The sequence below is a fragment of the Borborobacter xinjiangensis genome (genome assembly GCF_047739745.1).
Taxonomy (GTDB): domain Bacteria; phylum Pseudomonadota; class Alphaproteobacteria; order Rhizobiales; family Rhizobiaceae; genus Pseudaminobacter.
Genome location: NZ_JBLLVA010000002.1, coordinates 55,923 through 112,281, shown reverse-complemented (window position 1 = coordinate 112,281; position 56,359 = coordinate 55,923). Strand labels below are relative to the sequence as shown.

Here is a 56,359-nt window from a genome sequence, read left to right as displayed (position 1 = left end):
GCATCGTTCTTCCATTCGCTCGGCACATCGCGGAACTGCTCGAGATGAACGGATACCGCGGATGGATAGCGTTCGAGCCAGGCTTCCTCCGTAGTGAACGGCAGCATTGGCGCAAGCCATGTCACCAGATGGTCGAAGAGATGACGCACCACTTGCACGGCCGACTTGCGCTTCACGCTGGAGGGAGCCTCACAGTAGAGGGCATCCTTGCGGATATCGAAATAGAAAGCGGACAGTTCCACGACCATGAAGTCGATCAGCGCGCGAGTGATGCGCTTGAACTCGAAGGCATCGTAGCCGGCCCGCATGATCTGGTCGAGTTCCGACAGCCGGTGCAGCATGAGCTGTTCCAGTTCCGGCATATCCGCCAGCGGCACCTCGTCGCCCTCGTCATGCGCGAGCGTTCCCAGCATCCAGCGGATGGTGTTGCGCAGCTTGCGATAAGCGTCGATATTGGTCTGCAGCACGTTCTTGCCGAGCCGCTGGTCTTCCCAATAGTCCGTGGTCATCACCCACAGGCGCAATATGTCGGCGCCGGACTGCTTCATCACGTCCTGAGGAACAACGGTGTTGCCGAGCGACTTCGACATCTTCCGGCCGTCCTCGTCCATGGTGAAACCATGGGTGACGACGGTATCGTAAGGTGCGCGGCCGCGCGTGCCGCAGCTTTCCAGCAGCGACGAATGGAACCAGCCGCGATGCTGGTCGGAGCCTTCCAGATAGACATCGGCCGGCCATTTAAGGTCGGGCCGATCCTCGAGCGTGAAGGTATGCGTCGATCCTGAATCGAACCAGACATCGAGAATGTCGGTGACCTGCCGCCACCGCGCGTGATCGTGGCCCTCGCCCAAAAACCGCTCCTTGGCGCCCTCGGCAAACCAGGCGTCGGCGCCTTCCTTCTCGAATGCTTCGAGAATGCGAGCATTGACCGCGTCATCGACCAGGATATCGCCATCCGCATCGGCGAACACGCAGATCGGCACGCCCCAGGCGCGCTGGCGTGACAACACCCAGTCCGGGCGCTCCTCGATCATGGCGCGCAGCCTGGTCTGGCCGGCGGCCGGCACGAAGCGTGTCGCGTCGATCGCAGCCAGCGCGCGATTGCGCAAGGTATCGGGTTTCTTCCCACCCGCGCCGCTGTGCGTCGCGACCTCCGCCATCGAGGGGGAGGTAAACCCGCCCAGCTCCTTGTCCATGTGGACGAACCATTGCGGCGTATTGCGGAAAATCACCGGCTTCTTGGAGCGCCAGCTATGCGGGTAGGAGTGCTTAAGCCGCCCGCGCGCAAACAGCGCGTTCGCGCCGATCAGCGCCTCGATGACCGCCTTGTTGGCGTCGCCCTTCTTGCCGTTGTCATCGATGACGCGCGCTGCCCCGCCCTCGCGGTCCGGGCCGAAGCCGGGCGCGTCCTTGGTGAAGTAGCCGGCGTCGTCCACGGTGAACGGGATTCTCGTCGAGATCCCGCGCATCTCGAGGTCACGGACCGAATCCATCCAGGCGTCGAAGTCTTCGCGACCGTGGCCAGGCGCGGTATGGACGAATCCGGTACCAGTATCATCGGTCACGTGATCGCCGGCCAGCATCGGCACGGTGAATTCATAACCGCCGCCCAAGCCCTTGAATGGATGCGAAAGCACAATGCTTTCAAGGTCTTCAGCGCTGACACTGCCGATCCGATTCAAGGTGACCTTGGCTTTCTCCGCCGCTTCTCCTGCAAGCGCATCGGCAAAGATCAGCTTCTCGCCGGGCTGCGGGCCGAAGTCGTTTTCCGCCGCCGTCACCTCAAAAAGGCCATAAGCGATGCGAGGAGAAAAGCTCACTGCGCGGTTGCCGGGGATCGTCCACGGGGTCGTGGTCCAGATGACGACGTGGGCTCCCGCCAAACGATCGGCGCCGTTCGCCACCGGGAACTTCACCCAGATCGTGTCGCTTTCGTAGTCCTGATATTCGACCTCGGCTTCGGCGAGCGCGGTGCGTTCCACCACGCTCCACATCACCGGCTTGGAGCCGCGGTAAAGCTGGCCGGATTTGGCGAATTTCAGCAGCTCGCCGGCGATCCGCGCCTCGGCGTGAAAATTCATCGTCGTATAGGGATTGTCGAAATCGCCCTCGACGCCGAGCCGCTTGAATTCCTCAGACTGGACCTTGATCCAGTGGGCCGCAAACTCGCGACACTCCTTGCGGAACTCGTTGACGGGAACCTCGTCCTTGTTCTTGCCCTTGGCGCGATACTGCTCCTCGATCTTCCATTCGATCGGCAGGCCATGACAGTCCCAGCCCGGCACATAATTGCTGTCATATCCGCGCATCTGGAACGAGCGGGTGATGACGTCCTTGAGGATCTTGTTCAGCGCATGGCCGATGTGGATGTTGCCGTTCGCATAGGGTGGCCCGTCATGCAGGACGAAAAGCGGACGACCCGCAGCATTTTCACGCAGGCGCTTATACATGCCCATTTCCTGCCAGCGCTTGACCAGCACCGGTTCCTTTTCGGGCAGGCCGGCGCGCATCGGAAAATTCGTCTGCGGCAGATAAAGGGTCTTCGAATAGTCGATCTTGGATTGTTCGGAATTAACGGACGTATCGGTCATTGTCTTGCCATCGAATTGCCCGGCGAAAGCGGCCATGGGCGTTCAACCATCGTGGTCTGAAAAAGCGAGCAGGCGCTTGAGATAAAGCCCCGGGCTTACGAACAGCATTACGCCGCTCGGAAGACCGGGCCGGTAATTCGTATAGCAATCGCGAAGACGAGCGCCGAAAATCTCATGGCCGCGCTTTTAGCGGAGGCGGACAGGAGAATAAAGCACATAAATTGGGCGCATGGCGGAAGCCTTTTTGGCGAAGTCGAACCGATCGGCGGTCGCGACACCGGGGATGAGCGAGCCTCGCTCCCTTGCTAGGCTGAAGTCCTTGGCTGGCGGAGACGGCCACAGAGGGCCGAGCACGATCGCGGCCGAACAGATCGCCGCGAATCGACCGAGCGGAACTATCCCGCCCCGAACATACTCCTGAGCACAATCACTCGTTGAGCCCGCACTTTCGTTCATGTTGGAAAATTTGAAGTGAATTCAGTCTGATACACCAAATCTTTCGCAACCCACATGCAGCTGGCTCGCAACGCGACTGGACGGTTTCGCGCAAGCGAGTTAACGTTCGTCATGGACTATGTTGGACTGAACTCTATCGTGGAGGGACGACATGACATTGCCATCCGAAGCACCCAACACACTAGGTAATGCCATTGGTGAAGCACGGTCGAAATGGGGCTGGTTCGTCGCCCTCGGCGTGCTGCTCCTGATCTTCGGCGTTATTGCCTTCGGCAATCTCGTCATTGCAACCGTCGCATCAGTCTATGTCGTGGGCACGCTGATGCTGGTCGCCGGCATCGTTGAAATCGCCCATGCCTTCGGCGTGAAGGACTGGAGCGGCTTTTTCTGGTGGCTGCTCAGCGGTTTGCTCTATGCCATCGCCGGCTTTCTCGCCTTCTACAATCCGCTTCTGGCCTCTGCAGTGCTGACCTTCCTATTGGCTGTCAGCCTCGTCGCATCGGGGCTCCTGCGCCTTTGGGTCGGCCTGAAGAACAGGCAGGCGAGCGGCTGGGGCTGGATCGTCGCCGCCGGCATCGTCACGGCGCTGGCCGGCCTGATCATTGCGCTCGGCTGGCCGATCAACAGCCTTTGGGTGCTTGGCCTTTTCCTGGCGATCGACCTGATATTCCAGGGCTGGACATTCATCGCATTCGGCCTGGCATTGAGGAGATAGCCGAAGCGTCACGGATACTGCCGCTGGACCCTCGAAGCTAGAAGGCGATGGCGCGATCAAGCGGCGACAACGGCGTGACGCTCGCCAGCAGCGCGCGCGCTTCGGCCTCGTCGCGCTTCATCTGGGCGACCAGGGCGTCGAGGCCATCAAACTTCTCCTCACCACGCAGATAGGCGAACAGCGAAACGCGACAGGTCTGCCAATACAGGTCGCCGGTGAAATCGAACAAGAAAGTTTCAAGCAGCGGCGCGCCATCGGTGTCGACGGTCGGCCGGCGGCCGAAACTGGCGACACCATCATGCAGCGTGCCGTCGGCACGGCGAAACCTTACGGCATAGATGCCGTATTTAAGGCTATTGGTTTCGGGCAGCGCCATGTTTGCGGTCGGGAAGCTCAGCGTACGGCCAAGCTGCTTTCCATGCCCTACTTCGGCCTCGACCGTGTACCGGTAGCCAAGCAGGCCCGCCGCCTGCGCAACCTCGCCTTCCGACAACAGGCCGCGAATACGGCTGGACGAGACGATTTCAGCGCCTTCATCGCGAAATGGATCGACCAGCGTCACGCCGAAGCCATGACGCGCTCCTGCCTCCATCAAAAAGGCCGGCCCACCCTGCCGGTTCTTGCCGAAGTGGAAGTCGAAACCGGTCACTACATGGCTGACGCCGAGGTCGCTCGACAGCATCTGCATCACGAAGCGTTCGGCATCCAGTTCGGCGAATTCGCGCGTAAAGGCCTGCTCCACCACCGCATCGAAGCCGAGTTCGGCCAGCAGCCGTGCCTTCATCGGCGGCGGCGTCAGCAAGAAAAGCGGGGTGTCGGGCTGGAATACGGTGCGCGGATGCGGCTCGAACGTCAGCACCAGCGCCGGCACGCCATGCCGGGCCGCCTCCTGCAGCGCGCGTTCCAGCACGACCTGATGGCCACGATGCACGCCATCGAAATTGCCGATCGCCACCACGCCGCCGCGAAGGCCATCAGGCAATGTCGCCGAACCGGAAATACGCTGGAAGGAACGCATCATACTTCGTTACCGAAGCCGCGGGATGACCGCAACCGGCTGTTGTCCATGTTTCTCAAGAAATGCCGCCAGTAGCTTCGGATCGGAATCATGGGCCTCGCCATAGTCGCGGGCATGGATGCCACCTGAAACATAGAGTGCGTCGATGTCGTTGTCGGTCGCACCCTTTATGTCCGTCAGCATGCCGTCACCGATGGCCAGCGTCTTCGAGCGGTCGGCTTCGCGGCCCAGAAGTTCGCCGACGACTCTCAAGGCTGCCTCGTAGATCGGCCGATGGGGCTTGCCCGAAATCAGCGTCCTGCCGCCCAGCTGGCCGTAGTCGCGCGCCAATGCACCGGCGCACCAGATCAGCCTGTCGCCGCGCTCCACCACGATGTCGGGATTGGCGCAGATGAATGGCAGGTTGCGCGAGCGAAACCGCCGCAGCATGTCGGCATAGTCTTCCGGCGTTTCGGTCTCGTCATCCATCAGGCCGGTGCACACCACGGCGTCGGCTTCGAATTCCTCGACCAGTTCACAATCCAGCCCGTCATAGATCGGCAGGTCACGGTCGCTGCCGACATGAAACAGTTTCCGTGGCGCTTCGCGGATCAGGTCGCGGGTGACGTCGCCAGAGGTGACGACGCGGTCCCAACAATCGTCCGGCACGCCAAGTGCGGCCAATTGCGCTTCCACGCCTTCGCGCGGGCGCGGTGAATTGGTGATGAGGACCACGACAACGCCCCTCGCCCGGGCTCGCGTCAAAGCGCGGCAGGCGTCAGGAAACGCCTCGACGCCATTGTGGACGACGCCCCAGACATCACACAGCAGCGCTTCGTAGCGGTCGGTCAGAACGTCCAGAGACTCGATCTTCGTGGGCGAACCCGCCATGATTTCTCCTGTCTGCGATACTCAAGCTTTAGATCGGCGGGCTGCCGAAGCGGCTTCGGGCTTAGCCGAACCTCTCCGGCCTGTCACGTTTCTTTCGCGCCGCAGCCATTTCAATCCATGTGAGCGGCCGGTGCACCAGCCGCCGCCATCTTCGGCTTGCGCAGCAACAGCGCCAGCGGAATGGCGCAGAGCGTTACGATCATCATCAGCTTGAAGTCGTCGACATAGGAGATCATCAGCGCCTGGGCATTGACCAGCCCGTCGATCTGCGACAGCGCGGCGGGATCGCCGGCCGCGGCGGCGGGCGATGCTACTGCGAGATTCGGATTGAAGGGCGTCATCGCCGCGGAAAGCTCGGCATGGTTGATCTGCGTATTGCGCGTCAGCATGACCGTGACGACGGAAATGCCGATCGAGGAGCCGATGTTGCGCACCAGGCTGAACAGGCTGGTGGCGTCGGTGCGATAGCGGGCGTCGAGCGTGGCGAAGGCGATGGTCGACAGCGGCACGAAGACCAGTCCAAGACCCAGCCCCTGCACAATTCCGGATGAGATGATCAGATGGCTATCCATCTGCGGGCTGAAACCCGCCATCGTGTAGAGCGATTGCGCGGTCAGCAGCAGCCCGGCGACGACGAGAATTCTGGCGTCAACGATGCGCACCAGCCGTCCCACAATGATCATCGAGATCATGGTGCCGACGCCGCGTGGCGCCATCACCAGGCCCGTGGTGATCGTCGGATAGTTGAACAGATGCGTCAGCATCGGCGGCAGCAGGGCAAGGCTGGCGAGCAAGATGACGCCGATCACGAAGATGAACACCAGCCCGGTCGCGAAATTTCGATCCATGAAAATCTTGGGATCGATGAATGGGTTCTTAGCCGTCAGCAGATGAACGGTGAACACCCAGAAGCCGGTGATTGCCAATCCGAGTTCGATCCAGATTTCGACCGCCGAGAACCAGTCGACTTCGGCACCGCGGTCGAGCATCAACTGAAGCGCGCCGACGCCGAGGCTCAGCATGGCGAAGCCGAAGAAATCGAAGCCGCGCAGCCGCTTGGCGATGCTTGGCAGATAAATCGCGGAACCCGCTACGGCGATGATGCCGATCGGCAGATTGATGAAGAAAACCCAGCGCCAGTTGAAGCTTTCCGTCAGCCAGCCGCCCAGCGTCGGGCCGATGATCGGGCCGACCATGATGCCGGCTCCCCACATCGCCATGGCCTGGCCATGGCGCTCGCGCGGGTTGATGTCGAGGAGAAAGGTTTGCGAAAGAGGCACGATCGCGGCGCCGAATACACCCTGGAGAAGGCGGAACAGCACCATGCTCTCCAGGCTCCACGATATGCCGCAAAGCATGGAAGCGACGACGAAGCCGATAACCGAGACCAGGAACAGCTCCTTGCGGCCGATCCGGTCGGACAGCCAGCCGGTCACCGGCGTCATGATGGCGGCGGCGACGATATAGGAAGTCAGCACCCAATTTATCGTGTCGGCCGACGCGCCGAGATCGCCGACCATCGACGGCAGCGCGACATTGGCGATCGTGGTGTCGAGCACCTGCATGATCGTCGCGAGCATGACCGATAGCGTGATCAGCCCGCGATGGGGTACTTCGGTGTGAGCCGTCGGGTCCATCGGAGGTTCTAACTAAGGTTCGCCTTCGGCTCAGTCCGCCGCATAGGCATGGGGCAACAGGCCGGAAAGTCCCCGGCTGACGCCGGTATCGACCGACACGGTGGCGCTCATTCCGGTACGCAAGGCGACCGGCAGGCCTTGCGTATCGACCTTGAGCCGAACCGGGATACGCTGGGTTACCTTGACCCAGTTGCCGGTGGCGTTCTGGGCTGGCAGCAATGAAAACTCCGCGCCAGTTCCCGCGCCGATCGCCTCCACGGTCGCCTTCAGGGGACGGTCCGGATAGGTGTCGAGCGTGATCTCGGCCTCCTGGCCGGGCTTCATGTGGGTAAGCTGCGTTTCCTTGAAATTCGCCTCGATCCAGGTGTCGCCGGTCTCGACCAGACTGAACACCGGGGTGCCGGCGCCGACGAACTGGCCGACCTTGAAGGACGATGCCTGCGAGACCACGCCGTCGGCGGGTGCTCGCACTGTCGATTGCGCAAGCGCATAGGCTGCCTTGTCGCGCGTCGCCAGCGCCGAAAGCACCGCTGGATGCTTGTCGGTTTCGATGTCCGGATCCCCGCCAAGCGCCGCGCGGGCGCTGGCAATCCCCTGAACGGCCGCCGTGTGTTCGTCTTCGGCCTTGGCGAGATCGTGCCGCGCCTCGTCCAGTGAGGACTTGGCGCTGATGCCCTTGCTGGCCAGCTCCGTGCTGCGCTCGAACTGCGTCTTCAAATAGGCGACGTCGCCGGCGGTCACCCGCTCCTGCGCCAATGCCTGACTATAGGCGGCGCGCAACTGCTCGACATCGAGCCGGGCGGCGGCAAGTGCCGCATCGGCCTGAGCAAGGGCGATGCGGTAAGGCTCAGGATCGACCGTAAAAAGCACCTGACCTTCCTTGACGGCGGCGTTGTCGGACACGTTGACCGACACGATGCGCCCCGCGGCTTCCGAGGCGATCGAAACCCTGGCCTGCCGCAGATTGGCGTTCTCGGTTTCCTGATAGCGTCCGCCGGTGATCCAGACATAGCCGCCCCCGACGATGAGCGCCAACGGTACCGCGACCATCAGGGCCAGGCGGCCCTTGCGCTGCCTGGGAACCTGTATCTCCGGCTCGGATTGTACCGGCGCCGTTACCACGACCGGCTTTTCCAGCGCCTCGGCCTCAATGTTGGCCACATCACCTTCGATTTTCGACACGGCATTCATGTTGCTGAACCTTTTGAAATGACCGGCTGACGGCATGAGGTTTCGCCATCGGAAAGATTGTTGACGATGGTGGAAAGCCCATGAATGACCGTCTGCCGCTCCTGCGGCGTAAGCCCAGCCAGAGCCTGTTCGAACACCTCGCCGGCGACCCCCTTGATCGCGCCGAATGTTTCGCGGCTTTTGGCGGTCGGGAAGATCATGTGGACGCGGCGATCGGCTGCATCCTGCCGGCGCTCCACCCAACCGCCCTCCTGCATGCGGTCGATCAGTCTCGACACGCTGATGGGTTCGATTTCCAACAGTTCGGCCAACCGGGCTTGCGTCAGGCCTTCTTCCTTGACCACGCGCACCATCAGCCGCCATTGCGCGGCCGAAAGCCCATAGGCGCTTCCCATGCTCTCGAAACGCCGTCGCATCAGCCGCGCGGCATCGTGGATGAGAAAGCCCAGGCGTTCGGTTCCTTCAAGTTTCATGAGCCGCATATATTATAAGCGTGCTTACTATTCAAGAATCGAAGCGCGGCCCTCGCGCTTTTTTGACGGAGGTCACGACTTGGCCGAAGAACCGAATTTTTTTAGCCCCCATCACTGGAGCGGGTTATTGACTCGGCAATCGTCCGGCCATATCTCATCGCCATGTTAGCACTCGCCTTAAGAGAGTGCTAACGCCAGCCCGCCTTGGGCTGAGAGTGGTTTCAACATCCGCACCAGGGATTTCAAGATATGGCAAAGTCGAATTTCCGGCCGCTGCATGACCGAGTGGTCGTTCGCCGCGTCGAATCCGAGTCGAAGACCGCCGGCGGGATCATCATCCCCGATACCGCCAAGGAAAAGCCGCAGGAAGGCGAAATCGTCGCCATCGGCTCCGGCGCCCGCGATGAAGCCGGCAAGCTCATCCCGCTGGACGTCAAGGCCGGCGACCGCGTGCTGTTCGGCAAGTGGTCCGGCACCGAAGTGAAGCTCAATGGCGAAGACCTTCTGATCATGAAGGAATCCGACATCATGGGCATCATCGGCTGATCGCTTCCATCCGCACCAATCACTCAGAACATTACGGGCCCAGGCCCAGGAGCAAGAAATGGCTGCTAAAGACGTAAAATTCTCCCGTGATGCCCGCGAGCGCATGCTGCGCGGCATCAACATCCTCGCCGATGCGGTGAAGGTCACGCTCGGCCCCAAGGGCCGCAATGTCGTCATCGACAAGTCGTTCGGCGCCCCGCGCATCACCAAGGACGGCGTCTCCGTCGCCAAGGAAATCGAGCTTGAGGACAAGTTCGAGAACATGGGCGCGCAGATGGTCCGCGAAGTCGCTTCCAAGACCAACGACATCGCCGGCGACGGCACCACGACCGCGACCGTTCTGGCACAGTCGATCGTGCAGGAAGGCCACAAGGCCGTTGCCGCCGGCATGAACCCGATGGACCTGAAGCGCGGCATCGATCTCGCCGTCACGGAAGTCGTCGCCCACCTCGTCAAGACTTCGAAGAAGATCAAGACCTCCGAGGAAGTCGCGCAGGTCGGCACCATCTCGGCCAATGGCGAGACCGAAATCGGCGCGATGATCGCCGAGGCGATGCAGAAGGTCGGCAACGAAGGCGTCATCACCGTCGAGGAAGCCAAGACCGCCGAGACCGAGCTTGAGGTCGTCGAAGGCATGCAGTTCGACCGCGGCTATCTCTCGCCTTACTTCGTCACCAATCCGGACAAGATGGTCGCCGAGCTGGAAGACGCCTACATCCTTCTCCACGAGAAGAAGCTCTCCAACCTCCAGGCCATGCTGCCGGTTCTCGAAGCCGTCGTGCAGTCGTCGAAGCCGCTCCTCATCATCTCCGAGGACGTCGAAGGCGAAGCCCTCGCGACCCTCGTCGTCAACAAGCTGCGTGGTGGCCTGAAGATCGCTGCCGTCAAGGCTCCGGGCTTCGGTGATCGCCGCAAGGCCATGCTGGAAGACATCGCCATCCTGACCGGCGGTCAGGTCATTTCCGAAGACCTCGGCATCAAGCTCGAGAATGTCGGCCTCGACATGCTCGGCCGCGCCAAGAAGGTGTCGATCTCCAAGGAGAACACCACCATTGTCGACGGCGCCGGCAAGAAGGCCGAGATCCAGGGCCGCGTTGCCCAGATCAAGCAGCAGATCGAGGAAACCACCTCGGACTACGACCGTGAGAAGCTGCAGGAGCGTCTCGCCAAGCTGGCCGGCGGCGTTGCGGTGATCCGCGTCGGCGGTGCGACCGAAGTCGAAGTCAAGGAAAAGAAGGACCGCGTCGATGACGCCCTCAACGCGACCCGCGCGGCCGTCGAGGAAGGCATCGTGGCTGGCGGTGGCGTCGCGCTGCTGCGTGCTGCGACCGTCATCAAGGCGGAAGGCGTCAATGCCGACCAGGCTGCCGGCATCGCGATCATCCGTCGCGCTCTGCAGGCTCCGGCTCGTCAGATCGCCGCGAACGCCGGTGAGGAAGCCTCGATCGTCGTCGGCAAGATCCTCGACAACAAGGGCGCCAGCTATGGCTACAACGCCCAGACTGGCGAGTATGGCGACATGATCAGCCTTGGCATCGTCGACCCGGTCAAGGTCGTGCGCACCGCCCTCCAGGACGCAGCCTCGGTCGGTGGCCTGCTCGTCACCACCGAAGCGATGATCGCCGAAGCTCCGAAGAAGGAAGCTGCCGGCGGCGGTATGCCGGGCGGCATGCCCGGTGGCATGGGTGGAATGGGCGGCATGGACTTCTAAGAAGTCCTCAGCCGAAAGCTTACGGAAAGGGCGCCGCACGGCGCCCTTTTTGTTATGGGAGCGGTAAAAAGTAGAAATTTCGAAAAAAGAGCGGAACCAACTCGCCGCCCATGCATTTTGCAGGTGTCCGATGCATTTCAAATGGAGAAATCCACGAGAAAGCAGACGACAAAAAGCGCTTCCCCATCCTTCAATGCGATGCGGGAAGCGCTTTCGTTTCGACCCAATTCCGGTCCACCCTTGCGATCCATTTCGCAACCATTCACCGAATATGCCGTTGTCCACCACACGACACAGGAGATGCGGAAATGGTGAACAAGGATCAGGTCAAGGGCATTGCCAAGCAGGCCAAGGGTGCGGTCAAGGAAGCCGCAGGCAAGGTCAGCGGCAACAAACGGACCGAGGCGGAAGGCACAGGCGACAAGGCCGCTGGCAAGGTTCAGAAGGGTTACGGCGACATCAAGGAAAAGGTGAAGGGCGCGCTTTGAACGACAGCGGAAGGCGGCGACAAGCTACCTTTTCACTTCCTTCAACATATGCTCCAAATGGCGGCGTCTCCAAAGCAACGATGTCGCCGACGCATGACAGTCGAGAAGGTTCCCCCCCGATTTCAATGGGCGCTCGACCAGTTGAACCTCCAGCCATCCGACCGGATTCTGGAGATTGGCTGCGGGCGCGGCGTCCTTCTGTCCCTCATCGTCGGCAAACTGACGACCGGAACGATCACAGCCATCGACCGCTCCGAGAAAATGGTCGCGGCTGCATCGAAGCTGAACGCCACGGCGGTGGCCGCCGGACGCGCCGAAGTCATGACGGCAAACCTCGCCAACGCTGATTTAGGCGAGCAGCGCTTCAGCAAGATCTTGGCCTTCAATGTGAACGTCTTCTGGCTGAAACCGCAGCGTGAGCTGGCCACGACCAAACGCCTGCTGAGACCGGAGGGATCGCTTCATCTCTTCTTCGATCCACCCTCGCCGGCGCAAGTCGAACCGATGCTCGTTAAGCTGAAGGCGAATCTCGACGCCAGCGGTTTCCATACGCAACAAGCCGAAATTTCGGAAATTGGAACAACGGCGCTCATTCGGGTGAAGGCGGCTCCACTCGGTTGAGCAGCCCGCCACCCGCACCCTGCCCGATTGAACCGATTTGGGCGCTTGCCCCGGCTATTCTCCGCTTGAAGCTCATGGGCCAACACGATAGGCCACGGTCGGCGTTGGTAAGTTTTTCAGGAGACCGGTCCCGTGAGCACTTCGAAGACAAGAACCGAAACCGACACATTCGGCCCGATCGAAGTGGCTGCCGACCGCTATTGGGGCGCGCAGGCGCAACGCTCGCTCGGCAACTTCAAGATCGGCTGGGAAAAACAGCCGCTTTCCGTGGTGCGGGCGCTGGGCATGGTCAAACGCGCCGCCGCCGAGGCCAATATGGAGCTAAAGCGCCTCGATCCGGCCATCGGCGAAGCCATCGTCAAGGCCGCGCAGGAAGTCGTCGACGGCAAGCTCAACGACCACTTCCCGCTGGTGGTCTGGCAGACCGGCTCGGGCACGCAGTCCAACATGAATGCCAATGAGGTGATCTCCAATCGCGCCATCGAAATGCTCGGCGGCGAGATGGGCTCGAAGAAGCCCGTCCACCCCAACGACCATGTGAATATGAGCCAGTCGTCTAACGACACCTATCCGACGGCCATGCACATCGCTTGCGCCGAGCGGATCGTCCACGATCTGCTGCCGGCGCTGAAGCATCTGCATGCAGCGCTCGACGCAAAGGCGAAGGCCTTTGATCACATCATCAAGATCGGCCGTACGCATACGCAGGATGCGACGCCGCTGACACTCGGCCAGGAGTTCTCCGGCTACGCCGCGCAGGTGGCCTCGTCGATCAAGCGCATCGAGCTGACGCTTCCCGGCCTTTGCGAGCTGGCGCAAGGCGGCACGGCCGTCGGCACCGGGCTCAACGCGCCGGTCGGCTTTGCCGAAAAGGTCGCCGAGCGCATCGCCGCGATCAGCGGCCTGCCTTTCGTTACCGCACCCAACAAGTTCGAGGCGCTGGCGGCGCACGATTCAATGGTGTTTTCGCATGGCGCAATCAATGCGGCCGCCGCCGCGCTGTTCAAGATCGCCAACGACATCCGCTTTCTCGGCTCCGGCCCCCGCTCCGGACTTGGCGAACTGGCGCTGCCCGAAAACGAGCCCGGCTCGTCGATCATGCCGGGCAAGGTCAATCCGACCCAATGCGAGGCGCTGACGCAGGTCTGCGTGCAGGTGTTCGGCAACCACGCCGCCCTCACCTTCGCCGGCAGCCAGGGCCATTTCGAACTCAACGTCTACAATCCGCTGATGGCTTACAATTTCCTGCAATCGGTGCAGTTGATGGCCGACGCTGCGATCTCGTTTACCGACAATTGCATCGTCGGCATCGAGGCGCGGGAGGACAATATCAAGGCAGCTCTTGAGCGCTCGCTGATGCTGGTGACGGCCCTTGCCCCGACGATCGGCTATGACAACGCCGCCAAGATCGCCAAGACCGCGCACAAGAACGGCACGACGCTGCGCGAGGAAGCGCTGGCCACCGGACTGGTCAGCGAAGCGGACTACGACCGGCTGGTGCGGCCACAGGACATGACGCATCCGGGTTAAATCGGTGAACGATGTGTCGCCGAAAAAGCGGCTTTGGTGAACAATTGGGATTCTCTATGTGAAGGCCATCAACGGGCCAACACTCATGGAGAGTCCAATGTCCACCAATTCCGCCACTGCAATTGCAAAGTCAGGCGCTGTCGCCAACTCTTCCGCCGTCATTCTGATCGGCCGCGTCCTGCTTTCCTCGCTTTTCATTCTTGCCGGCTATGCCAAGCTCACCGGCATCGCTGGCACCGCCGGCTGGTTCGCCAGCATCGGTCTGCCGCTGCCTACCCTCGTTGCCGTGGGCGTGGGCCTGCTTGAACTCTTCGGCGGCCTTGCCATTCTGGTCGGCTTCCAGACCCGCATCGCGGCAATTGCCCTGGCGATCTTCACCCTTGCCGCCACGGCAATCGCGCATCTTGATTTCAGCGATCAGATGCAGGTGCTGCTGTTCCAGAAGAACATCTCGATCACTGGTGGCCTGCTCATCCTTGCTGCCTTCGGCGCCGGCGCGCTTTCGATCGACAACCGCCGCCGCTGAATCATCGCTCCCAAGAATAAAAAGCCCGGATCACTTCCGGGCTTTTTTGCGTCAGGGCGCCCGGCGGGTCGGGAACGCCGGACTCGCGCATGGAAGAAAAACAGATATCCTTTCCCCGTCGATAAACTGGGGAATCATCATGTCCAACAGCGCAATCGTACTTATCGGCCGCATTCTGTTGTCGATCATTTTTATCCTTTCCGGCTTTGGCAAGATAACCGCCATTGCCGCGACATCCCAATATTTCGCGAGTTATAATCTGCCGACCCCAACCGCGGTGGCGGTGCTTGCCGGCCTTGTGGAACTGATCGGAGGGCTGGCCGTCCTGATCGGTTTCCAGACGCGAATCGTGGCCTATCTGCTTGCCGCCTTTTCGGTTGCAAGCGCGCTGATCGCGCATATGGATTGGTCCGATGGAATGCAGTTGATCCACTTCCAGAAGAACCTGGCGATGGCGGGCGGTTTCCTGGTGCTGGCGGCTTTCGGACCCGGAGCGCTTTCGGTGGACGCCAAACGGGCCTGACGCAAGGACGAAAGGCCCCGGATCATCCGGGGCTTTCCTATTTGGCGAAGGACGGAGCGTTTTCGTCCTCGACCTCGACCGAGAGCTTGCGGCCGGTCAGCCGCCCAAGCTGAGCCAGCCTTCCCAGTGGCCGTTCGCCGTTCAGCGCGGCATGCGCGGCAGGTATTATCAGCGCCAGTTCGCCGTCACCGCGGTTTTCCCAGCGCATTTGCGGGATCACGCCGGGCATCGCCGCGGAGAACAGACCTGCCACGCGCAAGAACGCGCCCAGAAGCCGCGCACGGTCCATATAGCGCGGGGACGCCAATGTGCGGATTTCTGTTGCCGCGTCGTCGCTGAAAATGCCTTCGTTGCGATAGAAATTGGCGAGTGCCAGAAATGCGCGGCCGGGATGGTCCACGCCGATGAAGGACGCATGCGCTATGATGTTAAGCGACTGCGTGCCGCGATATTCCGGATGAGCGCGCCAGCCGATATCGGCAAGCAGGCAGGCCGCGTGACGGTAGCGGGTCTCGTCCTCAGTCTCATCGACCTCGAAGGCTGCAAAGGAATGTCCCGTCCACCGCACCAGCTCATGCGCATGGGTCACCGAGCGGGCACGAAGCAGCGCCAGTTCCTCGGCAGCCGAGATCAAGGGGTCGGTGCGCTGCTCCTTCGGCGACAGCAGCGAATAGACAAAACCCTCACGCACGCCGGATGCCGAGACGAGGATTTCCGACGGCTTCATCGCAGCGATGATCTCGAGCAGCACGACTGCGCCGTATGGCAGGAGCGCGCGCCGGTTCTTCGAAATGCCGTCGATGCCCTTCATCTTGTCGATGTCGCCCTTGGCGACCTGCCGCAAGAAGGCAAGTGAGCTTTCGACCTCCATGCGGTAATGGTGCATGACGGTCAGCGGATAGTTGGTCATGTTCATGTGAAGGCGGGCGAGATTTCGCCATGTGCCACCCACCGCATAAAAAGTGCCGCCCTGCGCACTCTTCAGCAGCTTTGCGCGGGCCACCTCTGCCCGCGCAATCTTGGCTGCGGCCTGGGGCGAATTCTTCGCCATGTCCTGCAGCCGCAAGCCACCCAGCGGCAGGGTGATCCCCTCGCCCACGGCGCTGCCGTCGACATTGACCAGTTCCAGGCTACCGCCACCCAGGTCGCCGGTGATACCGCTGGCGGAATGAAAGGCGGAGATGACCCCAAGTGCGGAATAATGCGCTTCCTGGCGCCCGCTGAGCACGCGGATTTCCGTGCCCAGGATTTTTTCGGCTCGGTGAATGAAATCGGGGCCGTTCTCGGCCTCGCGCGCCGCCGCCGTCGCGATCACGTGGAGCTCGCCCGCTCCCGCCTGCTCGGAAAGTGCACGGAAGCGTCGAAACTCTTCTATTGCGCGGGTCACCGCCTCCGGATCGAGCCTGCCTGTGGAAACGATGCCACGACCCAGGCCGGCGAGCATCTTTTCGTTGAACAATACCGTTGGCGAGCGCGCTATGCCTTCATAGACGACAAGGCGAATCGAGTTTGAGCCTATGTCTATGACCGAAATCGGCCGGCGATCCTGAAGCCGGCCTTGCGATTGCGAAATCATCAGGTGTCGGTGGCGATGGATTTCTTGCGGCGCTTGAATTGCGCAATGCGTCTTGGCGCGTGCGATTTCAACGCATCGCCCCGTCCGGACAGGCTGGGATTGGTCATGAAATATTCCTGCGCGTTGAACGGTTCCTCGCCCTCGTCGAGCACAACGCGCCGCGAGGTACCGTCAGGCAATACTTCGAAACTTTGCTGATTGTCCATAATGTTTCCGAGCATGATCTGCCCGAGCACCTGTTCGTGAACGGTCGGATTGACGATCGGCACCATGGTTTCGACGCGGCGGTCGAGATTGCGCGGCATCAGATCGGCCGAGCCGATATAGACGATTGCCTCGTCGGCCGGCAGGCCGTGGCCATTGCCGAAACAATATATCCGGCTGTGCTCGAGAAAGCGGCCGACGATCGACTTTACCCTTATGTTTTCCGACAGACCGGGCACCTGCGGCCTCAGGCAGCATATGCCGCGCACCACCAGATCGATCTCCACGCCGGCGCGGCTGGCGTCATACAGCGCGTCGATGATGATGGGATCGACAAGCGAGTTCATCTTCATCCAGATTTGCGCCGGGCGGCCTTGCGCGGCATGTTCGACTTCGTCGGCAATGTGCTTGAGGATGCGGCTTCTCAGCGTCAGCGGCGACATCGCGACCGACATCTTTTCGGTCGGCTCGGCATAGCCGGTGATGAAATTGAACAGTTGCGCGACGTCGCGGGCGATCTGCGAATCCGTGGTGAAGAAGGACAGGTCGGTGTAGATGCGCGCCGTGACCGGATGGTAGTTGCCAGTGCCGAGGTGGACATAGTTGCGCAGCCGCCCATCCTCGCGGCGCACGACCAGCGACATCTTGGCATGCGTTTTAAGCTCTATGAAGCCGAACACCACCTGCACGCCCGCCCGCTCAAGATCGCGCGCCCAGCGGATATTGGCCTCCTCGTCAAATCGCGCTTTCAGTTCGACAAGCGCGGTAACCGACTTGCCCGCCTCGGCCGCATCGACCAGCGCGCGCACGATCGGGCTGTCGTTCGAGGTCCGGTAGAGCGTCTGCTTTATCGCCACCACTTCCGGATCGGCTGCGGCCTGGCGGAGAAACTGCACGACAACGTCGAAGGACTCGTAAGGATGATGGACGACCATGTCCTTCTCGCGGATGGCGGCAAAGCAATCGCCGCGATGATCGCGCACACGCTCGGGAAAGCGCGGATTGTAAGGCGTGAACTTGAGGTCGTCGCGCGCCACGGCCACCAGCTCCGAGATCTGGCTGAGCGCCAGCGGGCCGGTGAGCACGCTGATGCGGGCCGATGGAACGCCAAGTTCGCCGGCGACGAAATCCCTCAGTTCTTCGGGTGTCTGGTCGTCGAATTCGATGCGGATCACGGAGCCGCGGCGCCGGCGCTTCAATGCCGTCTCGAAGAGTTGCACCAGGTCCTCGGCCTCTTCCTCGACCTCGATATCGCTGTCGCGAATGATGCGGAACGAGCCCGAGCCCTTGACCTCATATCCCGGAAACAAATGGCCGATGAAAAGGCCGACCGTCTCTTCCGTCGGAATGAAGCGGATCAGGTTCTTGCGGTCCGGCAATCTTACAAAGCGTTTGAGTGCGGTGGGCAGGCGCAGCAGCGCCGTCATCTCTTCGCCGTCCTTGCGGTTGCGCAACTGCAGGGCCTTGGAGAAGCCGAGATTGGGAATGAACGGAAACGGATGCGCCGGATCAATGGAAAGCGGCGTCAGAACCGGAAATATCTGCTCGAGGAAATGATTCTCGAGCCAGTTTCTCTCCTCCTTGGTCAGCGCGTCATCGGCTATCATCTCGATGCCCTCTTTCCTGAGGAGCACCGCGAGATCGGCAAGGCTTTTCTGCTGATCTTCCTGAAGATGGCCGACCTCGACGAGAAGCTGTTCAAGCTGCTGTTCGGGTGTTCGCCCGTCGGGACTCTTTATGGCGATGCCTTGGCGAATCTGGCCGGCGAGACCGGCGACACGCACCATGAAGAACTCATCGAGATTGGTCGCCGAAATCGACAGGAAACGCACCCGCTCCAGCAAAGGATGATGCGGATTCTGCGATTCCTCCAATACGCGCCGGTTGAACTGAAGCCAGGAGAACTCGCGGTTGACGAAACGATCGGGATTGCCGGAAGAAACGTCTCCATCGGCCGTTCCGGGTGTGGTGAATTCGGCGACAACCGGCTTGAGTATGTTCATTTCCAGAGTCCCTTGCGACGCGTAGCCGCTTATTCGGCTTAGCTTATCTCCTGACAGGCTTTTGCGACAGTTTGATTTCACGGCGCGTTGCAAAGCGATTGGCACTGCCGCCAACGCCTGCTATGACCCGGGACCAAGCGACAGGAGAAGGTCATGGCCGGCGGTTCCATTCCCCATTTCCAGAACGATGCGGGTCATACCGTAGTCGAAATCGGCGTGAAGGAATTCAAATGCGTGGGTGCAAATCCGCCATTCGACCATCCGCATGTCTATCTCGACATGGGCGACGATAGCGAGTTGGTCTGCCCCTATTGCTCGACGCTCTATCGCTACAACAACTCCCTTCAGGCGAACGAGACTCGCCCGGCCAACTGTCTCTACGTCGTTCAGGCCGCCTGAACGACGCCGCTTCGGCGCTTGCCTATGGATAAGGCCCGTTCCGGGCAGATCATCATTGCCGGTGCCGGCATTGCCGGCCTGACAGCCGCCCTCGCCTTCGCCAGCCGCGGCTTTTCGGTCGAGATTTTCGAGCGTTCCGCAACATTGCAAGAGGTCGGCGCCGGCCTCCAGCTATCGCCCAATGCTACCCGCATCCTCGACCGCCTCGGCGTTCTCGAAGGTCTTTCGGCCAAGGCGGTGCGGCCACGCTCCGTGGTTTTACGCGACGCGCGCTCGCTCAACGAGCTGGCACATGTGCCGCTCGGCGAAATGGCCGAGCAGCGCTGGGGCGCGCCCTATCTGGTGGCGCACCGGGCCGACCTTCAGGCGGCGCTGCTCGACGCGGTTTCGCGCCAGCTCGCAATCCGCCTGACCACGGGGGCGACAGTTCGTAACGCCACACCCGGGAACGGCTGCGTTTGCGTGAACGTGGATATCGACAGCGAAGGCGAACAGATGGCCGGCTCGCTGCTGATCGGTGCCGACGGCGTATGGTCGGGCCTGCGCGGTCTGGCGGGCGGGCACCGGCAGAGCCGGTTCAGCGGCGAAATCGCCTGGCGCCTGCTCGTCCAGCGCGACAGCATTCATGGACGGCGGCTCGCCGAACTGGGCGCCACTGATGCCGTCATCGCGTTCCTGCATCCCGGCTTCCATCTCATCACCTATCCGGTGCGCGGCGGCGGAGCTTTCAATCTCGTCGCCTTCACGCGGGGTCGGCGGATCGTCGACGACTGGTCAGCCAAGGCGGATACTTCCGAATTAAGGGCAGCCCTGCGCGGCACCGCGCCAGCGCTGAAATCGCTTGGCGAGAGCGAAGCGCCCTGGACGGCGTGGCCGGTCCACACGGTCGATGCAACGACATCATGGACATCACCGGGTCTTGCTCTGATCGGCGACGCCGCCCATGCCATGACACCGTTTGCCGCCCAAGGCGCTGCCATGGCAATCGAGGACGCTGAAACGCTGGCGCATTTCGTTGCGACATCAAAAGCCGGTTCGTCCGCTTCGCTTGCGGCCTGGGAGGCGTGGCGCCGGCCGCGCATTCGCCAGGTCGCGCGACGCGGCGCATTCAACCACTTTGCCTGGCATGCGGCAGGGCCGGTCGCCATGGCCCGCAATCTGGTGCTAAGAACCCGCCGACCCGAAGCCCTGGCCGCCGACCTCGACTGGCTCTATGGCTGGGAACCGTCACTATAAAAGTGATATTGCTGGCGCTGCCTCCATCATATTTGACCCGCCGCAAACTATTGCGGACAATATTCGTTATACTCGGCTGGCAAACTGAGGAGAAACAACCGTGTACAAGCACATCCTTATCTCGACCGATGGCTCGGAACTGGCGCAGAAGGGCGTTACCCACGGATTGGCCTTGGCAAAAAGCCTCGGTAGCTCTGCCCATATCATCACCGTGACCGAACCTTATCCGCTGCAGTCTCCGGCCACGCTTGGGTCATGGACCGAGGCGCAGACAAAACACGCGGATGCTGCACTCAACGCGGCAAAAGACGCCGCCGCCAAGCTGGGCGTGAAAATCAACGTGATTCAGGCCACGAATGACTCACCGGCTGAAGCAATTGTCGAGGCTGCCAAAGAACACGGCTGCGATCTTATCGTGATGGCGTCTCACGGCCGCCGCGGCGTCAGCCGGCTCCTGCTCGGCAGCCAGACCGCCGAAGTTGTCCACTACTCGGCTATCCCGGTTCTCGTCGTTCGCTAGTCAAGCCTTTCACGACCGGTAGCGTTGTCGGTCGCTACCGGTCGTGGGATTTAGTGCAGAATCTGGCTGAGGAACAGCTTGGTGCGCTCGTGCTGCGGATTGTCGAAGAATTCGCCAGGGGTGTTCTGCTCGACGATCTGCCCCTGATCCATGAAGATCACCCGGTTGGCGACCTTACGAGCAAAGCCCATTTCGTGGGTGACGCACAGCATGGTCATGCCCTCCTCGGCAAGCCCGACCATGGTTTCGAGCACTTCCTTGATCATCTCGGGGTCCAGCGCCGAGGTGGGCTCGTCGAACAGCATGATGCGCGGATGCATGCACAGCGAGCGGGCGATGGCCACGCGCTGTTGCTGACCGCCTGAGAGCTGGCCCGGATATTTGTGGGCCTGTTCGGGAATCTTCACCCGTTTCAGGAAATGCATGGCGATTTCTTCCGCCTGCTTCTTTGGCGTCTTGCGCACCCAGATCGGCGCCAGCGTGCAGTTTTCCAGAATGGTCAGATGCGGAAACAGGTTGAAGTGCTGGAACACCATGCCCACTTCGCGACGGACCTCGTCGATTTTCTTGAGATCGCTGGTCAGTTCCTTACCGTCGACGATGATCTTGCCCTTCTGGTGTTCCTCTAGGCGGTTGATGCAGCGGATCATCGTCGATTTGCCCGAGCCCGACGGGCCGCAGATGACAATCCGCTCGCCGCGCATCACCCGAAGGTTGATGTCCTTCAGCACATGGAAATCGCCATACCATTTGTGCATGTTGACGATGTCGATCGCCACATCCGTGTCCGATATCTGCATCTTGCCGAGATCGACCTTGATCTCTTCGGGGCTGACTGCGTTTTCTATGGCCATGGATCGATCCCCTTTATTTTTTGCAGTCTCAACGTCTGTGGCCGGTATCAAGCCGACGTTCCATGTAGATCGAGTAGCGCGACATGCCGAAGCAGAACACCCAAAACACAAAGCCGGCGAACACAAGCCCGGTCATCGGCGTCTGCGCCGAGGCCCAGTTCGAATCTCCGAAATTCTGGCGGACGATGCCCAGCAGGTCGAACATTCCGATGATATAGACGAGGCTGGTGTCCTTGAAGATGCCGATGAACGTGTTGACGATGCCCGGGATGACCAGCTTGAGCGCCTGCGGCAGAACGATCAGCCCGGTCTTCTGCCAATAGCTGAGCCCAAGCGAATCGGCACCCTCATACTGCCCCTTCGGAATGGCCTGCAGACCGCCGCGAACGACCTCCGCCATATAGGCTGAAGCAAACAGCGCAACGCCTATCAAGGCGCGCAGGAATTTGTCGAAAGTCACGCCCGCCGGCAGAAACAGCGGCAGCATGACACTGGCCATGAACAGCACCGTCACCAACGGCACGCCGCGCACCGTCTCGATGAAGATGACGCTGAACAGCTTGATGATCGGCAGTTTCGAGCGCCGCCCCAACGCCAGGATGATGCCCAGCGGCAAGGATACGCCGATGCCGACGAAGGACAGCACCAGCGTGACCATCAGGCCGCCCCAGAGCGGCGTTTCCACATGCGGCAAGCCGAAATAGCCTCCTACCAGCAGGAAATAGGCCACAATGGGCAAGACAATGAACAGCAGAAGCGCGTTCAACCCCTTATACGGCACCTTCGGGATCATCAGCGGCACGAGAAGCGCGACGAACAGGAACCCTGTCAGCACCACGCGCCAGCGCTCGGAAATCGTGTAGCGGCCGAACAGGAACTGTTCGAATTTCGCGCTCACGAAAGCCCAGCAGGCACCGGACCAGCCATCCGGCTGCATGCCGCCCTGCGCCACCGTGGCGCAGAATGTGCGATCCGTGCCCGTCCATTGCGCATTGATGAAGAGCCAATTGATAAAGGGCGGCAGCGTGAAAAGAACGATGGCGATGCCGACCACCGTCAACACGGCGTCCGTTGGCGTGGCGATGAGATTCTTGCGCAACCATTTGACCAGCCCGCGCTCGGCGGCCGGCGGCGGTTGGGATGCCGACATTTCGGTGCGCACATAAGAAAGGCTGTGTTGCATCAACTTACCTTTCCACCAGCGCCATTCTGGCGTTGAACCAGTTCATGAACAACGAGGTCACCAGGCTGAGGCCGAGATAGACCACCATCCAGATGACCACGATCTCGATAGCCTGGCCGGTCTGGTTGAGAATGGTGCCACCAACGGCGACAAGATCGGGAAAACCGATGGCAATCGCCAGCGATGAATTCTTGGTAAGGTTGAGATACTGGCTGGTCAGCGGCGGGATGATGATGCGCAGCGCCTGCGGAACGACAACGAGACGCAGCGTCTGGCCCGATCTCAGCCCGAGCGCGGAGGAAGCTTCCGACTGGCCCTTGCTGACGCCCAGGATGCCGGCGCGAACGATCTCGGCGATGAAGGCGGCCGTGTAGAAGGACAGCGCCAGATAAAGGGCGAGGAACTCCGGCTTTATCTGGAAGCCGCCGACCAGGTTGAACGTCGACTTCACCGGAAATTCGAAGGTCAGCGGAAACCCGGCCAACGCGAAGGCCAGCAACGGCAGTCCGATGATCAGGGCCACAATCGTCCAGAATACCGGAAACCGATGCCCCGTCGCTTCCTGCCGCTTGCGCGCCTGACGTGCGACAAACCAGGACATGGCGATCGCCACGAAAAATCCGACGACCGGCAGCCAGATGCCCTCTCCCCACACCGTCTTCGGCAGGAAGAAGCCGCGATTGTTGAGGAAGGAATCAAACGGTAGCTGAATGCTTTCGCGCGGCGACGGCAAGACGGAAATGACGCCGAAATACCAGAAGAAAATAACCAGGAGCGGCGGTATGTTGCGGAACACCTCGACATACACCATGCAGATCTTGCGGATCAGCCAGTTGTTGGCGAGCCGCCCGATGCCGATGGTGAAGCCGATGATGGTTGCCGTCACGATGCCAGTGATCGCCACCAGCAGCGTGTTGAGGAGTCCGACGAGAAGCGCTCGCGAATAGCGGGAATCCGACGAGTATTCGATCATGCTCTGGCTGATGTCGAAGCCGGCTCGACTGTTCAGGAAGCCAAATCCAGACGCAATCTTGGAACGTTGCAGATTTTCGATCGTGTTGCCTACGACCCAGTAGATGAACACGAACAGAAGGACGAATACGACAACCTGATAGACCAGTCCGCGTATCCTGGGGTCATTGAGGACAGAATCCCGCGTGACGGAACTATCCCGGATCGATTCCTGCGAGGCCATGGAATCTCCTTTTCCCGGATGCCGGGAGGCGACAGGTCGCCTCCCGTATTTTGATCGCTGACCTCAGCGAATAGGCATGGCGTATTGCAAGCCGCCCTTCGTCCACAGGGCATTCAGCCCGCGCGAGATCTTGAGCGGGCTGCCGGAGCCGACATTGCGCTCGAAGCTTTCGCCGTAATTACCCACGGCCTTGATGATGTTGGCCATCCACTCATTGCCGAGGCCGAGATCCGTGCCGAGCTTGGAACCTTCCTCGACGCCGAGCGCGCGCCTTATGTCGGGGTTGGGCGAATTCTTCATTTCCTCGACATTGGCCTGGGTGATGCCGAGTTCCTCGCCGAGAACCATGGCATAGTGCGACCACTTGACGATGTCGTACCACTGATCGTCGCCCTGGCGAACGGCCGGGCCAAGCGGCTCCTTGGAAATGATCTCCGGCAGGACGATGTGATCGTCGGGAGCGCTGAGCTTCAGCCGCAGCGAATAAAGGCCGGACTGGTCGGTGGTGTAGGCGTCGCAACGGCCGGCATCATAGGCCGCATCCACTTCCTCGAGCTTTTCGAAGACGACCGGATTGTATTCGAGATTGTTGGCCTTGAAGTAGTCCGCCAGATTGAGTTCGGTCGTGGTGCCGCTCTGCACGCAGACGGCCGCACCGGAAAGCTGTAAGGCGGAATTGATTCCGGGCAACTTCTTGGCGTTGATCATGAAACCCTGGCCGTCATAATAGTTCACGCCGGCGAAGTTGAAGCCCAGCGCGGTATCGCGGCTCAGCGTCCAGGTGGTGTTACGGGACAGAAGATCGATCTCGCCCGATTGCAGGGCCGTGAACCGCTCCTTGGCGGTGGTCGGCGTAAACTTCACCTTGCTCGGATCATTGAAAATGGCCGCAGCCACCGCGCGACACAGATCGACGTCCAGCCCCTTCCATTCGCCCTTGTCGTCCGGGGCAGAGAAGCCGGCCAACGAAGTGTTGACGCCGCATTGCACAAAGCCCTTGGCCTTGACGTCGTCGAGCGTGGCTGCGGAAGCGGAAGCCGCCACCAGACCAAACGCCGCGGCACCGAGAATGACCTTGATGTTGTTTTTCATACCCACAGACCCTTTTCCATTGTTATTGGGGAGAAACCCCGTTCCCGCGCGAGGATAACTTGCCCGTTTCGGTCCCCTTCCGAAACCGGGCGTCGGCCTGCGTGCTCTTGCCGCACCTCGCTCACGAACTGCATCGAAAGCGATTATTTTCGTGAGGTCAAGCACAATGACAAGCGCGACCGTAAATTGAAATAATTGGGCCCCGGCACAACCGTCACAATTGTCGAAAAGACCGTCGAACATACTGATTTGTCGACTGCGCACTCCTGGCGCAACGAAGTTTGCGGCTGGCGGGAACCCATCCGGTTGCGCACGCCCATTCACCGTCCTATTCGTCTTTTACATCAAGCACGGCCCACATAATCACGGCAGGACCTCATGGCAGCGCGCGACTTCGGGAAGATGGGCATCAACACGCAACTTGCCCACGCCGGCAACGTTCCCGGCGACTATTTCGGCTTCGTCAATCCACCGGTGGTGCATGGCTCGACCGTGCTATTCCCTGACGCGGCGACGATGGCCGCCCGCGCCCAGAAGTACACCTACGGCACACGCGGCACGCCAACCACCGACGCGCTGGCCGAGGCAATGAATACGCTGGAGGGTTCGACCGGCACCATCATCGTTCCCTCCGGACTTGCCGCGGTCACCGTTCCGTTATTGGCCTTCCTGTCGGCGGGCGACCACGCGCTCATCGTCGATTCGGTCTATGGCCCCACCCGCCTTTTCGCCAATACGATGCTGAAACGCCTGGGCATCGAGGTCGAATACTATGATCCGAACATCGGGGCCGGCATTGCGGCGCTGATGCGGGCGAACACAAGAGTTGTGTTCACCGAATCCCCCGGCTCGAACACCTTCGAAATTCAGGATGTTCCGGCGATCGCGAAAGTGGCTCGCGAGGCCGGCGCTGTGGTGATGATGGACAACACTTGGGCGACGCCCCTCTATTTCAAGCCGCTCGACCATGGTGTCGATGTCTCGATTCACGCGGCCACCAAATATCCGGCCGGCCATTCGGACGTGCTTCTGGGCACTGTTTCGGCCAATAAGGAATGCTGGCCTCGCCTCCATGAGGCATTCCTGGCGCTAGGCTGCTGCGCGGGGCCGGACGATGTCTACCAGGTACTGCGCGGCCTGCGCACCATGGGCGTGCGCCTAGAACACCATCGCAAAAGCGCCCTGGATATCGCGCGCTGGCTGGAAACGCAGCCGGGCGTTGCCCGTGTCCTGCATCCGGCGCTGGAATCGCATCCCGGCCACAAGCTGTGGAAACGCGATTTTTGCGGCTCGAGCGGCATCTTCTCCATCGTGCTTGCCGGCGGCGGCCAAAAGCACGCTCATGCCTTCCTCGACGCGTTGCAGATTTTCGGACTGGGCTATTCCTGGGGCGGCTTCGAAAGCCTTGCGGTGCATGTCTATCTGGGTGACAGGACCATCACCGGCGGTTCCTATGAAGGGCCGCTTATCCGCCTGCAGATCGGGCTCGAAGACGTAGACGACATCAAGGCCGACATCGCCAGGGGCCTGAAGGCGGCTGCGGCCGTCTGAAGCATTCAGCCGGAGGGCCGGCAATCTGGCGAGCTTCAATTTTTCTTTTCGCGGTTACGCAATTGCGAACCGAAACCGGTTCTCATTTTTCCGAATTGCAATAGGCTCGAACGGCGGTTGGCGGGGCTCATCAAATCCAAGGGAAATGATGACCTTTCGCCTGCTCGTCGTTCTGATCATCCTGGCGCTATTCGCCATCGCGTTCAGCGAGCTTGCCAAGCGCACGGGCGACTCCGTCGATCCCGGTTCGCCTTGCGACGAATGGTCGAATCCCGACTGCCCCCAACCGGCTCTTCCGCCAGCGCAGAAGCCCATCGAAAACTCTTGAGGGAAGCGGGTCTACCGCCAATGGACGACCGGATCAGCTCTTTTCACATCTGTCATGGAAGGGGCGATCTGACTGATCGTGAGTCCTGGCCTTTCATCAGGCAACCGGTCAGCTAGAGGCTCGGCGTCCGACGCTCATGGTCGTCGAGCCTCCTGAGCGGTCGGGGCGAAGACCACTCGCCACGTGCCGATCGGAAACAGCTTCAACGAATAGGAATGTGGCGATCCCGGCAGGATTCGAACCTGCGACCATCGGCTTAGAAGGCCGGTGCTCTATCCAGCTGAGCTACGGGACCGAACTCGATTTCCGGGCATGCCGGAGTTCAAGAATCTCAATGCGTCCACGGAATCTTGCGGTCATAGCGGAAATTTTCCGCATAGGACATCTGGCGCCGTTTGGCCTCTTTCGGTTCCTGCACGCGGAAGTCGAGGCCATGCTTCTCGGCATAGGCGATCGCTTCTTCCTTTGTTTCGAAAGTCAGGCGGATCTGGCTCTTCATGTCGCCCGACGACGTGTAGCCCATGAGAGGATCTATCTTGCGCGGCATCGCCGGATCAAACTCGAGCACCCAGTACCCGGTTTTGGCCTTGCCCGACTGCATCGCCGTCTTGGCGGGGCTGAAAATGCGCGCCGACATTCTTCCCTCATCTTCGCGCTACTCACGGCGGGACGAAACCGTCAAACACCGCAACATGCGCCGATCGAAACTGCTGGCGCGTCCTTCATCCGACACGCCAAGGCTCGATGGTCGGAGCGGCAGGATTTGAACCTGCGACCCTCTGGTCCCAAACCAGATGCGCTACCAGACTGCGCTACGCTCCGTCCTCGACGCTGATTTGCCTAGTTGCTTCACCGTCTGTTGGCAAGCGATAAAAGATCGCGATCCAAAGAGCGAGACAACTAGACGCTCAGATGTCGAATTGTGCCTGTCCCTGGTCGATGGCGTCGATCGTTTCGGCGGCAAGCGCGCGTGTGATGCGCGACTTGCGCTCAAGCGCGGCGCGGTCGAGCCGCTCGACGACGCGGATCGCGGTCGATAGCGAACGTTCGATGCGCCGCACCAGGAACTGAACGACGCTGGGATCGACCTCGATCTGACGGTCGGCAAAAAGTTTGGTGATAACGCCGGCAAGCAGCAGATCGTCCGGCTCGCCGATCTCGACCGTGGTCGCCGCCTTCAGCCGCGACGCGAGGTCCGGCAAGGTCACGCCCCAGGCCGCCGGAAAGCGCCGCGCGGTCAGGAGGAGATTGGAACCGCTCGCCCGCACCGCGTTGATCAGATGGAAGAGCCCTTCCTGATCCAGATGCGGGTCGTCCGCATTATCGATAACCACGGGAAGCGCCATTCCCGAGGTCTCGACGTGCTTGTCTATGCCGGAAGGCTTGAGCAAACTTGCACCCGACACGCCGCGCCAGATCGCGGCGAGATGCGATTTACCGCAACCGGCGGGGCCGGCCAGCACCACCATCGGCGTCGGCCAGTTGGGCCACCCGTCTATCAAAGCGATGGCTTGGCTGTTTGCGGCCGAAACGACGAGATCGTCACGGGAATGACCTGTGGCATGTCCAAGATCGAGCGGCAGTTGGCGCGGGGTTTCCTGCTCACGCATCAAATTCAAACCCATCGGGCCACGATCTCAGCCATTGGCATCGCCACGCCCGGTTGCCCGTGCCGGCTTTTCGGGCACGCGTTCATGGCCGTTATAGAGCGGCGACTGCAGGTAACGGGAGATGGCGAATCGGACCAGGACGGCAATTGCTGCCGACGCCGGAACCGCGATCAGCAAACCGACAAAGCCGAACAGCGCACCAAAGGCGAACAGCGCAAACATCAGCCAAACCGGGTGCAGGCCGACGCTCTTGCCCACCAGGCGCGGCTGCAGGATGTTGCCTTCGATGAACTGGCCGACGAAGAACACACCCGCGACCGCCGCTATCCAGATCCAATCCGGCCAGAACTGCACGAAGGCCAGCCCCACCGACAGTACAAGGCCGGTAAGCGAGCCGACATAAGGGATAAAGCTGATCAAGCCGGCGAACAGACCGATCAGCACGCCGAATTTCAGCCCGGTCAGGGTCAGGCCGGCAGCGTAGAGCAGGCCGAGAATCAGGCAGAGCGTGCCCTGCCCGCGCACGAAACCGGCGGTTGCCAAATTGATGTCGATCGCGATCTGGCGAACCGTTTCGACATGATCGCGCGGCACCCAGCTATCGACCGTGGCTACCATGCGGTCCCAATCGAGCAGCATGTAGAAGGCAACCACCGGCGTCACCACGAACAGGCTGGCTATGCTGAACAGCGCCACGCCCGAGCTCCAGATCGACTGGAACACAGTCGTCAAAAAGCCGAAGCCGGAGGTCAAAAGCGAGTTCAGCCCCTCGCGAAGGCCTTCGGCATCGACCCCGAAACGCCTTTCGATCCACTGCGGGTCGAAACTGGTGATCAGCCCCTGAAGCTGCGTCAGATATTCTGGTAGCTTGGCGATGAAATCGGAAAGCTGGGAGGCCAGCAGCGGAACGATGATGACAAGGCCAAGCACCAGGACGACGAGGAAGGCGATAAGGATAAGGGTTGTCGCCATGATGCGGGAGAGGCCGAGCCGCTGCAGGCGATCGGCGACCGGATCCAGGAAATAAGCGAGCGCCATGCCGGCCACGAATGGCAGCAGAATGCTGCTGAACACATAGATGAACAGCGCCAGGACGATTGCCGCCACGAGCCAGAAGCGCAATTGCCGCCGTAGCGCGGCGGACGCGGCCTCGTCCCGCGCGACTTCATCTGTTGCGAGTTTTGCCTTCGCCATTGCCGCTCATGTGCCTCAGCCAGTTGACGAGATAGGCCGCCGCGGAACCAACGGTCAAGATGCCGGTCAGGAATATCAGGCCCACCCGAACCGGACCGTACTGCATCTGGAGCGCGAGTTCCGCCAGCACCAGGCCGGCCAGAACGATCTGCGCGGCGGTGTTGACCTTCGAAACCAGCAAGGGCTTCATGGCCACCGGGTTTGCCATCACCGTCGAGAGAATGACCGCGCAGACGATCAACGCATCGCGTGAGACGACGGCGATGACCAGCCAGAGCGGCAATTCACCCATCAGGCCAAGCATGACGAAGACGCTGACCAGCAGAAGCTTGTCGGCCATCGGGTCGAGATAGGCGCCAAGCTCGGAACGCTGGTTGAACTGGCGCGCCACGAACCCATCGACCCCGTCGGAAATGCCGGCAATGACGAAGCCTGCGAACGCCCAGTCCGTGCGGCCGGCCAGCAGCGCGTAGATCACCATCGGCACCAACAGGAACCGCATGATGGTGATCATGTTGGCCAAAGTCACGTTTCTCTTCTCCTGTCCCCCCGACGCTGATAGATGGTCAACTCCGACTGTGCCGGCAAGCCCCGGTCTGCCGACGCGCCAGGATAAGCGGCGTCTGTCCACGGCTTTCGTCGCCTAAGCGGATCACGGCAGGCCGAACTCCTTGCGGGGTGCGGCCGTTCATGCGAAGAGCCGGGTTCAAGTTTGCCGGCAGCAAGGAACAGCCATGAGCGAACAGAAAAACGGGCTCACCTATGCGCAGGCCGGTGTCGACATCGATGCCGGCAATCTGATGGTCGAGAAGATCAAGCCGCTGGTGCGCTCGACGCGCCGTGCCGGCGCGGACGGTGAAATCGGCGGCTTCGGCGGCCTTTTCGATCTGAAGGCGGCCGGCTTTTCCGACCCGGTGCTGGTCGCCGCCAATGACGGCGTCGGCACCAAGCTGAAGATCGCCATCGAATCCGGCAAGCACGACACGATCGGCATCGATCTCGTCGCCATGTGCGTCAACGACATCGTCGTGCAGGGTGCCGAACCGCTGTTCTTCCTGGACTATTTCGCCACCGGCAAGCTCGACACGGAACAGGGCGTCGCAATCGTCAGCGGCATTGCGGAAGGCTGCCGGCAGGCCGGCTGCGCGTTGCTTGGCGGAGAGACGGCGGAAATGCCGGGCATGTATCACGGCAAGGACTACGATCTCGCCGGCTTCGCGGTGGGTGCCGCCGAGCGTGGCCAATTGCTGCCGACCGACGATATAGTCGAAGGCGACGTGCTGCTCGGCATAGCCTCGTCCGGCGTCCATTCCAACGGTTTTTCGCTGGTTCGGCGCATCGTCGCCGCAAGCGGCCTCGGCTGGAATGACCCCGCTCCCTTCGCGGAAGACAGGACGCTTGCCGAAGCGCTTCTGGAACCCACCCGCATCTATGTGAAGTCGATCCTCAAGGCCATTCGCAACACGCATGGCATCAAGGCGCTGGCCCACATTACCGGCGGCGGCTTTCCCGACAATATTCCGCGCGTATTGCCCAATGACTTCTCCGCCGAACTCGATCTCGACGCAATCGAGGTGCCGCCGGTGTTCTCGTGGCTTGCCGAAACGGGCAATGTTGCGGCCGAGGAAATGATGCGCACCTTCAACTGCGGCGTCGGCATGGTCCTCGTCGTGGCTTCCGGCCAGGCCGCGCAGGTGGCGGCCGTGCTTCAGGAGGCCGGCGAGAGCGTCTCGCCCATCGGCCGCATCGTGCCGCGCCGGGACAGCGGCGTCATCTATCGCGGAGCGATCGCGCTATGAGCATCGCCGCAAAGCGCGTCGTCATCCTGATTTCCGGGCGCGGGTCCAACATGGCCGCGCTCGTGGAGGCCGCCGCCAGTTCCGATTTCCCGGCCGAGATCGTCGGGGTGATTTCCGACAAGGCCAATGCACCCGGCCTCCAGTTCGCCTCCAGCCGAGGCATAGCGACACGGGTCATCGCCAGGGGCGACTTTGCCGACAAGGCTGCGCACGATGCCGCAATCGACGCGGCACTTGCCGGTTTCGGCGCCGAGATCGTCTGCCTTGCCGGCTATATGCGGCTGTTCACCATCCCTTTCGTCGAGAAATGGCAGGGAAGGATGATCAACATCCATCCGGCGCTGCTGCCGGTCCTCAAAGGTCTCGACACGCACAGCCGCGCGCTTGCGGCAGGCATGCGCATACATGGCTGCACCGTGCATTTCGTGACGCCCGAAATGGACGACGGCCCGATCATCGCCCAGTCGGCGGTACCTGTGCTGCTTGGAGACACGGCCGACACGCTTTCCGCGCGCGTGCTGAAGGCCGAACACCATCTCTATCCGCTCGCGCTTCGCCTGGTGGCTGAGGGTAAGGCAGCGATGAGGAACGGAAAGACGGTGTTCTCGGAGCCCGATCACGTCGTCGAGAATCCGCATCAGGCACTTACCTCGCCGTCGGCGGTCCGCGATACGGTCGACCTCGAGGCGCTGGCACGGTTCACGCCTTGACCGGCTGACTGCTCACAACGGCTGAGCCGCGCGCACCCAGACCTTATTGTCGTGAACCGCAGCGCCGCCGTAAGGCGCCGGCGCATCGGCGCCCGTCAGCACGTTGATGCCTTCGCCGCGCTCATGGGCGTCGTTTGGCCATACGCCTTCGGCGATCACAACGCCGCGCCGCACGCCCTCGAACAGTTTTGCGTGCAGCACGACCTCGCCGCGCATATTGCCGATTTCGACGCGGTCGCCATCTGAAAGGCCGAGTGCGGCCGCATCGTCCGGATGAATGAGCAGTTGCGGACGGCCCTCCTTTGACTTGGAAACGGGCGTCTCGGTGAAGCTTGAATTGAGGAAGTTGCGCGCCGGCGAGGTTGCCAGTCTGAATGGATGCCGCTCATCCGCAACCTCGATCAGATCGATGTGATCGGGTAGTTCCGGCAGGCATTGGAACGGGCCAAGCACGCCCATGCGTTTCGGCGGACGGTTGGGAGCCGGCTGGCCAATCCAGTCGGGGCGGAAACGGAACTTGCCGTCGGGGTGACCGAAGCCGTTCAGGAAGTGCGAGGTCTCGAAGTCCGGCTGCATGTCGGCCCAACGCTTTTCCTTGAACGTCGCGAAAGTGCCGAGTCCGCGCTTGCCGAGCATGATGTCGATATGCTGCTGCTCGGTCAGGCCGAAGCCCGGCAGATGCGACACGCCCAATCGCTTGCCAAGTTCCTCGATGACATAATGGTTGGTGCGCGGACCTTCCGGCGGATCGATCAGCTTCGGTCCGAGCACGATGTACTGGTTGCCGCCGCCGCGATAGATGTCGTCGTGCTCCAGGAACATCGTCGCCGGCAGCACCACATCGGCAAGCTTTGCCGTATCGGTCATGAACTGCTCATGCACGCACATGAACAGGTCGTCACGCAGCATGCCCTGTTTCACCAGCCGCTGCTCGGGCGCGACATTGGCGGGATTGGTGTTCTGAACCAGCAGCGCGGTAACCGGTGGGCCGCCGTAAAGCGCATCCTCCGCACCCGTCAGCACCGGACCGATGCGCGAATGGTCGAGGTAGCGGATCTTCGGGTCACGCAGCCGCGTGCCTTCCACCATATCCTTGTCGAGCTTGAAGATGCCCGAGTTCGAATGGAACGCGCCGCCGCCCTCATATTGCCAGCAACCGGTCACTGCGGCGATGGAGAGCGCGGCATGCATGTTCACCGAGCCGTTGCGCTGGCGCGAGAACCCATAACCCAGGCGGAAGAAGGTGCGCTTGGTGGTGCCCACCAGCCTGGCGAACGCCTCGACCTCGGTCACCGACAAACCGGTGATCGCGGCCGCCCATTCCGGCGTGCGCGTTTGAAGGTGTTCCTCCAGCCCCTTCGGATCGTCGGTGTATTTCTCCAGATAGGCGCGGTCGGCGAGCCCGTCGCGGAACAGCACATGCATGACCGCGCAGGCCAGCGCTCCGTCCGTTCCCGGCTTGACGATCAGGCCCATATCGGCCTGCTTCATCGTGGCGTTTTCATAGACGTCGATGACCACGATCCTGGCGCCGCGCTCCTTGCGCGCCTTGACCGCATGGGTCATCACATTGACCTGGGTGACGACCGCATTCGTGCCCCATATCACCACGCAGTCGGACTTCGCCATCTCGCGCGGGTCGGGTCCACGCAGGGCCCCAGTGCCCATCATGTAGCCGGTCCAGGCCAGATTGGTGCAGATCGAGCCGAAGAAGCCGGAATATTTCCTGGCATGCCGCAGCCGCTCGATGCCGTCGCGCTGCACCAGTCCCATGGTTCCGGCGTAAAAATACGGCCAGACCGTCTCGCTGCCATAGCGCTCTTCGGCCTTGATGAATTTCTCGGCTACGAGATCAAGAGCGGCTTCCCAGCTAGCCTCCTTCCAGGCGCCCTCGCCCTTGGCGCCAGCCCGCACCAGCGGCTTCAACAAACGGTCTGGGTGATGCACGCGGTCGGCATAGCGGGCGACCTTTGCGCAGACCACCCCGGCCGTATAGCTATTGTCCTTCGCGCCATGCACCCGGCCGATGCGGTTCGCACTCAATATCTCCACGTCGAGTGCGCAGGTCGACGGGCAGTCGTGCGGGCAGGCGGAATGCCCGATCTCAAGCTTGATGTGCTGGTTCATGGGCCGAGAACCTATCGCCTTTTGCCGCCGGCGTGTAGGGCCAGCAAAGGCAATTCTTTTCGGGAAAGTGCCATGGCGGGAAACATCGCACCCTCACCCGCTCGCCTCGCTCGCGGCCCCGAGGGGAGAGGAGACGTGGTGGCAATGCCGGCGCCCTTTTCACCCCACCGGGGATAGGGTGGCCCGAAAGGCCGGATGAGGGGGAACGCCCCTACTCCGCCGTCCCCTCCTCATATTCGGCTGAAAGCGCCAGCCACTTTTCCTCATGGCCGGCAAGCGTGGCGGCGAGTTGCGAGCGTTCCTTGGCCAGCCGCGTGGCGGTCGAAGGATCCTTTTCATAGACCGCCGGGTTCGCCAGCTCGTCTTCGATGCCGTCGATGCGCTTGCGAATGCGATCCATCAGCGCTTCCGTCGCCCTTATTTCCTTGGCGACCGGCTCCATCGCCGCCCGGCGCTGGGCAGCCTCGCGGCGTCGGTCGGCCTTCGACGCCTTTTCCGCCTCGCGCCTTTCCCTGCGATCGCCGGCGACCCCGGTGACCTGCTGGCGATAATCGTCGAGGTCGCCGTCATAGGGGTTCACATGGCCGTCCTTGACCAGCCAAAGCCGATCGGCGGTCGCTTCCAGCAGATGGCGGTCGTGCGAGATCAGGATTACGGCGCCCGGGAACTCATTCAGCGCATGGATCAGCGACTCTCGGCTATCAATGTCGAGATGGTTGGTCGGCTCGTCGAGGATGAACAGGTTCGGCCCCTCGAAGGCCGAAAGCCCCATCAGCAGCCGCGCCTTCTCGCCGCCGGAGAGATCCTTGGCCGCGGTGTTCATCTTCTCGGTTGCCAGTCCGAACTGCGCCACGCGGGCGCGAACCTTCGATTCCGGCGCTTCCGGCATCAGCCGGCGCACATGCTCATAGGCGTTTTCCTCCGGCCTGAGATCGTCGAGCTGGTGCTGCGCGAAAATCGCCACCTTCAGCCCCGGCGCAATGGTCATCGTGCCGGTTTCGGCCTGCAGCCTGCCCGCCAGAAGTTTAGCGAAAGTCGATTTGCCGTTGCCGTTTCCGCCGAGCAGCGCGATGCGATCGTCGGCGTCGATGCGCAGCGACATCTTCCGCAGGATCGGCTGACCCGGATGGTAGCCGACATCGACTCCCTCCAATGCCACGATCGGGGACGCGACCGTCTTGACCGGCTCGGGAAAATGAAATGGCCGTACATGGTCGTCGACGAGCGCCGAAATCGGCTTCATCCGCTCCAGCGCCTTGATGCGCGACTGCGCCTGTCGCGCCTTCGACGCCTTGGCGCGGAAGCGGTCGACAAAGGACTGCAAATGCTTGCGTGCCGCCTCCTGCTTGACGCGGCTCTTTTCCTGCAACTCACGTTGCTCGGAAAGCTGCCGCTCGAACTGATCGTAGCCGCCACGCCAGAATGTCAGCTTCTTCTGGTCGAGATGGATGATCGAATTGACCGCGCGGTTCAGCAAGTCACGATCATGGCTGATCAGCAGCACCGTATGCGGATATTTCGCGACATAGGTTTCAAGCCAAAGCGTGCCTTCCAGGTCCAGATAGTTGGTCGGCTCGTCGAGCAGCAGCAGATCTGGCTGAGAAAAAAGCACCGCCGCCAGCGCCACGCGCATGCGCCAGCCACCGGAAAACGACGAGGCCGGCCGCTTCTGCGCCGCGTCGTCGAAGCCAAGGCCGGCCAGAATAGTGGCGGCGCGCGCTTCAGCCGAATGCGCATCGATATCGGCCAGTCTTATGTGAATCTCGGCGATGCGATGCGGGTCGGTCGCCGTCTTTTCTTCCGCAAGCAGTGCCGCGCGCTCGGTATCGGCCTTCAGCACAATATCGATCAGCGGCTCCTCGGTCCCCGGCGCTTCCTGTGCCACCTGGCCGATGCGCAAGGCTTTGGGCAGGCTGATCGAGCCGGTTTCGGTCGCCATGTCGCCGGTGATGGCCTTGAACAGCGTCGTCTTGCCGGTGCCGTTGCGGCCCACGAGCCCCGCCTTCGTTCCCGCCGGCAGCGTGAGCGAGGCATGGTCGAGAAGCAGGCGTCCGGCGATGCGGAGTGAAATGTCGTTGATGATAAGCATGGTCGCGCTTTTGCACCGGCCGGCGGCCGACCGCAAGGGCTCAAGCGAAGGCCCTGCCCTCCTCGGATCGCTGGAAGGCAATCAGGTCGAGTTGCACCGAGGGTTTGCCGAGCGTCGTCAAAATCATGTGTGCCTGGCCGCGATGATGCGTCTGGTGGTTGAACAAATGATCGAGCGCCGGCGCCAGGCGTTGCGAGATCGTGCGCATGTCGGAGACCGTCATGTAGGTGAACCGCCCTGAAAGCGCCTTCGCGTCGAGGCCATCGATCCAGTCGATGATGCGCCGGTCCTCGATCTCGCGTGCGGCGCGAAGCTTGCCGAGATCGGTGTGGATGATGGCGTCGAGCGCAGCCGGCGCGTCTCCTTTCCCGGTGAAACGCTTCATCCATATGCGGTCGGTGGCCACCAGATGATTCAAAGTACCCATCATCGACTTGAAGAACGCGCCGGCATCCCGGCAAAACTCTTCCGTCGAAAGCGCCGACGCGGCATCGTAAATGCACCTGTTCGCCCAGGCATTATAGGCTGCAAACATCATGAAATGCTGCTTCATGGTATTCCTTCCGGCCTCCAGGGCGCCGACTATGCAGCAACATTCCTAACGCCGTCGCAAGAAAGCGCCAATGGCCATTCTTCATCGCAGGTCTCGTCGGCGAATACCGGCCAAAACCGGTGTTGGAGATTGCCTGAACCCTTGGCAATGCAACGGAGCACCTGTATAGGGTCCGCCACAACTGCCCTTCCCCAATTTCAAAAGGATATGTCATGGCGATCGAACGCACGTTTTCGATGATCAAGCCGGATGCAACGCGTCGCAATCTCACCGGTGCGATCACCAAGATGCTGGAAGATGCCGGCCTGCGCGTCGTCGCTTCTCGTCGCGTCTGGATGAGCCGCCGCGAGGCGGAAGGTTTCTACGCGGTCCACAAGGAACGCCCCTTCTTCGGCGAACTGGTCGAATTCATGTCGTCCGGACCGACCATCGTGCAGGTGCTGGAAGGCGAAAACGCCATCGCCAAGAACCGCGAAGTCATGGGCGCGACCAACCCGGCCAATGCCGACGAAGGCACGATCCGCAAGGTTCACGCGCTGTCGATCGGCGAGAACTCGGTGCACGGCTCGGATGCGCCGGAAACCGCCGCGCAGGAGATCAAGTACTGGTTCTCCGATACCGAGATCGTCGGCTGATTCCCTGATCCAGATTCCAGCGTCAAATCGCTGATTTTATTGAAAAGCCGGGGTGAAAGCTCCGGCTTTTTTGCTCGGCGCATCCATGCGGCCCCTGCGACGCCGCGCTCTGGGCTAGCGCTTCCAGCGCTCCATGGCGGCCTCGTCGGCTTCCTTGGCGTCCACCCAATCGCCGGCCGAGCCATCGGCGCCATGTTCCTTCTTCCAGAAGGGAGCGCGCGATTTGAGAAAATCCATCAGGAAATTTGCCGCTTCGAACGCCGCATGGCGATGCGTGGACGTGGCTACTACCAGCACGATATTCTCGCCGGGCTCGATCCGGCCGAAACGATGGATTGCCGTCAGGCCGCAAAGCGCCCAGCGCTCGAGCGCCTCGGCGGCAATGCGCGAAATCTCGGCTTCCGCCATTCCGGGATAGTGTTCGAGTTCCAGCGCTGAAAGCGTGCCCGCCTCGTCGCGGCACAACCCTGTGAAAGTCACTACCGCACCGACATCCGCCCGCCCTCTCGTCAGTCGGGCGATCTCGGCATTGACGTCGAAATCCTGGCGCTGAATGCGGATATCTGGCTTGACCGCAAGCGACATGGCTAGCCTCCGGTCATCGGCGGAAACAGCGCGATCTCACGCGCGCCCGCTATTCTTTCCCGATGGTCGACATGTTCCTGATTGATGGCGACGCGGATCACGTCGGGATATTGCAGAGCGTTTTCGTATTCTTCGCCGCGTCCCTTCAACCAGAGCAGCAGGTCGGCGACCGTCTCCACGCCGGCCGGCAACGTGACGTCTTCCTGCGACCTGCCGATCCGCTCGCGGACCCAGGCGAAATAAATGAGCCTTGTCGAATTCTCAGTCATTCGTCGATTATATGCTTAACACCCGCCCGAAAGTAGTCATACCCGGTATAGAGCGTGACAATGGCGGAAATCCAGAGCAGCAATATGCCGGTCTGCGTCCAATAGGGCACGATCTTGTCGCCGGCCGGACCAAGCAGCAGGAAGGCGATCGCCACCATCTGGATCGTGGTCTTCCATTTGGCGAGTTGCGTCACCGGCACGCTGACCTTGAGTGCCGCCAGATATTCGCGCAGACCGGAAACCAGGATTTCGCGGCACAGAATGATGATAGCCGCCCATAGCGTCCACCCCGCGATGGTGCGATCGGTATCGGCGGCAAGCAGCAGCAGGCAGGTCGCCACCAGAAGCTTGTCGGCGATCGGGTCAAGCATGCGGCCTATGTTCGATGTCTGCTTCCAGGCGCGGGCGAAATAGCCGTCGAAATAGTCGGTGATGCTGGCAGCCAGAAAGATCGCCAGAGCGGAGTAGCGTGCAAAGTCGCTGGAGCGCAGACGTCCCTCCAGGAAAAAGCACAGCACGATCATCGGCACCGCGAGAATGCGCGCGTAAGTCAGCACATTGGGGAGGTTGAAAGCGCGCCTGGCCATTTCGATCCGCGATTCCTTAAATATCCTTCCTACTCAAATCAGATGCCGGTGCGAGGGGTCAACCATTGGAAACCGATGGCACAGCAATATTTTCATCGGCAAACGATCAACCCTCATGAAAATGATCGTAAACCATGCGCGCGATTCGCTCCGAAATGCCGTCCACGACCATCAAATCCTCGACCGCCGCGCGGCTGACGGCCTTGGCTGTGCCAAAATGCAGCAGCAGCGCCCGCTTACGCCCGGGGCCAATACCGCCGATCTCATCAAGTGGATTGCGCACCATTTCCTTCTTGCGTCGCGCCCGATGCGAACCGATGGCGAAGCGGTGCGCCTCATCGCGCAGTCGTTGCACGAAATAGAGTACGGGATCGCGCACCGGCAGCGAGAATGAGTCTCTACCCGTTACGAAGAAGCGCTCGCGGCCGGCCTCGCGGTCTTGTCCCTTGGCAACCCCTATCGCCACGACGCGGTCGGCGATGCCGAGTTGATCGAGAACTGCACGCACCGCCGTCATCTGACCTTGGCCACCGTCAATGAAAATGACGTCCGGCCAAGCCGGAAACCCCGCTCCCGCCACATCGTCTTCGATGGCCTCGGCCGGTTGGACGTCGCCATGCTCCTTGAGCAACCGTGAGAAGCGCCGCTCCATGACTTCGCGCATCATGCCGAAATCGTCGCCCGGCGTGATCTCGGTCGAGCGGATGTTGAACTTGCGGTACTGGTTTTTGACGAAGCCCTCGGGGCCGGCAACGATCATCGCACCAACGGCGTTGGTGCCCATGATGTGCGAATTGTCATAAACCTCGATGCGCGTCGGCGGCTTTTTCAGCCCGAATGTTTCGGCCATGCCGGCAAGCAGCCGCGCCTGTGTCGAAGTTTCTGCAAGGCGCCTTCCGAGCGCTTCGCGCGCGTTTTGCATGGCGTGATCGACAAGATCCTTCTTCTCGCCGCGCCTAGGCACCGAAATCGCCACCTTGTGACCGGCACGCGTCGAGAGCGCCGCGCACAGGAGTTCCTGCTCCTCCACCTCATGGGAAAGCAGAAGCAGTCGTGGCGAAGGCTTGTCGTCGTAAAACTGCGCGAGGAAAGAGCCCAAAACCTCCTCAGCGCCGATCATCGGATCGGCCTTCGGAAAATAGGCACGGTTGCCCCAGTTCTGCCCGGTGCGGAAGAAGAACACCTGGATGCAGGTCTGCCCGCCCTCCTGGTGGATGGCGAACACATCGGCTTCCTCGGTCGATTGCGGGTTGATGCCCTGGTGGCTCTGCACATGCGAAAGCGCTGCCAGCCGGTCGCGATAAACGGCGGCACGCTCGAAATCGAGCGCTTCGGCCGCCTCCTGCATGGCGGCCGAGATGTCCGTCTTCACTCTCTGGCTACGGCCCGAAAGGAAATCCTTCGCCTCCGAAACCAGCTTGGCGTAGTCGGCGGCGGAAATCTCGCCGGTGCACGGCGCCGAACAGCGCTTGATCTGGTAAAGCAGGCACGGACGCGTGCGGCTCTCGAATGAGGAATCGGTACAGGTGCGCAGCAAGAATGCCCGCTGCAGCGAATTGATGGTGCGGCCAACCGCCCCGGCCGAGGCGAACGGGCCGAAATAATCGCCCTTTCGCGAGCGTGCGCCGCGATGCTTGAAGATGCCGGGCGACGGATGGTCGCCGGTCAGCATGATATAAGGAAACGACTTGTCGTCGCGCAGAAGCACGTTGAACCTGGGCCGCAAACGCTTGATGAGGTTGGCCTCAAGCAGCAGCGCCTCGATTTCGGTGCGGGTGACGACGAACTCCATCGTCGCCGTTTCGCGCACCATGCGGCCGATGCGGTTGGTGTGGAATCGTCCTTGCGCATAGTTGGTCACGCGCTTCTTCAGGCTGCGCGCCTTGCCGACATAGAGCACGTCGCCCGCGGCATTCATCATGCGGTAAACGCCGGGAGCGTTGGGCAGGCGCTTCACCAGCGCCTGAATCACCTCGGCACCGACCTTGCCGTCGCCATCGCCGGGATGTGCCGTCCAGTCGATTGCGGTAAAGGACGGCTCGGGTTCGGCCGGCGCGGCTTCGGCGATCGGCCCTTCGTCTTCCTCAACGTCGTGACCGGGCATGTAGCCGGCAATGTCGTCACCCGCCCGCCCCGACCGTCGGAGCGACTTCAGCGTAGAATCCTTGCTGCTCATTCAATCATGCCTGTCACATCCGGCGTCTGCCAGGCAAGATGCTGGCCGCCGTCAAGTGCGATCATCTGCCCGGTCACCGAGCGCGCGTTCCAAAGATAGCGGATCGTTGCGCCGAATTCCGAAAGCTCGGGACCTCGCCGCATGATCAGCGCCTCAACCTGCGCGGCGAAATCCTGCGCCTGCTGATGCGCATTGGCCAGCGTCGGACCGGGGCCTATGGCATTGACGCGGATATTCGGCGCCAACGCCTGAGCCATGGTTTGGGTCGCCGTCCACAGCGCCGACTTCGATAACGTATAGGAAAAATAGTGCGGGGTCAGACGCCAGACGCGCTGGTCGATCAGGTTGACGATCAGCCCTTCGCGGGCATCGGGAAGCCTCTCGGCGAAACGCCTCGCAAGCAGCACTGGCGCCTTTACATGCACGGCAAAATGCCGATCCCAAGCCGACCAGTCGAAATCGGTCACGCTGTCATCCTCGAAGACCGAGGCATTGTTGACCAGCAGCGAGACAGGGCCAATGGCATTTTCGGCGGCTTCCATCAGGCCGTCGACCGCCTGCATGTCGCAAAGGTCGGCAACAACCACCGCCGCGCGGCCGCCCTTGGCGGTGATCGCTGCTGCAAGTTCATCCGCATGCGAGCGCGAGCGATTGCAATGGATGGCGACAGCGAAACCGTGAGCGGCCAAATCCTCGACGATCGCCCTGCCGACCCGCCTTGCGCCACCTGTCACCAAGGCCGAAATCCTGCTTTCTGACACTGTCTACCCCCTGATTCAGCAAAACGGGCCACATTTTCGCGCCGCATGCGTCTGACAGGTTAATTCCCGTTTGCAGATTTGGCAGCAATGTGGTGAAACGCACTCATAACGCTAGCTTTTTTGGCCAGCGGCGGTGCGGACAAGCTTCCATATAGGACACGCAAACCCTTGCACCAAGCCGGTTGCGGCTTGCAATCTTTTATTCTCCTGACAGCGTTGTTGCGCAATTGCAACGTCCAATTTCCGCCACATTTCGGCCGGGGAAAGACCTCAATTCAGGTGCGCTCCAGCCGCATTTCGCCCCGACATTCGGAACCGTCAGGCACCCGGCCCGTTACCTCCCAAGGGTTCGGGATGCCCCACAGAAAAATTGAATGTGTGCTGTGGCTAAGGAGTATTAAGAAATGAAAGCCAATTTGAAATACGCGCGGCCTTTGATTGCTGCGGCCGGGCTGTTCGCCCTTGCTGGCGTCCTGCCTGCCAATGCGGCCGACGTCGTGATGGAAGAGCCGCCGGCACCTGCTGCACCGATGGAAGTGCCCCCGCTCAACACGTGGTCCGGCCCCTATGCCGGTGTGACGCTGGGCTATGGCTTTTCGGGCGAAGTGAGCGAGCCCGGCAACGACATTGAGACCGACGGCTTCGTCGGTGGCGGTTTCGTCGGCTACAACTACCAGTTCGACAACATTGTCGCGGGCGTTGAAGCCGACATCGGCTACGGCGGTTTCGAGGGCGACAATGCCGGCACCTCGGTTGATGGTGGCGTGAATGGTTCGCTGCGTGCCCGCCTCGGCTACGCCGTGTCGCCGGACATCCTGCCCTACGTGACCGCCGGTGGCGCCGCGCAGAGCCTCGAACTCACCGAAGGCGGCGTAAGCGATCGCAACACGCTTCTCGGCTGGACCGCCGGTGTCGGCACCGACGTCAAGATCACCGACCAGGTGTTCGGCCGCGTCGAGTATCGTTACTCGGACTACGGCAACGAAGAGTTCACCACGTTTAGCGGCACCCGCGACGTGGACGCTTCGGATCACCGCATCCAGTTCGGTATCGGTATGAAGTTCTAATTCACCTTAGCGGGTGGGTCGAAAAGCCGGGCGTCTCTGACGTCCGGCTTTTTGCATTTGTGGATTGAGGTAAGTGGCGCCGGGCTGCTGCCAGCGCAGGTCAGGACGGCAGATACGGCACCAGTTCCGGAAACTTCTCGTCAAAACGCGCGCCCCAGCGTTTCAACCGGGCGTGACCACGCTCCCATTTCCCGGCAAACCGCAAGTCGAGGTAGGCGAGCGTTGCGCGCAGCGCGATCTGACCCACGGTGATTTTCTTGGGTAGCTTTGGCGGATTGGCGTTCAGCACCTCAAGGCCGCGCATCGCCTTGTCCAACTGCTTGTCGAGCCAGGGCCCATGAACCATGTCTTCGGGACGGCTTCGCCGCTCATAGACGTGGGCCAGCAGGCAGTCGCAGATACCGTCGGCCAGCGCCTCCAGCCGCTCGGCATCCAGCCGCTTTGCTGCATTGCGCGGGAACAGAGCGTTGCCCGAAACACGGTTAAGATGCTGGGTGATCGCGCGGCTGTCGAAAATCGCACCATGCTCATCGTCGATCAGCACCGGGATCTTGCCAAGCGGGTTGGCATCGAGCAGTTCGGCCGGCGCGGCGGCGGTGTCGGTTACCACCGCATCCACGGCAATCCCGGCATAGGCGGCCGCCATCCTCACCTTCGCGCTGTAGGGCGAAGCAGGCGCATACAGAAATTTCGGCATGAAATTAAGTCTCCCCAAATCAGGCGCAGACCATAGATTTCGGGACTTCTCGCCGCAACGACCCTGAGCGAAAAACTGGAACCCTTCGACCACGCGCTACCCGCCACGCACCGGCGGCATCACCACTTTCGGCAGGCGGCAGGCACGGCGGTCTATCTCATCGCAGCTTCTAAAGGACAGGTCCTTGTTCATGCAGATCCGAACCTCGCGCAGAAAGCGCTTGTCACAGGTGACCGCTATGCCGCCTGCCGAAAGATCCGGATTGGCCTTCAGGAAGGCAGTCTCGGCCTTGTGCGGATCGAGCGTGCGATAGGTTTGCAGACGATCGAATTCGGCGGGAACCCTCACCCGCTCACGCGCCTGCCTCACGGCGCGGAAATAGTCCCGTTGCGACAGACCCGCGCAACTGCCGTGCTTGCGCCACTGATGCCGGATCAGTCCGGCGGACGGCATCAGATCATAAAGCTCGCGCTGCGTCTCCTTGCGCACGTCTGGTTCGTTCGTTGAGCATTCCTGCGGATAGCCGCGCTCGAATTGCGGCCACAGGCCATGGACCACGAAGGCGTAGGGCCGTCCGCCCGCACATTGCTGACGGTTGGCGTCCTCGCCTTCGGCTTCGCAATAGCTCGGAGACCATGACAGCGACAGAACGTAAAAGTCGAAGCCTTCCCCGCGCGCCGCAACCGCTACCGAATCGGTGGAGCCGGCATCAGATCGGCGCTCTTCCTCCGGCGCGCAGCCGGCCACCGCGAGCAAAGCTGTCAAAGCCAGCGCGACCCTGGCAAGCGAAGGTCGGCTGCCGCCGACAGACATGGAGGATTTCAGCGCAGTACGCGACAACCGCCGTTGTAGACCATCCAGCGATCGAACCCGTCCACGCAGAATTCGACATTGTCGCCGATGCCGGCGAAGCCCATCCGGCCCTCGATCAGATACCAGATCTGGCGTTGATTCCCGTCCGAAAGGCTCGCGGTCGCGCCGCAGTAGAGCCGGGCGATCGGACGCCGCTCGGCTACCGGCAGATAACGGTTCTCATGAATGTTCTGGAAATCGGTGATCGCCACATCCGGCAGGTTCGGAACATGGCGCACCTGATAGCCGAAGCGATCGACGATCTTCGAAAGATAGCGCTGGTCGGCACACAGGCTCATTCCTCGCGGCTGCTCGTAGATCACCAGGTCGGCCGCGGAGGATGCGGCGGAACCGGCAAGAAATGTGCCGACGGCAACCGTTGCGGCCATGACGAGATGAGCGATGCGTGACATGGAGCTATCCTCGTGAATCGCCGCGGATGCGGCAGCGTGCCGCGATAGTGCGCAATCGGCGCCTGACGGTCAAGAAGCCGGCGCCGATTCGCCGGCAAGCCAATCGAGCGACCAAGCGGCGGATTTTTCCTGCGCAAGCACACCATGCAGCGCCGCAAGGATGATCCGGAGCTCCGATTCCAGGGTGAAAGGCGGGTTGACGACGATCATGCCGGTTCCATCAAGGCGCGGTTCACGCGAGGGTCGTCTGATTTCGAAGCGGACATCGAGGATTTTCGGTATACCCGACGCAGCCAGCCCTTCACGAAAGCGCGCCGCCGCCGCGCGGTCCTTGATCGGATACCAAAGAGCGTAAATTCCGCCTGGCCAGCGTTTGTGCGCGCGCATCAGCCCTTCGATCAGGCGATCGAATTCCCCTTCCTTTTCGAAAGGCGGATCGAGAAGCACCAGCCCGCGCTTTTCCTTCGGCGGCACATGCGCGCCAAGCGCCAGCCAACCATCGAGCTCCGTTACCCGCACCTGGAAGTCGTCCGCGAACAGCGCTTTCAGCCGCAGCACATCCTCCGGGTGAAGCTCAATCGCCGACAGTCGGTCCTTGGTGCGCAACAGTTTACGCACGATCAGCGGGGAACCGGGATACGCGACAAGCTGCTCCTCTCCCGCACTGACCGAGCGCACGGCATCGATGTAGGGCGCAAGCAGGGTCGAGGCCTCCGGCTCAACTCCGCGCGCAAGCACGCGAGCGATGCCGTCGCGCCATTCGCCGGTTTTTCCCGCCTCCTCGGCCGACAGATCGTAAAGGCCAATGCCGGCATGGGTGTCGATCACCCGAAACGCCTTGTCCTTCTGCTTCAGATACTCGACGAGGCGGGTAAGCACGGCGTGTTTGACCACGTCGGCGAAATTCCCGGCATGATAGGCATGACGATAGTTCATGTCAGTTGCCCTCGCCGCCGCCCCTGCCCCAGCGACGCGGGGGAGGTTGCGAGTTCGGATTGCGACGCGTGCCGCCAACGCCGCGCCGCAAGGCTATTACCAAGCCTATCGCGCCGATCGCCATCAGGGAAAAGCCTATCGGCTGCGCCCGCTCGTCCACGACAAAAGACTTGCCACGCAAGACCAGATCGACAGCATCGATGTCGACCCCCTCGGCATCGCCCGGCCCGAGGATGAAGGTGTAGGCGCCGTCCTCGACCTCGGAAATCAGTCCGGCATCGTCACGGTAAATCTTCTGCCGCGCCTGCGGCGAGACATCGCGAACCCCGGCGTCGTGGAAGGACAGCGCATCCGCAAGCACCGTACGCTCACCTCTCGACGCCGTCAGCGTCAGCACGGCACTTTCCTCCGCAAGTGTCGGCGGTAGGCCGGTTGCCGTCACGTCGACCAGCACCCGCACCGGCGCATTCTCCGCGCTCAGTTGCGCCACGACCGGCTTGAACCCGAGGTGGCGATCATAGGCTCGCCAACTGCCGATTTCGCCGCCCGAGAAATTGCCGGCCGCCCATGGATAGACCACGCCGATCGCCACACCGACGAGCAGAATGATGAAGAACAAGGAGCGCATCATATAAATCCGAAATCCAGGCGAACCGCGAAACCGGGCGCTTCACGCCTTGCGCTCCCAGCGCCGGTCCGTCGTCTGCTGCCAGTAGGTCACCGCATGGCCGCCGGCCTTCATCGACTTCCAATGCGCGCGTGCCGTTTCGAGTTGCCCGCCATCATGTCCGTCGAACATGAATACGGCACGTTCATAGGTGCCAATTTCGGGCGGCTCTGCGCCATCAACCAGAAAGCGAATCCGGGCGCCGTTCGGGTTGTCGGGCGAAGTCGTCAGCAGAACCGGCTGCTCCTCGGGAAACGCCTCGTTGTCGCTCGCATGGGCGAGGAAGGAATCGTCCCGAAACGTCCACAGATGCGCGTCAAGCGCGTCGCGCCGCTCCTCGGTGCCCGTTTGCACCACGACCCGCCAGCCGCGCTGGACGCTGCGCTCCAGAAGACCCGGCAGCGCCTCTTCCAGCGACGATTCGGTCAGATGATAGAACAGCACCTCAGCCATTGTTTCGCACCGTCTCGCGCCTCACGATTCATAGTGGTCGCGCACGAACTGATCGAGCAGGCGCACACCAAACCCGGACGCCCATGATTGGTTGATCTCGTTCGATAGCGAGCCGATCGCCGTACCGGCGATATCAATATGCGCCCAAGGCGTATCCTTGACGAAGCGCTTGAGGAACTGCGCGGCGGTGATCGCCCCACCATGGCGGCCGCCAATGTTCTTCATGTCGGCATTCTTCGAATCGATCAGCTTGTCGTATTCGGCGCCAAGCGGCAGGCGCCACAGCTTTTCCTGCGTCGTCAGCCCGGCATTCGTCAAACGTTCGGCCAATTCGTCATTGTTGGAGAAAAGCCCGGCGTAACTTTTACCGAGCGCCACCATCACGGCGCCGGTCAGCGTCGCGAGATTGACCATGAATTTCGGCTGGAAGCGCTCGTTGCAGTACCACAGCGCATCGGCCAGAACGAGGCGACCTTCCGCGTCGGTATTCAGCACCTCGATCGTCTGGCCCGACATGGAGGTGACGATGTCGCCGGGGCGCTGGGAATTGCCGTCGACCATGTTCTCGACGCAGCCCAGAATACCGACGGCATTGACCTTGGCCTTGCGAGCGGCCAGCGCGTGCATGAGGCCGGTCACCGCGGCGGCCCCGCCCATGTCGCCCTTCATCTCCTCCATTCCAGCCGCGGTCTTGATCGAGACGCCGCCGGTATCGAACACCACACCCTTGCCGATAAAGGCGATGGGATTGTCCTTCGCCTTGCCGCCGTTCCAGCGCATGACCACCAAACGCGGCGGGCGCGCCGAGCCTTGCGAGACGCCAAGAAGCGCACCCATGCCGAGCTTCTTCATCTCCTTCTCAGTCAAAATCTCGACGGTAACGCCGAGCTTTTCCAGGCCCTTGGCGCTGGCCGCGAACTCCACCGGTCCAAGCACGTTGGCCGGCTCGTTGACGAGGTCGCGGGCAAGCGTCACGCCGTCCACGACGGCCTGGAGATCGGCGAATGCCTTCTTGGCGGCAGCGGGATCGGCGCAGTGGATCGTCACCTTCGCAGGACGGGTATTGGCCGGCTTGTCGTCGGCGTCGTCCTTGCGCGATTTGTACTTCTCGAATGTGTAGCACCGCAACAGCAGGCCGGCGGCGAGCCGCGCCACCTCGCCCGCCTCCAACGGCCGCTCGGCAAGCTCGGCGATCACCGCCACTTCGACCGCCTTTCGCAACTGCGCGCCGATCGATCCGCCGAGCTTCAGCCAGCTATAATCATCGATTTCGCCGGGATTGCCGACTCCAAGCGCCACCACGCGGTCGAGCGGAGAGCCCTCGGGTGCCAGTATTTCGACCGTGCCGCCCGACCGTCCCGAAAAATCCGACGCCGTAAAAGCACGAGAAAAGGCACCGGCCGTGTCCAGGGCCTTGGCCGCGTCGCTCATGACGCCTCCATCCGCCACCAGCACCATGGCGCTGCCCTTCTTGGGCGCAGCGAATTTCGCGAAACTGATCGAGGGTGTCGAAGTCATGAGGGCCTGCTTTCAAGGACGATACTGGTTGGCATGTGCGGCGCGACATTTCGCCGTTTTGCAGCATTTGGCAAGTCGAACGCCGGTTCATACATCAGGAGTTCGCTTCGCCTCGCTTGCCTGCTAAGAATCGCCCGATTCGCCGTTAACGATTGATTAACCAGATTTCTTGGCGGTTTCTTAGCCAGTTTTGTCGAGACTCGATCATGCGCCGGAATGCCGAAACGGATCGGGAACCCAGAGCGGGCCGGTTGTGCTGCCGCGGGGGCGTCGATAGTTTTCGCCGGGGTCGGCAGTGGCATGGGCCGCCAAAACGACCAGAACAACGGAATTTCGCGGCGCATGAAGGTCGTTGAACGCTACATTTTCAACCGAACGCTCGCAGTCTTCGTGGCGGCCTTGTTCTGGACGCTCGCCATCGTCTGGACCACGCAGGTGCTGGCGCGCATCGATCTCGTTACCGACAGCGGTCAATCTGCATTGACCTTCTTCGAGATCGCCACCCTCATTCTCCCCTCGATCATCCCAATCGTAGTGCCGTTCGCGCTCATCATCGCCGTTGCCCAGACACTGAGCATGATGAACACGGATTCGGAACTTGTGGTGATCAGCGCCGCCGGCAATTCGCGATGGACGGTCGCGCGTCCGATCATCATTCTGGCGCTTCTGGCCAGCGCTTTTTCCTTTGCGGTGGACAATGGCGTCGATCCTTATGCGCGCGAGCGCGGGCGTGAGCTCGTTGCGGCGGCGCGCGCCGACCTCCTGTCGCTGATCATCCAGGAAGGCACGTTCCGCAAGGTCGATGAAGGCCTGTTCGTACAGATCGGCAAGCGTCTTCCTGATGGCCGGCTCGGCGGCATCTTTGTCGCCGATTCCCGCCAGGAAGGCATCGATCTGGTCTATTACGCCAAGACCGGAGCGGTGGTTCAGAAAGAGGAAGGCAGCGTGCTGGTGATGGCCGACGGAGTGGTCCATCGCGAAACGCCGGGCGGCGACATCTCCGTCATCCGCTTCACATCCTATGCCTTCGATCTTTCGGCGTTCTCCTCCGCCGCCGACGAAATCACCATGTTCCCGAAGGACCGGACGATCGCCTATCTGATAAACCCCGATCCGAACGACAAACTTTATCAGGCCAAGCCCCAATCCTTCCGGGCCGAGCTGCACCGGCGCTTCACCGAATGGGTCTATCCGCTGGTTTTTGCCCTTATCGGCCTGGCGGTTGCCGGTGATGCCCGCTCGCACCGCGAAAGCCGCATTCATCCGTTGCTTACGGCTGTCACCATCGCCCTCTTCGTTCGCTGGCTCGGTTTCTTCGTGACCAACCAGGCGCAGACGTCGGCCCTGTTTGCGCCGCTGGCCTATGCGGTTCCGATAGTGGCTTCTCTCGTCGCAATCGGCTTTATTCGCAGCAACCGCACCATGGAACTGCCGTTCGCCTGGGTTGAACGCCTGGCCGCGACGCGCCAGTTCGCCCTCCGTACCGCAAGTTTCTGGCCTTGGCTGACACGGCGCTTCGGGGCAGGCCGAGGGGCGGCGTGATGGGCTGGACACTCGGACGCTATTTCTTTCTTCGATACGCGGTGATCACGACGTGGTTTTTCGTCGGCATTTATGCGCTGGTCTTCCTCATCGATTTCACCGAATTTTCCAGCCGGACGTCGGGCCTACCGAACTTCACCTTCACCGCCGCGCTCGCCGTCTCGGCGCTGCGCGTGCCCATGATCATGCAGCAGACGGTCCCCTTCGTGGCACTTTTTGCAGCAATGGCGACGCTGATCTCGCTCAACCGCAAATACGAGCTGGTGATCGCCCGCTCGGCCGGCATTTCCGCGTGGCAATTCCTGAGGCCGGCCTGCATCGGCGCGCTTCTGTTCGGCATGCTGACCGTCGGCATTCTCAATCCGCTCGCCGCCTGGGGGCTGATGCGCTCCGAATACCTCGAAACGGATATCCGCTCCGGCACGTCCAACGCCGTCTCCGCTTTTTCGGCGCCCTGGATTCGCCAGAAGACCGACACGACAGACACGATCATCGGCGCACGCGCGGTTCTCAACGGCGGGCTCGAACTCTCCGACGCGGTGTTTTTCGAGCTTGACGAGGCTGGCGACATCGCCGAGCGCAAGGATGCCAAACGTGCCGTTCTGCGCGATGGGTACTGGGAGCTTACCGAGGTCAGGCGCTTCCGTGAGGGCAGCCGGCCGGAAACTCTCGACAGCGACCGGATCGCCACCAACCTGAAGCCGGAATTCGTGCAGGAACGGCTCGCAAGGCCGGAAACGATCCCGTTTTTCGACCTGCCCGGCAAGATCGAGGTCGCCCGCTCGTTCGGGCTCAGCGCCAACGCCTTCGCCATGCAATTCCATTCTCTGGTGGCATTGCCGTTGCTTCTTGTCGCAATGACGCTTATCGCCGCCACCGTCTCGATGCGCTTTGCGCGGATGGGACAGTCGTCGACAATGATTCTGGGTGGCGTCCTTGCGGGCTTTCTGCTTTATGTCGTTTCTGTTCTCGTCAAAGCGTTCGGGAATGCCGGATTCGTTCCACCTTTTGTGGCGGCCTGGCTTCCGGTGATCGTGGCGATGTTTTTCGGGGTGACATTCCTGCTATATAGGGAAGACGGGTAAGTGGGGGCCGCAGTGATATCAGCCCGCAAATCGGCACGGGTGACGCGCCTTTATGGCGCGACCGCCTTGGCTTGCCTGTTTGCCTGCGCAGCGCCCGTGCCGTTCGCATTCGGGCAGGAAGTGGGCGACCTCGCCGAGAGCGTGCCGGCCGGCTCTCAGATGCTGCTCGAAGCCGACACGCTGGTTTACGACAACGATCAGAACACGGTCACGGCAGTCGGCGGCGTGCAGATCGACTATGGCGGCAACCGGCTGGTGGCGCAGCGCGTGGCTTACGACCGCAAGACCTCACGCCTGATCGCAAGCGGCAATGTCGAGATCATCGATAGCAGCGGCACCAAGATCTACTCCGACGAAATCGACATTACCGACGACTTTGCCAACGGCTTCGTCAATGCATTGCGGGTCGAAACCGTCGACAAGACCTATTTCGCGGCCGAAAGCGCCGACCGTCGCGGCGGCGTGCTCACCACCTTCAACAACGGCGTCTACACCGCCTGCGCCCCCTGCGAGGCAAAGCCCGACAAGGCGCCGATCTGGCGCATCAAGGCAAGAAAGATCATCTGGGACGGCAAGGAAAAGACGGTGCGATTCGAAAAGTCGCGCTTCGAGTTCTTTGGCTTCCCGATTGCCTATCTGCCGGCCTTCGAGATCGCCGATCCGACGGTGAAGCGCAAGAGCGGCTTCCTGTTTCCGTCCATCAGTTCCAAGTCGGAGCTCGGGGTCGGAATCTCCGTTCCCTACTATTTCGCGCTTTCGCCAACCTACGACCTGACGGTGACCGGCACCGGCTACACCAAGCAGGGCTTCCTCGGAGAGGCCGAATGGCGCCAGCGCTTCAACAATGGCGAGTACAGCCTGAAGATCGCCGGCATCCGCCAGAACCAACCTGAGGCCTTCAACGCCAACACCGTCAATTCAGGGCCAGACGACGATCCGAACCGCTTCCGCGGAATGTTCGGCAGCAAGGGCAATTTCAATATCAACCCGCGTTGGGCCTTCGGCTGGAAAGTGCTCGCGCAAACCGACAAGAATTTCTCCTATACCTACGATATCGACGGCTACAGCGAATATGTCCATCGCTCGGAGACCTATCTGACCGGCCTAAACGACCGGAACTATTTCGATCTGCGTGCAATGAAGTTCCAGGTGCAGGAAGACTATCTGGATACCGATCCGAACGCGCGCAACGACAAGCAGGCCTGGGTCCTGCCCTCATTCGATTATTCCTTCACGCCGGATGAGCCGGTGTTCGGCGGAGAGCTCAATTTCGACGTCAACGCGCGCTCCGTCCACCGCTCGGCACTGGACGTCGCTTTCAGCACTCCGTTCGTTCCAGATTCTGGCGTCGAACGGGTTCGCGGCATAGACGGCAACTCGACACGCTTGACTGCCGAAGCTGAATGGAAGCGCTCCTTCATCACCGATGGCGGCCTGGTGATGACCCCGCTGCTGGCCTTCCAGTCGGACGCGTCCTACGTCAACCAAACCCAGGCGTCGGTCGACGCGATCAACGACATGGCTTCGCATCAAAGCGTTGCGGCGGACACGCGATCCGCTTTCTACCGCGCTATGGCGACTGCCGGCCTCGAGCTTCGCTGGCCGGTTCTGTTCTCCTCCAGCAGCGCTTCGCACATCCTGGAACCGATGGCACAGGTGTTCGCGCGTCCGGACGAGGCCTATGCGGAGTCGCTTGGCATCCCGAACGAGGATGCGCAAAGCTTCGTCTTTGACGCCACGACACTGTTCGAGCGCGACAAGTTTTCCGGTTACGACCGCATCGAGGGCGGCTCGCGAGCCAATATCGGCCTGCAGTATTCAGGCGCCTACGCGAACGGCTGGACGACGAACGCACTCTTTGGTCAGTCCTACCATCTGGCGGGCCGCAACTCCTTCGATTCACCGGATCTGGTCAATGTCGGGGCGGCCTCGGGGCTTGAGACGGACACGTCCGACTTTGTCGGTCTTGCCGGGTTCTCGGCGCCGTTCGGCCTTTCCGCCTCCGCCAGCGCACGGCTCGACGAGCAGACTCTGGAATTGCGGCGGGCGGAACTGCGGGCGGCCTACGGCGCCGGCCCGATTTCCGTTTCCACTCGCTATGCCTTCATCCAGGCCCAGCCGCTTTATGGCTTCGCCACCGACCGGCATGAGATCACCGTTGGAGGTTCCGCGCGCTTCCACGAGAACTGGCGGGCCTTCGGCTCGGCTACCTACGATTTCGAATCCAGCGTGCTGACCAGTGATTCGATCGGCTTCGCCTATGATGACGAATGTTTCTCCTATGCGCTGACGATGACGACCAGGCGCGACTCGAATCCGATCGAGAGCGCCAGAAACGACGACGAGCGCACGTTCGGCTTCAACATATCGTTCCGCACGATCGGCGATTTCGGGTCGGCAAGTTCCAACTTCTAGTCGGTGAATTTGGACACGGGGGCTCAGAGTCATGCTTTCGCCGCATATAATGGGCATCCAGAGGCTGTTATCCCCAGGGAATTGGACACGAGGATCGATAATATGATTTCGATCAGGAAATACCTGTTTTCCGCGAGCGTCGCGGTGCTTGTCTGCCTGAGTGCAGTTCCGGCGGTAACGCCGCAAGCCCATGCCAGCGAAATCAAGTATGTGGTCAATAACGTCGCCATCACCAGCTATGACATCCAGCGACGCGCGGCATTTCTGAGGCTTCAGAACCGCAAGGGCAATCTCACGAAGCTTGCCGCCGACGAAATGATCGAACAGACGCTGCGGGTCGCCGAGATCAAACGTCTTGGCATAAAGATTTCGGATCAGCAGATCGATGACGCCTTCAAGCGGTTTGCCAACAGCAACAAGATGTCGGCGTCGCAGATGTCGGGAATGCTGCAGCAGGCAGGCGTCACCGCCGAGCATTTCAAGGGATTCATCGGCGCGCAGATGGGCTGGAACCAGGCGCTGTCGGCGCGCTATCGGGCGCAGGGCGGCACCATGAGCGAACAGGATGTCGTGCGGCGCATGCTCGAACAGGGCGGCAGCAAGCCTTCCGCCACCGAATATATGCTGCAGCAGGTCATCTTCGTCGTTCCGGCCAAGGAGCGCGGCTCGATCGGCAAGCGCAAGCGTGAAGCCGAGGCAATGCGCGCGCGCTTCAACGGCTGCGAAAGCACCCGGCAATTCGCCAAGGGTCTGATCGACGTGACGGTGCGCGATCTTGGCCGCGTCTTGGCCCCGGAACTGCCGCCCGAATGGGCTGACCAGATCAAGAAGACCAAGACGGGCGGCGCCACCGGCGTACGCGAAACCGAGCGCGGCGTCGAATTCATCGGCATCTGCAGCGCGCGCGAAGTGTCCGATGACAAGGTCGCCAAGATGGTTTTCCAGTCCGAAGGCAGCAAGGACGATCAGGGCGAGGAAATGAGCAAGAGATACATTGCCGAGTTGCGGGAAAAAGCCCGCATCGTCGAAAGATAAGCTGTTGTGGGCGGCAAGGGCGAAGCGCGACCTCTTGCGCTGACAGCGGGCGATCCTTCGGGGATCGGCCCTGAAATCGCCATTGCGGCATGGCTGTCCCGGGCCGAGAGCGGCGTGCCGCCATTCTATCTGCTTGCCGACCCGGCGCTGATCGCGGTGCGCGCCCGGCTGATTGGCGCTGATCTCCGTATCGAGAAAACATCTCCGGCTGAGGCTGCAGGCATCTTCGCGGAGGCGCTGCCGGTGGTTCCGCTCGCTGCCCGCTCCATTGACGGGCCCGGCAAACCCGAGACCGCCAATGCGGCAGGCACTATCGAGGCGATCGACCGCGCGGTTGCGGATGTGTTTTCAGGTGTTGCTGCTGCCGTTGTCACCGCACCGATCGCCAAGAAGCCGCTCTATGATGCGGGATTCCGTTTCCCCGGTCATACGGAATATCTCGCTCATCTTGCCGAACAGAGGATCGGCGGCAATATCATGCCGGTCATGATGCTGGCGGGACCGGAGCTTCGCGCAGTGCCGGTCACCATCCATATTCCTCTGGCAGACGTTCCGGCATCATTGACGACGGAATTGATCCTCCGCACCGCTCGCATCACGGCACATGACCTTCGCACGCGCTTCGGCATCGCCGAGCCGAGACTTGCCCTTTCCGGTCTCAATCCGCATGCGGGCGAAGGCGGTGCGATGGGCAGGGAGGACGATACTGTCATCCGCCCCGCCGTGGAGACCCTGCGCAGCGAAGGCATCGAAGCTTTCGGTCCCCTCCCCGCCGACACGATGTTCCACGCCCGCGCCCGCGCCGGCTACGATGCGGCAGTCTGCATGTACCACGATCAGGCACTGATCCCGGCCAAGGCATTGGCCTTCGACGAGACAGTCAACGTTACCCTCGGACTGCCCTTCATCCGCACGTCACCGGACCACGGCACCGCGTTTGACATCGCCGGCAAAGGCATCGCCCGGCCCGACAGCCTGCTTGCCGCGCTCCGGCTCGCCCGGCACCTCGCCGACACCCAAGACCGCGCGGCATGAGCCTCGACGGGCTGCCGCCGCTGCGCGAGGTGATCGAGCGACATGGCCTCCAGGCCAAGAAGTCGCTCGGCCAGAATTTTCTGCTCGACCTCAATCTCACCGGCAAGATCGCCCGCACCGCCGGCGACTTGAGCACGACGACCGTACTCGAGGTCGGGCCCGGTCCCGGCGGGCTCACCCGCGCCCTGCTCGCCAATGGCGCGGCGCGGGTGGTCGCGATAGAGCGCGACGAGCGCTGCCTTGCAGCGCTTGCCGACATAGCGGCGCACTATCCCGGCCGCCTCGAAATTATCTCAGGGGATGCACTGAAGACCGATTTCGCGACACTCGCCAACGGCGCACCAGTGAAGATCGTCGCCAACCTGCCCTACAATATCGGCACCGAGCTGCTGATCCGCTGGCTGACAGGGCCCGTATGGCCCCCGTTCTACGCATCGATGACGCTGATGTTCCAGAAAGAGGTCGCCCAGCGCATCGTCGCCAGGCCGGGCAGCGAGGCCTATGGCAGGCTC

General features: G+C 61.5%; 54 protein-coding genes and 2 tRNA genes (2 of these 56 only partly in view). 23 read left to right on the top strand and 33 right to left on the bottom strand.

What is annotated here, in order from left to right; all coding sequences use genetic code 11:
- Positions 1–2,591, bottom strand: partial view of an isoleucine--tRNA ligase gene (gene ileS, locus ACLKMW_RS02760; protein ID WP_415723177.1) — the 5' portion only. It extends 406 nt beyond the left edge of the window; 2,591 of the gene's 2,997 nt are visible here — the first part of the coding sequence; the start codon lies at positions 2,589–2,591; the stop codon falls past the left edge of the window.
- 607 nt (positions 2,592–3,198) lie between these two features.
- On the opposite strand from ileS, the gene ACLKMW_RS02755 reads away from it, so the two are divergent.
- Entirely contained in the window at positions 3,199–3,762 is a 564-nt protein-coding gene (locus ACLKMW_RS02755; RefSeq protein WP_415722848.1) for an HdeD family acid-resistance protein, read from the top strand.
- Between the two features lie 37 nt (positions 3,763–3,799).
- Here ACLKMW_RS02755 and ACLKMW_RS02750 read toward each other — a convergent pair whose 3' ends face one another.
- The 5 genes from ACLKMW_RS02750 to ACLKMW_RS02730 all read right to left on the bottom strand — a co-directional run bounded on the left by ACLKMW_RS02750 (position 3,800) and on the right by ACLKMW_RS02730 (position 8,951).
- Complete coding sequence (locus ACLKMW_RS02750; protein ID WP_415722847.1) at positions 3,800–4,783, bottom strand: bifunctional riboflavin kinase/FAD synthetase; 984 nt, start codon at positions 4,781–4,783, stop codon at positions 3,800–3,802.
- Positions 4,784–4,789: 6 nt separating this feature from the next.
- Positions 4,790–5,650 carry a TIGR01459 family HAD-type hydrolase gene (locus ACLKMW_RS02745; protein WP_415722846.1) on the bottom strand — a complete coding sequence of 287 codons (861 nt, stop codon included), beginning with the start codon at positions 5,648–5,650 and terminating at the stop codon, positions 4,790–4,792.
- A gap of 110 nt (positions 5,651–5,760) precedes the next feature.
- Positions 5,761–7,287, bottom strand: a complete 1,527-nt coding sequence (locus ACLKMW_RS02740; RefSeq protein WP_415722845.1) for a DHA2 family efflux MFS transporter permease subunit — start codon at positions 7,285–7,287, stop codon at positions 5,761–5,763.
- Positions 7,288–7,317: 30 nt separating this feature from the next.
- Positions 7,318–8,478 carry an HlyD family secretion protein gene (locus tag ACLKMW_RS02735; protein WP_415722844.1) on the bottom strand — a complete coding sequence of 387 codons (1,161 nt, stop codon included), beginning with the start codon at positions 8,476–8,478 and terminating at the stop codon, positions 7,318–7,320.
- Positions 8,475–8,951 (bottom strand): MarR family winged helix-turn-helix transcriptional regulator, encoded by a 477-nt coding sequence (locus ACLKMW_RS02730; protein ID WP_415722843.1) that lies wholly within the window; start codon positions 8,949–8,951, stop codon positions 8,475–8,477. The genes ACLKMW_RS02735 and ACLKMW_RS02730 overlap by 4 nt, the downstream gene beginning before the upstream one ends.
- Before the next feature lie 249 nt (positions 8,952–9,200).
- Between ACLKMW_RS02730 and groES the strand changes: the two genes are divergently transcribed.
- The 7 genes from groES (at position 9,201) to ACLKMW_RS02695 (ending at position 14,896) form a co-directional block, all read left to right on the top strand.
- Positions 9,201–9,497, top strand: a complete 297-nt coding sequence (groES, locus tag ACLKMW_RS02725) for a co-chaperone GroES (protein ID WP_415722842.1) — start codon at positions 9,201–9,203, stop codon at positions 9,495–9,497.
- 58 nt (positions 9,498–9,555) lie between these two features.
- Positions 9,556–11,208: a chaperonin GroEL gene (gene groL / locus ACLKMW_RS02720; protein WP_415722841.1), complete on the top strand. Its 1,653-nt coding sequence runs from the start codon at positions 9,556–9,558 to the stop codon at positions 11,206–11,208.
- A gap of 308 nt (positions 11,209–11,516) precedes the next feature.
- On the top strand, positions 11,517–11,696 hold the full coding sequence (locus tag ACLKMW_RS02715; protein ID WP_415722840.1) for a CsbD family protein: 180 nt from the start codon (positions 11,517–11,519) through the stop codon (positions 11,694–11,696).
- 48 nt (positions 11,697–11,744) lie between these two features.
- Positions 11,745–12,317 (top strand): class I SAM-dependent methyltransferase, encoded by a 573-nt coding sequence (locus ACLKMW_RS02710; RefSeq protein ID WP_415722839.1) that lies wholly within the window; start codon positions 11,745–11,747, stop codon positions 12,315–12,317.
- A gap of 132 nt (positions 12,318–12,449) precedes the next feature.
- The gene (fumC, locus tag ACLKMW_RS02705; protein ID WP_415722838.1) at positions 12,450–13,847 is read left to right on the top strand and encodes a class II fumarate hydratase; all 1,398 of its coding nucleotides are present in this window, start codon (positions 12,450–12,452) and stop codon (positions 13,845–13,847) included.
- A gap of 97 nt (positions 13,848–13,944) precedes the next feature.
- On the top strand, positions 13,945–14,373 hold the full coding sequence (locus ACLKMW_RS02700) for a DoxX family protein (RefSeq protein WP_415722837.1): 429 nt from the start codon (positions 13,945–13,947) through the stop codon (positions 14,371–14,373).
- A gap of 139 nt (positions 14,374–14,512) precedes the next feature.
- Positions 14,513–14,896 carry a DoxX family protein gene (locus ACLKMW_RS02695; RefSeq protein ID WP_415722836.1) on the top strand — a complete coding sequence of 128 codons (384 nt, stop codon included), beginning with the start codon at positions 14,513–14,515 and terminating at the stop codon, positions 14,894–14,896.
- Between the two features lie 37 nt (positions 14,897–14,933).
- On the opposite strand, the gene ppx is transcribed toward ACLKMW_RS02695, so the two are convergent.
- Both ppx and ACLKMW_RS02685 read right to left on the bottom strand, forming a co-directional pair.
- A complete protein-coding gene (gene ppx / locus ACLKMW_RS02690; RefSeq protein WP_415722835.1) occupies positions 14,934–16,472 on the bottom strand; it encodes an exopolyphosphatase in 1,539 nt (512 codons plus the stop codon).
- Entirely contained in the window at positions 16,472–18,679 is a 2,208-nt protein-coding gene (locus ACLKMW_RS02685) for an RNA degradosome polyphosphate kinase (RefSeq protein WP_415722834.1), read from the bottom strand. Before ACLKMW_RS02685 ends, ppx begins: the two co-directional genes overlap by 1 nt.
- Before the next feature lie 153 nt (positions 18,680–18,832).
- Here ACLKMW_RS02685 and ACLKMW_RS02680 point away from each other — a divergent pair, with 153 nt between their 5' ends.
- From ACLKMW_RS02680 to ACLKMW_RS02670, 3 genes are all read left to right on the top strand, one after another.
- Entirely contained in the window at positions 18,833–19,078 is a 246-nt protein-coding gene (locus tag ACLKMW_RS02680) for a zinc-finger domain-containing protein (protein ID WP_415722833.1), read from the top strand.
- A 24-nt stretch (positions 19,079–19,102) separates the two neighbouring features.
- A complete protein-coding gene (locus ACLKMW_RS02675) occupies positions 19,103–20,314 on the top strand; it encodes an FAD-dependent monooxygenase (RefSeq protein WP_415722832.1) in 1,212 nt (403 codons plus the stop codon).
- Positions 20,315–20,414: 100 nt separating this feature from the next.
- Positions 20,415–20,834 (top strand): universal stress protein, encoded by a 420-nt coding sequence (locus tag ACLKMW_RS02670; RefSeq protein WP_415722831.1) that lies wholly within the window; start codon positions 20,415–20,417, stop codon positions 20,832–20,834.
- Positions 20,835–20,884: 50 nt separating this feature from the next.
- Here the strand turns inward: ACLKMW_RS02670 and ACLKMW_RS02665 are convergent, their stop codons facing one another.
- From ACLKMW_RS02665 to ACLKMW_RS02650, 4 genes are all read right to left on the bottom strand, one after another.
- Positions 20,885–21,634 carry an amino acid ABC transporter ATP-binding protein gene (locus tag ACLKMW_RS02665; protein ID WP_415723176.1) on the bottom strand — a complete coding sequence of 250 codons (750 nt, stop codon included), beginning with the start codon at positions 21,632–21,634 and terminating at the stop codon, positions 20,885–20,887.
- Positions 21,635–21,716: 82 nt separating this feature from the next.
- Complete coding sequence (locus ACLKMW_RS02660) at positions 21,717–22,871, bottom strand: amino acid ABC transporter permease (RefSeq protein WP_415722830.1); 1,155 nt, start codon at positions 22,869–22,871, stop codon at positions 21,717–21,719.
- Between the two features lie 4 nt (positions 22,872–22,875).
- Positions 22,876–24,066, bottom strand: a complete 1,191-nt coding sequence (locus ACLKMW_RS02655; RefSeq protein ID WP_415722829.1) for an amino acid ABC transporter permease — start codon at positions 24,064–24,066, stop codon at positions 22,876–22,878.
- Between the two features lie 63 nt (positions 24,067–24,129).
- Positions 24,130–25,158, bottom strand: a complete 1,029-nt coding sequence (locus tag ACLKMW_RS02650) for an amino acid ABC transporter substrate-binding protein (protein WP_415723175.1) — start codon at positions 25,156–25,158, stop codon at positions 24,130–24,132.
- A gap of 378 nt (positions 25,159–25,536) precedes the next feature.
- Here ACLKMW_RS02650 and ACLKMW_RS02645 point away from each other — a divergent pair, with 378 nt between their 5' ends.
- Together ACLKMW_RS02645 and ACLKMW_RS02640 are read left to right on the top strand one after the other, a co-directional pair.
- Positions 25,537–26,709, top strand: a complete 1,173-nt coding sequence (locus tag ACLKMW_RS02645; protein ID WP_415722828.1) for a cystathionine beta-lyase — start codon at positions 25,537–25,539, stop codon at positions 26,707–26,709.
- Between the two features lie 145 nt (positions 26,710–26,854).
- Positions 26,855–27,037: a hypothetical protein gene (locus ACLKMW_RS02640; RefSeq protein WP_415722827.1), complete on the top strand. Its 183-nt coding sequence runs from the start codon at positions 26,855–26,857 to the stop codon at positions 27,035–27,037.
- 218 nt (positions 27,038–27,255) lie between these two features.
- Here ACLKMW_RS02640 and ACLKMW_RS02635 read toward each other — a convergent pair.
- The 6 genes from ACLKMW_RS02635 to ACLKMW_RS02610 all read right to left on the bottom strand — a co-directional run bounded on the left by ACLKMW_RS02635 (position 27,256) and on the right by ACLKMW_RS02610 (position 30,370).
- A tRNA-Arg gene (locus ACLKMW_RS02635) sits at positions 27,256–27,332 on the bottom strand.
- A gap of 36 nt (positions 27,333–27,368) precedes the next feature.
- The gene (locus ACLKMW_RS02630; protein ID WP_415722826.1) at positions 27,369–27,674 is read right to left on the bottom strand and encodes an ETC complex I subunit; all 306 of its coding nucleotides are present in this window, start codon (positions 27,672–27,674) and stop codon (positions 27,369–27,371) included.
- Positions 27,675–27,782: 108 nt separating this feature from the next.
- A tRNA-Pro gene (locus ACLKMW_RS02625) sits at positions 27,783–27,859 on the bottom strand.
- 86 nt (positions 27,860–27,945) lie between these two features.
- Entirely contained in the window at positions 27,946–28,647 is a 702-nt protein-coding gene (gene hdaA, locus ACLKMW_RS02620; RefSeq protein WP_415723174.1) for a DnaA regulatory inactivator HdaA, read from the bottom strand.
- A 27-nt stretch (positions 28,648–28,674) separates the two neighbouring features.
- Positions 28,675–29,841: an AI-2E family transporter gene (locus tag ACLKMW_RS02615; RefSeq protein ID WP_415722825.1), complete on the bottom strand. Its 1,167-nt coding sequence runs from the start codon at positions 29,839–29,841 to the stop codon at positions 28,675–28,677.
- Entirely contained in the window at positions 29,813–30,370 is a 558-nt protein-coding gene (locus ACLKMW_RS02610; RefSeq protein WP_415722824.1) for a CDP-alcohol phosphatidyltransferase family protein, read from the bottom strand. Before ACLKMW_RS02610 ends, ACLKMW_RS02615 begins: the two co-directional genes overlap by 29 nt.
- Before the next feature lie 205 nt (positions 30,371–30,575).
- Between ACLKMW_RS02610 and purM the strand changes: the two genes are divergently transcribed.
- The gene (gene purM, locus ACLKMW_RS02605) at positions 30,576–31,640 is read left to right on the top strand and encodes a phosphoribosylformylglycinamidine cyclo-ligase (RefSeq protein ID WP_415722823.1); all 1,065 of its coding nucleotides are present in this window, start codon (positions 30,576–30,578) and stop codon (positions 31,638–31,640) included.
- Entirely contained in the window at positions 31,637–32,350 is a 714-nt protein-coding gene (purN, locus tag ACLKMW_RS02600) for a phosphoribosylglycinamide formyltransferase (RefSeq protein ID WP_415722822.1), read from the top strand. Before purM ends, purN begins: the two co-directional genes overlap by 4 nt.
- Positions 32,351–32,362: 12 nt before the next feature.
- On the opposite strand, the gene ACLKMW_RS02595 is transcribed toward purN, so the two are convergent.
- The 3 genes from ACLKMW_RS02595 to ACLKMW_RS02585 form a co-directional block, all read right to left on the bottom strand.
- Positions 32,363–34,477, bottom strand: coding sequence for a molybdopterin-containing oxidoreductase family protein (locus tag ACLKMW_RS02595; protein ID WP_415722821.1), 2,115 nt, complete (start codon positions 34,475–34,477; stop codon positions 32,363–32,365).
- A 211-nt stretch (positions 34,478–34,688) separates the two neighbouring features.
- Entirely contained in the window at positions 34,689–36,566 is a 1,878-nt protein-coding gene (locus ACLKMW_RS02590; RefSeq protein WP_415722820.1) for an ABC-F family ATP-binding cassette domain-containing protein, read from the bottom strand.
- A 40-nt stretch (positions 36,567–36,606) separates the two neighbouring features.
- Positions 36,607–37,119 (bottom strand): DinB family protein, encoded by a 513-nt coding sequence (locus ACLKMW_RS02585; protein WP_415722819.1) that lies wholly within the window; start codon positions 37,117–37,119, stop codon positions 36,607–36,609.
- A gap of 212 nt (positions 37,120–37,331) precedes the next feature.
- On the opposite strand from ACLKMW_RS02585, the gene ndk reads away from it, so the two are divergent.
- On the top strand, positions 37,332–37,754 hold the full coding sequence (gene ndk / locus ACLKMW_RS02580; protein ID WP_415722818.1) for a nucleoside-diphosphate kinase: 423 nt from the start codon (positions 37,332–37,334) through the stop codon (positions 37,752–37,754).
- Positions 37,755–37,868: 114 nt separating this feature from the next.
- Here the strand turns inward: ndk and ACLKMW_RS02575 are convergent, their stop codons facing one another.
- The 5 genes from ACLKMW_RS02575 to ACLKMW_RS02555 all read right to left on the bottom strand — a co-directional run bounded on the left by ACLKMW_RS02575 (position 37,869) and on the right by ACLKMW_RS02555 (position 42,132).
- On the bottom strand, positions 37,869–38,339 hold the full coding sequence (locus ACLKMW_RS02575; protein ID WP_415722817.1) for a molybdenum cofactor biosynthesis protein MoaE: 471 nt from the start codon (positions 38,337–38,339) through the stop codon (positions 37,869–37,871).
- Between the two features lie 2 nt (positions 38,340–38,341).
- Complete coding sequence (gene moaD, locus ACLKMW_RS02570) at positions 38,342–38,608, bottom strand: molybdopterin converting factor subunit 1 (RefSeq protein WP_415722816.1); 267 nt, start codon at positions 38,606–38,608, stop codon at positions 38,342–38,344.
- The gene (gene pgsA, locus ACLKMW_RS02565) at positions 38,605–39,195 is read right to left on the bottom strand and encodes a CDP-diacylglycerol--glycerol-3-phosphate 3-phosphatidyltransferase (RefSeq protein ID WP_415722815.1); all 591 of its coding nucleotides are present in this window, start codon (positions 39,193–39,195) and stop codon (positions 38,605–38,607) included. Before pgsA ends, moaD begins: the two co-directional genes overlap by 4 nt.
- A gap of 106 nt (positions 39,196–39,301) precedes the next feature.
- The gene (gene uvrC, locus ACLKMW_RS02560) at positions 39,302–41,371 is read right to left on the bottom strand and encodes an excinuclease ABC subunit UvrC (protein WP_415722814.1); all 2,070 of its coding nucleotides are present in this window, start codon (positions 41,369–41,371) and stop codon (positions 39,302–39,304) included.
- Entirely contained in the window at positions 41,368–42,132 is a 765-nt protein-coding gene (locus ACLKMW_RS02555) for an SDR family oxidoreductase (protein WP_415722813.1), read from the bottom strand. Before ACLKMW_RS02555 ends, uvrC begins: the two co-directional genes overlap by 4 nt.
- Positions 42,133–42,536: 404 nt before the next feature.
- Here ACLKMW_RS02555 and ACLKMW_RS02550 point away from each other — a divergent pair, with 404 nt between their 5' ends.
- Positions 42,537–43,199: an outer membrane protein gene (locus tag ACLKMW_RS02550; RefSeq protein ID WP_415722812.1), complete on the top strand. Its 663-nt coding sequence runs from the start codon at positions 42,537–42,539 to the stop codon at positions 43,197–43,199.
- A 100-nt stretch (positions 43,200–43,299) separates the two neighbouring features.
- Here the strand turns inward: ACLKMW_RS02550 and ACLKMW_RS02545 are convergent, their stop codons facing one another.
- From ACLKMW_RS02545 to ACLKMW_RS02515, 7 genes are all read right to left on the bottom strand, one after another.
- Positions 43,300–43,896: a glutathione S-transferase family protein gene (locus ACLKMW_RS02545; protein WP_415722811.1), complete on the bottom strand. Its 597-nt coding sequence runs from the start codon at positions 43,894–43,896 to the stop codon at positions 43,300–43,302.
- 96 nt (positions 43,897–43,992) lie between these two features.
- Positions 43,993–44,709, bottom strand: coding sequence for a ribonuclease T2 family protein (locus ACLKMW_RS02540; protein WP_415722810.1), 717 nt, complete (start codon positions 44,707–44,709; stop codon positions 43,993–43,995).
- An 8-nt stretch (positions 44,710–44,717) separates the two neighbouring features.
- Positions 44,718–45,161 (bottom strand): hypothetical protein, encoded by a 444-nt coding sequence (locus ACLKMW_RS02535; protein WP_415722809.1) that lies wholly within the window; start codon positions 45,159–45,161, stop codon positions 44,718–44,720.
- A gap of 69 nt (positions 45,162–45,230) precedes the next feature.
- Complete coding sequence (locus ACLKMW_RS02530; protein WP_415722808.1) at positions 45,231–46,097, bottom strand: 23S rRNA (adenine(2030)-N(6))-methyltransferase RlmJ; 867 nt, start codon at positions 46,095–46,097, stop codon at positions 45,231–45,233.
- A 1-nt stretch (position 46,098) separates the two neighbouring features.
- A complete protein-coding gene (locus ACLKMW_RS02525; protein ID WP_415722807.1) occupies positions 46,099–46,728 on the bottom strand; it encodes a hypothetical protein in 630 nt (209 codons plus the stop codon).
- 39 nt (positions 46,729–46,767) lie between these two features.
- Positions 46,768–47,217 (bottom strand): DNA polymerase III subunit chi, encoded by a 450-nt coding sequence (locus ACLKMW_RS02520; protein ID WP_415722806.1) that lies wholly within the window; start codon positions 47,215–47,217, stop codon positions 46,768–46,770.
- A 21-nt stretch (positions 47,218–47,238) separates the two neighbouring features.
- Positions 47,239–48,735 carry a leucyl aminopeptidase gene (locus tag ACLKMW_RS02515; RefSeq protein ID WP_415722805.1) on the bottom strand — a complete coding sequence of 499 codons (1,497 nt, stop codon included), beginning with the start codon at positions 48,733–48,735 and terminating at the stop codon, positions 47,239–47,241.
- Positions 48,736–49,077: 342 nt separating this feature from the next.
- Between ACLKMW_RS02515 and lptF the strand changes: the two genes are divergently transcribed.
- The 6 genes from lptF to rsmA all read left to right on the top strand — a co-directional run.
- Positions 49,078–50,277 carry an LPS export ABC transporter permease LptF gene (lptF, locus tag ACLKMW_RS02510; RefSeq protein ID WP_415723173.1) on the top strand — a complete coding sequence of 400 codons (1,200 nt, stop codon included), beginning with the start codon at positions 49,078–49,080 and terminating at the stop codon, positions 50,275–50,277.
- Entirely contained in the window at positions 50,274–51,362 is a 1,089-nt protein-coding gene (lptG, locus tag ACLKMW_RS02505; protein ID WP_415722804.1) for an LPS export ABC transporter permease LptG, read from the top strand. Before lptF ends, lptG begins: the two co-directional genes overlap by 4 nt.
- Positions 51,363–53,777: an LPS-assembly protein LptD gene (locus tag ACLKMW_RS02500; protein WP_415722803.1), complete on the top strand. Its 2,415-nt coding sequence runs from the start codon at positions 51,363–51,365 to the stop codon at positions 53,775–53,777. It abuts the gene before it with no gap.
- A gap of 102 nt (positions 53,778–53,879) precedes the next feature.
- On the top strand, positions 53,880–54,812 hold the full coding sequence (locus ACLKMW_RS02495) for a peptidylprolyl isomerase (RefSeq protein WP_415722802.1): 933 nt from the start codon (positions 53,880–53,882) through the stop codon (positions 54,810–54,812).
- A 6-nt stretch (positions 54,813–54,818) separates the two neighbouring features.
- On the top strand, positions 54,819–55,847 hold the full coding sequence (gene pdxA / locus ACLKMW_RS02490) for a 4-hydroxythreonine-4-phosphate dehydrogenase PdxA (protein WP_415722801.1): 1,029 nt from the start codon (positions 54,819–54,821) through the stop codon (positions 55,845–55,847).
- Positions 55,844–56,359 carry the 5' portion of a 16S rRNA (adenine(1518)-N(6)/adenine(1519)-N(6))-dimethyltransferase RsmA gene (rsmA, locus tag ACLKMW_RS02485; RefSeq protein WP_415722800.1) on the top strand. The gene runs 309 nt beyond the window's last position, so only the first 516 of its 825 coding nucleotides appear in the window; its start codon is at positions 55,844–55,846; its stop codon lies beyond the right edge, outside the window. The genes pdxA and rsmA overlap by 4 nt, the downstream gene beginning before the upstream one ends.

Coding starts and splice junctions, on each gene's coding strand:
- ACLKMW_RS02755 (WP_415722848.1), top strand. CDS start 3,199: ATGACATTGCCATCCGAAGCACCCAACACACTAGGTAATGCCATTGGT.
- ACLKMW_RS02750 (WP_415722847.1), bottom strand. CDS start 4,783: ATGATGCGTTCCTTCCAGCGTATTTCCGGTTCGGCGACATTGCCTGAT.
- ACLKMW_RS02745 (WP_415722846.1), bottom strand. CDS start 5,650: ATGGCGGGTTCGCCCACGAAGATCGAGTCTCTGGACGTTCTGACCGAC.
- ACLKMW_RS02740 (WP_415722845.1), bottom strand. CDS start 7,287: ATGGACCCGACGGCTCACACCGAAGTACCCCATCGCGGGCTGATCACG.
- ACLKMW_RS02735 (WP_415722844.1), bottom strand. CDS start 8,478: ATGAATGCCGTGTCGAAAATCGAAGGTGATGTGGCCAACATTGAGGCC.
- ACLKMW_RS02730 (WP_415722843.1), bottom strand. CDS start 8,951: ATGAAACTTGAAGGAACCGAACGCCTGGGCTTTCTCATCCACGATGCC.
- groES (WP_415722842.1), top strand. CDS start 9,201: ATGGCAAAGTCGAATTTCCGGCCGCTGCATGACCGAGTGGTCGTTCGC.
- groL (WP_415722841.1), top strand. CDS start 9,556: ATGGCTGCTAAAGACGTAAAATTCTCCCGTGATGCCCGCGAGCGCATG.
- ACLKMW_RS02715 (WP_415722840.1), top strand. CDS start 11,517: ATGGTGAACAAGGATCAGGTCAAGGGCATTGCCAAGCAGGCCAAGGGT.
- ACLKMW_RS02710 (WP_415722839.1), top strand. CDS start 11,745: ATGCTCCAAATGGCGGCGTCTCCAAAGCAACGATGTCGCCGACGCATG.
- ACLKMW_RS02700 (WP_415722837.1), top strand. CDS start 13,945: ATGTCCACCAATTCCGCCACTGCAATTGCAAAGTCAGGCGCTGTCGCC.
- ACLKMW_RS02695 (WP_415722836.1), top strand. CDS start 14,513: ATGTCCAACAGCGCAATCGTACTTATCGGCCGCATTCTGTTGTCGATC.
- ppx (WP_415722835.1), bottom strand. CDS start 16,472: ATGATTTCGCAATCGCAAGGCCGGCTTCAGGATCGCCGGCCGATTTCG.
- ACLKMW_RS02685 (WP_415722834.1), bottom strand. CDS start 18,679: ATGAACATACTCAAGCCGGTTGTCGCCGAATTCACCACACCCGGAACG.
- ACLKMW_RS02680 (WP_415722833.1), top strand. CDS start 18,833: ATGGCCGGCGGTTCCATTCCCCATTTCCAGAACGATGCGGGTCATACC.
- ACLKMW_RS02675 (WP_415722832.1), top strand. CDS start 19,103: ATGGATAAGGCCCGTTCCGGGCAGATCATCATTGCCGGTGCCGGCATT.
- ACLKMW_RS02665 (WP_415723176.1), bottom strand. CDS start 21,634: ATGCAGATATCGGACACGGATGTGGCGATCGACATCGTCAACATGCAC.
- ACLKMW_RS02660 (WP_415722830.1), bottom strand. CDS start 22,871: ATGCAACACAGCCTTTCTTATGTGCGCACCGAAATGTCGGCATCCCAA.
- ACLKMW_RS02655 (WP_415722829.1), bottom strand. CDS start 24,066: ATGGCCTCGCAGGAATCGATCCGGGATAGTTCCGTCACGCGGGATTCT.
- ACLKMW_RS02650 (WP_415723175.1), bottom strand. CDS start 25,158: ATGAAAAACAACATCAAGGTCATTCTCGGTGCCGCGGCGTTTGGTCTG.
- ACLKMW_RS02645 (WP_415722828.1), top strand. CDS start 25,537: ATGGCAGCGCGCGACTTCGGGAAGATGGGCATCAACACGCAACTTGCC.
- ACLKMW_RS02640 (WP_415722827.1), top strand. CDS start 26,855: ATGATGACCTTTCGCCTGCTCGTCGTTCTGATCATCCTGGCGCTATTC.
- ACLKMW_RS02630 (WP_415722826.1), bottom strand. CDS start 27,674: ATGTCGGCGCGCATTTTCAGCCCCGCCAAGACGGCGATGCAGTCGGGC.
- hdaA (WP_415723174.1), bottom strand. CDS start 28,647: ATGCGTGAGCAGGAAACCCCGCGCCAACTGCCGCTCGATCTTGGACAT.
- ACLKMW_RS02615 (WP_415722825.1), bottom strand. CDS start 29,841: ATGGCGAAGGCAAAACTCGCAACAGATGAAGTCGCGCGGGACGAGGCC.
- purM (WP_415722823.1), top strand. CDS start 30,576: ATGAGCGAACAGAAAAACGGGCTCACCTATGCGCAGGCCGGTGTCGAC.
- purN (WP_415722822.1), top strand. CDS start 31,637: ATGAGCATCGCCGCAAAGCGCGTCGTCATCCTGATTTCCGGGCGCGGG.
- ACLKMW_RS02595 (WP_415722821.1), bottom strand. CDS start 34,477: ATGAACCAGCACATCAAGCTTGAGATCGGGCATTCCGCCTGCCCGCAC.
- ACLKMW_RS02590 (WP_415722820.1), bottom strand. CDS start 36,566: ATGCTTATCATCAACGACATTTCACTCCGCATCGCCGGACGCCTGCTT.
- ACLKMW_RS02585 (WP_415722819.1), bottom strand. CDS start 37,119: ATGAAGCAGCATTTCATGATGTTTGCAGCCTATAATGCCTGGGCGAAC.
- ndk (WP_415722818.1), top strand. CDS start 37,332: ATGGCGATCGAACGCACGTTTTCGATGATCAAGCCGGATGCAACGCGT.
- ACLKMW_RS02575 (WP_415722817.1), bottom strand. CDS start 38,339: ATGTCGCTTGCGGTCAAGCCAGATATCCGCATTCAGCGCCAGGATTTC.
- moaD (WP_415722816.1), bottom strand. CDS start 38,608: ATGACTGAGAATTCGACAAGGCTCATTTATTTCGCCTGGGTCCGCGAG.
- pgsA (WP_415722815.1), bottom strand. CDS start 39,195: ATGGCCAGGCGCGCTTTCAACCTCCCCAATGTGCTGACTTACGCGCGC.
- uvrC (WP_415722814.1), bottom strand. CDS start 41,371: ATGAGCAGCAAGGATTCTACGCTGAAGTCGCTCCGACGGTCGGGGCGG.
- ACLKMW_RS02550 (WP_415722812.1), top strand. CDS start 42,537: ATGAAAGCCAATTTGAAATACGCGCGGCCTTTGATTGCTGCGGCCGGG.
- ACLKMW_RS02545 (WP_415722811.1), bottom strand. CDS start 43,896: ATGCCGAAATTTCTGTATGCGCCTGCTTCGCCCTACAGCGCGAAGGTG.
- ACLKMW_RS02540 (WP_415722810.1), bottom strand. CDS start 44,709: ATGTCTGTCGGCGGCAGCCGACCTTCGCTTGCCAGGGTCGCGCTGGCT.
- ACLKMW_RS02535 (WP_415722809.1), bottom strand. CDS start 45,161: ATGTCACGCATCGCTCATCTCGTCATGGCCGCAACGGTTGCCGTCGGC.
- ACLKMW_RS02530 (WP_415722808.1), bottom strand. CDS start 46,097: ATGAACTATCGTCATGCCTATCATGCCGGGAATTTCGCCGACGTGGTC.
- ACLKMW_RS02525 (WP_415722807.1), bottom strand. CDS start 46,728: ATGATGCGCTCCTTGTTCTTCATCATTCTGCTCGTCGGTGTGGCGATC.
- ACLKMW_RS02520 (WP_415722806.1), bottom strand. CDS start 47,217: ATGGCTGAGGTGCTGTTCTATCATCTGACCGAATCGTCGCTGGAAGAG.
- ACLKMW_RS02515 (WP_415722805.1), bottom strand. CDS start 48,735: ATGACTTCGACACCCTCGATCAGTTTCGCGAAATTCGCTGCGCCCAAG.
- lptF (WP_415723173.1), top strand. CDS start 49,078: ATGAAGGTCGTTGAACGCTACATTTTCAACCGAACGCTCGCAGTCTTC.
- ACLKMW_RS02495 (WP_415722802.1), top strand. CDS start 53,880: ATGATTTCGATCAGGAAATACCTGTTTTCCGCGAGCGTCGCGGTGCTT.